At 49.2% G+C, this 57,671-nt stretch carries 54 protein-coding genes and 3 tRNA genes; 17 read left to right on the top strand and 40 right to left on the bottom strand.

The features are described 5' to 3' along the window. The first annotated feature begins 774 nt into the window (after positions 1 to 774). Complete coding sequence (locus WC490_03190; protein MFA5097614.1) at positions 775 to 2,658, top strand: hypothetical protein; 1,884 nt, start codon at positions 775 to 777, stop codon at positions 2,656 to 2,658. 48 nt (positions 2,659 to 2,706) lie between these two features. On the opposite strand, the gene WC490_03185 is transcribed toward WC490_03190, so the two are convergent. Beyond that, entirely contained in the window at positions 2,707 to 4,011 is a 1,305-nt protein-coding gene (locus WC490_03185) for a response regulator (protein MFA5097613.1), read from the bottom strand. 19 nt (positions 4,012 to 4,030) lie between these two features. Continuing rightward, positions 4,031 to 4,786: a sugar phosphate nucleotidyltransferase gene (locus WC490_03180; GenBank protein MFA5097612.1), complete on the bottom strand. Its 756-nt coding sequence runs from the start codon at positions 4,784 to 4,786 to the stop codon at positions 4,031 to 4,033. 57 nt (positions 4,787 to 4,843) lie between these two features. On the opposite strand from WC490_03180, the gene yqeK reads away from it, so the two are divergent. Genes yqeK through rsfS form a run of 3 tightly spaced genes read left to right on the top strand, consistent with a single transcriptional unit; the run spans position 4,844 to position 6,721 of the window. Next, the gene (gene yqeK / locus WC490_03175) at positions 4,844 to 5,404 is read left to right on the top strand and encodes a bis(5'-nucleosyl)-tetraphosphatase (symmetrical) YqeK (protein ID MFA5097611.1); all 561 of its coding nucleotides are present in this window, start codon (positions 4,844 to 4,846) and stop codon (positions 5,402 to 5,404) included. Beyond that, on the top strand, positions 5,404 to 6,375 hold the full coding sequence (locus WC490_03170) for an LCP family protein (protein ID MFA5097610.1): 972 nt from the start codon (positions 5,404 to 5,406) through the stop codon (positions 6,373 to 6,375). The genes yqeK and WC490_03170 overlap by 1 nt, the downstream gene beginning before the upstream one ends. Continuing rightward, positions 6,344 to 6,721, top strand: a complete 378-nt coding sequence (gene rsfS, locus WC490_03165; protein MFA5097609.1) for a ribosome silencing factor — start codon at positions 6,344 to 6,346, stop codon at positions 6,719 to 6,721. The genes WC490_03170 and rsfS overlap by 32 nt, the downstream gene beginning before the upstream one ends. Here the strand turns inward: rsfS and WC490_03160 are convergent. Beyond that, on the bottom strand, positions 6,705 to 7,556 hold the full coding sequence (locus WC490_03160; GenBank protein ID MFA5097608.1) for a class I SAM-dependent methyltransferase: 852 nt from the start codon (positions 7,554 to 7,556) through the stop codon (positions 6,705 to 6,707). The two genes, rsfS and WC490_03160, sit on opposite strands and share 17 nt — an antisense overlap. An 82-nt stretch (positions 7,557 to 7,638) precedes the next feature. Between WC490_03160 and WC490_03155 the strand changes: the two genes are divergently transcribed. Next, positions 7,639 to 8,664, top strand: coding sequence for a DUF933 domain-containing protein (locus tag WC490_03155; GenBank protein MFA5097607.1), 1,026 nt, complete (start codon positions 7,639 to 7,641; stop codon positions 8,662 to 8,664). A 183-nt stretch (positions 8,665 to 8,847) separates the two neighbouring features. Here the strand turns inward: WC490_03155 and WC490_03150 are convergent, their stop codons facing one another. Continuing rightward, positions 8,848 to 9,240 (bottom strand): hypothetical protein, encoded by a 393-nt coding sequence (locus WC490_03150; GenBank protein ID MFA5097606.1) that lies wholly within the window; start codon positions 9,238 to 9,240, stop codon positions 8,848 to 8,850. Between the two features lie 60 nt (positions 9,241 to 9,300). After that, entirely contained in the window at positions 9,301 to 10,284 is a 984-nt protein-coding gene (locus WC490_03145; GenBank protein MFA5097605.1) for a patatin-like phospholipase family protein, read from the bottom strand. 34 nt (positions 10,285 to 10,318) lie between these two features. Here WC490_03145 and WC490_03140 point away from each other — a divergent pair, with 34 nt between their 5' ends. Both WC490_03140 and WC490_03135 read left to right on the top strand, forming a co-directional pair. Further along, positions 10,319 to 10,747 (top strand): winged helix-turn-helix domain-containing protein, encoded by a 429-nt coding sequence (locus tag WC490_03140; GenBank protein MFA5097604.1) that lies wholly within the window; start codon positions 10,319 to 10,321, stop codon positions 10,745 to 10,747. Beyond that, on the top strand, positions 10,741 to 11,280 hold the full coding sequence (locus WC490_03135) for a hypothetical protein (protein ID MFA5097603.1): 540 nt from the start codon (positions 10,741 to 10,743) through the stop codon (positions 11,278 to 11,280). Before WC490_03140 ends, WC490_03135 begins: the two co-directional genes overlap by 7 nt. Before the next feature lie 109 nt (positions 11,281 to 11,389). Here WC490_03135 and WC490_03130 read toward each other — a convergent pair whose 3' ends face one another. From WC490_03130 to WC490_03110, 5 genes are all read right to left on the bottom strand, one after another. Continuing rightward, complete coding sequence (locus WC490_03130) at positions 11,390 to 11,731, bottom strand: hypothetical protein (protein ID MFA5097602.1); 342 nt, start codon at positions 11,729 to 11,731, stop codon at positions 11,390 to 11,392. A gap of 33 nt (positions 11,732 to 11,764) precedes the next feature. Continuing rightward, entirely contained in the window at positions 11,765 to 12,934 is a 1,170-nt protein-coding gene (locus WC490_03125; protein ID MFA5097601.1) for a DUF262 domain-containing protein, read from the bottom strand. Continuing rightward, complete coding sequence (locus tag WC490_03120) at positions 12,931 to 13,551, bottom strand: GIY-YIG nuclease family protein (protein ID MFA5097600.1); 621 nt, start codon at positions 13,549 to 13,551, stop codon at positions 12,931 to 12,933. The genes WC490_03125 and WC490_03120 overlap by 4 nt, the downstream gene beginning before the upstream one ends. Before the next feature lies 1 nt (position 13,552). After that, on the bottom strand, positions 13,553 to 14,659 hold the full coding sequence (locus WC490_03115) for an adenine-specific methyltransferase EcoRI family protein (GenBank protein ID MFA5097599.1): 1,107 nt from the start codon (positions 14,657 to 14,659) through the stop codon (positions 13,553 to 13,555). Positions 14,660 to 15,086: 427 nt separating this feature from the next. Then, positions 15,087 to 15,159: transfer RNA gene (locus WC490_03110), tRNA-Ala, on the bottom strand. Positions 15,160 to 15,330: 171 nt separating this feature from the next. Between WC490_03110 and ppdK the strand changes: the two genes are divergently transcribed. The 5 genes from ppdK (at position 15,331) to WC490_03085 (ending at position 23,086) form a co-directional block, all read left to right on the top strand. After that, the gene (gene ppdK / locus WC490_03105; protein ID MFA5097598.1) at positions 15,331 to 18,075 is read left to right on the top strand and encodes a pyruvate, phosphate dikinase; all 2,745 of its coding nucleotides are present in this window, start codon (positions 15,331 to 15,333) and stop codon (positions 18,073 to 18,075) included. An 11-nt stretch (positions 18,076 to 18,086) separates the two neighbouring features. Then, positions 18,087 to 19,079 (top strand): deoxyguanosinetriphosphate triphosphohydrolase, encoded by a 993-nt coding sequence (locus tag WC490_03100; GenBank protein ID MFA5097597.1) that lies wholly within the window; start codon positions 18,087 to 18,089, stop codon positions 19,077 to 19,079. Beyond that, on the top strand, positions 19,067 to 20,830 hold the full coding sequence (gene dnaG, locus WC490_03095) for a DNA primase (GenBank protein MFA5097596.1): 1,764 nt from the start codon (positions 19,067 to 19,069) through the stop codon (positions 20,828 to 20,830). Before WC490_03100 ends, dnaG begins: the two co-directional genes overlap by 13 nt. Before the next feature lie 61 nt (positions 20,831 to 20,891). Beyond that, positions 20,892 to 21,938 (top strand): RNA polymerase sigma factor RpoD, encoded by a 1,047-nt coding sequence (rpoD, locus tag WC490_03090; protein MFA5097595.1) that lies wholly within the window; start codon positions 20,892 to 20,894, stop codon positions 21,936 to 21,938. A 44-nt stretch (positions 21,939 to 21,982) separates the two neighbouring features. Continuing rightward, a complete protein-coding gene (locus WC490_03085; GenBank protein MFA5097594.1) occupies positions 21,983 to 23,086 on the top strand; it encodes a hypothetical protein in 1,104 nt (367 codons plus the stop codon). Here the strand turns inward: WC490_03085 and WC490_03080 are convergent. Then, positions 23,083 to 24,675, bottom strand: coding sequence for an MBL fold metallo-hydrolase (locus tag WC490_03080; protein ID MFA5097593.1), 1,593 nt, complete (start codon positions 24,673 to 24,675; stop codon positions 23,083 to 23,085). The genes WC490_03085 and WC490_03080 overlap by 4 nt on opposite strands. Beyond that, positions 24,672 to 24,974 (bottom strand): methylated-DNA--[protein]-cysteine S-methyltransferase, encoded by a 303-nt coding sequence (locus WC490_03075; GenBank protein MFA5097592.1) that lies wholly within the window; start codon positions 24,972 to 24,974, stop codon positions 24,672 to 24,674. The genes WC490_03080 and WC490_03075 overlap by 4 nt, the downstream gene beginning before the upstream one ends. Positions 24,975 to 25,388: 414 nt before the next feature. Between WC490_03075 and WC490_03070 the strand changes: the two genes are divergently transcribed. Both WC490_03070 and WC490_03065 read left to right on the top strand, forming a co-directional pair. Continuing rightward, complete coding sequence (locus WC490_03070) at positions 25,389 to 25,649, top strand: GIY-YIG nuclease family protein (protein ID MFA5097591.1); 261 nt, start codon at positions 25,389 to 25,391, stop codon at positions 25,647 to 25,649. A 113-nt stretch (positions 25,650 to 25,762) separates the two neighbouring features. Next, a tRNA-Glu gene (locus WC490_03065) sits at positions 25,763 to 25,834 on the top strand. A gap of 168 nt (positions 25,835 to 26,002) precedes the next feature. On the opposite strand, the gene WC490_03060 is transcribed toward WC490_03065, so the two are convergent. Further along, positions 26,003 to 26,632, bottom strand: a complete 630-nt coding sequence (locus WC490_03060) for a hypothetical protein (GenBank protein MFA5097590.1) — start codon at positions 26,630 to 26,632, stop codon at positions 26,003 to 26,005. A gap of 266 nt (positions 26,633 to 26,898) precedes the next feature. Here WC490_03060 and WC490_03055 point away from each other — a divergent pair, with 266 nt between their 5' ends. Both WC490_03055 and WC490_03050 read left to right on the top strand, forming a co-directional pair. Beyond that, positions 26,899 to 28,644 carry a DUF262 domain-containing HNH endonuclease family protein gene (locus WC490_03055; GenBank protein ID MFA5097589.1) on the top strand — a complete coding sequence of 582 codons (1,746 nt, stop codon included), beginning with the start codon at positions 26,899 to 26,901 and terminating at the stop codon, positions 28,642 to 28,644. A gap of 125 nt (positions 28,645 to 28,769) precedes the next feature. Beyond that, positions 28,770 to 29,846, top strand: coding sequence for a choloylglycine hydrolase family protein (locus tag WC490_03050; protein ID MFA5097588.1), 1,077 nt, complete (start codon positions 28,770 to 28,772; stop codon positions 29,844 to 29,846). Between the two features lie 3 nt (positions 29,847 to 29,849). On the opposite strand, the gene WC490_03045 is transcribed toward WC490_03050, so the two are convergent. From WC490_03045 to WC490_03025, 5 genes are read right to left on the bottom strand one after another with little or no spacing between them, the layout of a single operon-like run. Next, on the bottom strand, positions 29,850 to 31,061 hold the full coding sequence (locus WC490_03045) for a glycosyltransferase (protein MFA5097587.1): 1,212 nt from the start codon (positions 31,059 to 31,061) through the stop codon (positions 29,850 to 29,852). Between the two features lies 1 nt (position 31,062). Beyond that, a complete protein-coding gene (locus WC490_03040) occupies positions 31,063 to 31,734 on the bottom strand; it encodes a DUF5752 family protein (protein MFA5097586.1) in 672 nt (223 codons plus the stop codon). A gap of 10 nt (positions 31,735 to 31,744) precedes the next feature. Next, a complete protein-coding gene (gene otsB / locus WC490_03035; protein MFA5097585.1) occupies positions 31,745 to 32,524 on the bottom strand; it encodes a trehalose-phosphatase in 780 nt (259 codons plus the stop codon). After that, positions 32,521 to 34,767: a trehalose-6-phosphate synthase gene (locus WC490_03030; GenBank protein MFA5097584.1), complete on the bottom strand. Its 2,247-nt coding sequence runs from the start codon at positions 34,765 to 34,767 to the stop codon at positions 32,521 to 32,523. The genes otsB and WC490_03030 overlap by 4 nt, the downstream gene beginning before the upstream one ends. A gap of 21 nt (positions 34,768 to 34,788) precedes the next feature. After that, entirely contained in the window at positions 34,789 to 35,289 is a 501-nt protein-coding gene (locus WC490_03025; GenBank protein ID MFA5097583.1) for a nitroreductase family protein, read from the bottom strand. 77 nt (positions 35,290 to 35,366) lie between these two features. Between WC490_03025 and WC490_03020 the strand changes: the two genes are divergently transcribed. Then, positions 35,367 to 35,441, top strand: a tRNA-Ile gene (locus tag WC490_03020). Between the two features lie 82 nt (positions 35,442 to 35,523). Here WC490_03020 and WC490_03015 read toward each other — a convergent pair. From WC490_03015 to WC490_02910, 22 genes are all read right to left on the bottom strand, one after another. Further along, a complete protein-coding gene (locus tag WC490_03015) occupies positions 35,524 to 38,124 on the bottom strand; it encodes a PEP/pyruvate-binding domain-containing protein (GenBank protein ID MFA5097582.1) in 2,601 nt (866 codons plus the stop codon). Between the two features lie 109 nt (positions 38,125 to 38,233). Continuing rightward, positions 38,234 to 39,625, bottom strand: a complete 1,392-nt coding sequence (locus WC490_03010) for a glutamate synthase subunit beta (GenBank protein MFA5097581.1) — start codon at positions 39,623 to 39,625, stop codon at positions 38,234 to 38,236. A gap of 2 nt (positions 39,626 to 39,627) precedes the next feature. Further along, positions 39,628 to 44,151: a glutamate synthase large subunit gene (gene gltB / locus WC490_03005; protein ID MFA5097580.1), complete on the bottom strand. Its 4,524-nt coding sequence runs from the start codon at positions 44,149 to 44,151 to the stop codon at positions 39,628 to 39,630. Then, positions 44,139 to 44,360 (bottom strand): helix-turn-helix domain-containing protein, encoded by a 222-nt coding sequence (locus tag WC490_03000; protein ID MFA5097579.1) that lies wholly within the window; start codon positions 44,358 to 44,360, stop codon positions 44,139 to 44,141. The genes gltB and WC490_03000 overlap by 13 nt, the downstream gene beginning before the upstream one ends. A 119-nt stretch (positions 44,361 to 44,479) precedes the next feature. Beyond that, the gene (locus WC490_02995; protein MFA5097578.1) at positions 44,480 to 45,814 is read right to left on the bottom strand and encodes a glutamine synthetase family protein; all 1,335 of its coding nucleotides are present in this window, start codon (positions 45,812 to 45,814) and stop codon (positions 44,480 to 44,482) included. 38 nt (positions 45,815 to 45,852) lie between these two features. Then, positions 45,853 to 46,197 carry a P-II family nitrogen regulator gene (locus WC490_02990; protein ID MFA5097577.1) on the bottom strand — a complete coding sequence of 115 codons (345 nt, stop codon included), beginning with the start codon at positions 46,195 to 46,197 and terminating at the stop codon, positions 45,853 to 45,855. A gap of 14 nt (positions 46,198 to 46,211) precedes the next feature. Continuing rightward, entirely contained in the window at positions 46,212 to 47,432 is a 1,221-nt protein-coding gene (locus WC490_02985; protein ID MFA5097576.1) for an ammonium transporter, read from the bottom strand. A 155-nt stretch (positions 47,433 to 47,587) separates the two neighbouring features. Then, complete coding sequence (locus tag WC490_02980; GenBank protein MFA5097575.1) at positions 47,588 to 48,271, bottom strand: hypothetical protein; 684 nt, start codon at positions 48,269 to 48,271, stop codon at positions 47,588 to 47,590. A gap of 133 nt (positions 48,272 to 48,404) precedes the next feature. Further along, complete coding sequence (locus tag WC490_02975; GenBank protein ID MFA5097574.1) at positions 48,405 to 49,952, bottom strand: sigma 54-interacting transcriptional regulator; 1,548 nt, start codon at positions 49,950 to 49,952, stop codon at positions 48,405 to 48,407. Between the two features lie 33 nt (positions 49,953 to 49,985). After that, positions 49,986 to 51,527, bottom strand: coding sequence for a YifB family Mg chelatase-like AAA ATPase (locus WC490_02970; GenBank protein ID MFA5097573.1), 1,542 nt, complete (start codon positions 51,525 to 51,527; stop codon positions 49,986 to 49,988). Positions 51,528 to 51,543: 16 nt separating this feature from the next. Next, complete coding sequence (locus WC490_02965) at positions 51,544 to 51,912, bottom strand: YraN family protein (GenBank protein MFA5097572.1); 369 nt, start codon at positions 51,910 to 51,912, stop codon at positions 51,544 to 51,546. Between the two features lie 133 nt (positions 51,913 to 52,045). Continuing rightward, positions 52,046 to 52,240 (bottom strand): PspC domain-containing protein, encoded by a 195-nt coding sequence (locus tag WC490_02960; GenBank protein MFA5097571.1) that lies wholly within the window; start codon positions 52,238 to 52,240, stop codon positions 52,046 to 52,048. A 12-nt stretch (positions 52,241 to 52,252) separates the two neighbouring features. Continuing rightward, positions 52,253 to 52,441: a hypothetical protein gene (locus WC490_02955; GenBank protein MFA5097570.1), complete on the bottom strand. Its 189-nt coding sequence runs from the start codon at positions 52,439 to 52,441 to the stop codon at positions 52,253 to 52,255. Between the two features lie 7 nt (positions 52,442 to 52,448). Then, a complete protein-coding gene (locus WC490_02950) occupies positions 52,449 to 53,075 on the bottom strand; it encodes a ribonuclease HII (protein MFA5097569.1) in 627 nt (208 codons plus the stop codon). A 1-nt stretch (position 53,076) separates the two neighbouring features. Next, complete coding sequence (gene lepB / locus WC490_02945) at positions 53,077 to 53,715, bottom strand: signal peptidase I (protein MFA5097568.1); 639 nt, start codon at positions 53,713 to 53,715, stop codon at positions 53,077 to 53,079. Further along, positions 53,715 to 54,092 carry a 50S ribosomal protein L19 gene (rplS, locus tag WC490_02940; GenBank protein MFA5097567.1) on the bottom strand — a complete coding sequence of 126 codons (378 nt, stop codon included), beginning with the start codon at positions 54,090 to 54,092 and terminating at the stop codon, positions 53,715 to 53,717. Before rplS ends, lepB begins: the two co-directional genes overlap by 1 nt. A gap of 57 nt (positions 54,093 to 54,149) precedes the next feature. Then, complete coding sequence (gene trmD, locus WC490_02935; protein ID MFA5097566.1) at positions 54,150 to 54,872, bottom strand: tRNA (guanosine(37)-N1)-methyltransferase TrmD; 723 nt, start codon at positions 54,870 to 54,872, stop codon at positions 54,150 to 54,152. Between the two features lie 57 nt (positions 54,873 to 54,929). After that, complete coding sequence (locus tag WC490_02930; protein MFA5097565.1) at positions 54,930 to 55,361, bottom strand: YlqD family protein; 432 nt, start codon at positions 55,359 to 55,361, stop codon at positions 54,930 to 54,932. Position 55,362: 1 nt separating this feature from the next. Continuing rightward, on the bottom strand, positions 55,363 to 55,611 hold the full coding sequence (locus WC490_02925) for a KH domain-containing protein (protein MFA5097564.1): 249 nt from the start codon (positions 55,609 to 55,611) through the stop codon (positions 55,363 to 55,365). 29 nt (positions 55,612 to 55,640) lie between these two features. Further along, positions 55,641 to 56,018, bottom strand: a complete 378-nt coding sequence (gene rpsP, locus WC490_02920) for a 30S ribosomal protein S16 (GenBank protein ID MFA5097563.1) — start codon at positions 56,016 to 56,018, stop codon at positions 55,641 to 55,643. 63 nt (positions 56,019 to 56,081) lie between these two features. Then, entirely contained in the window at positions 56,082 to 57,089 is a 1,008-nt protein-coding gene (locus tag WC490_02915) for a chorismate synthase (GenBank protein ID MFA5097562.1), read from the bottom strand. Positions 57,090 to 57,148: 59 nt separating this feature from the next. After that, positions 57,149 to 57,487 (bottom strand): hypothetical protein, encoded by a 339-nt coding sequence (locus WC490_02910; protein ID MFA5097561.1) that lies wholly within the window; start codon positions 57,485 to 57,487, stop codon positions 57,149 to 57,151. Between the last annotated feature and the right edge of the window lie 184 nt (positions 57,488 to 57,671).

The raw sequence follows: 57,671 nt of genomic DNA, 5'->3' as shown, positions 1-57,671 counted from the left end.
GGCTTGTACTAGAAAAGGAGAAGGAACATGTTTTTAGGAGTTTATGGAATACATCCAAGACCAGGGAAAACAGCCGTACCCCCTCAGAACAGACAGTCAGAAAGCACCGAAAGACCTCAAGATAATACGAAAAACAGGACCGCAAAAGACATTATATTGGACCCCGGAGCAACCGAGGATCAAAAAAACGAAGCGATGAGGTCCATGATAAATACTATCCGTGCAATTAGCCTGACTTGTCAGCAAGCCAATACAGACACTCGCGCAGCAAGGGCTTCATTGGAAGCGCTCTCCCGGGACTTAGAAAGCATATCTTCTGAATTGGTAAACGCCATAAAGAGCGCCGGCATATCCAACACTTGCAGGGCCTACGCGCTTCGACTTCTTATGTCTGCATCTTCCGCTCCCAAAAGCCGCGCCGAGATCGAAGACTTGATCGGAAAAGACAATATCAGGAACGCGATATTAGATCATAAAAACAATGAGGTTTGGGCTCGGGCGGTAATTGAGGTGCTTGAACTCACTCTCACGCAAGAAGAGATGGATGAGATGCTGTCGCTTTACGGAAGAGCATTAAAAGACATGGTCGAGAATTCCGAAAACGAAGGGCTAAAAGCAGCAGCGCTGTCCATTTTTTTACGTGCGCAATCAGCCGAAGCAATAAAGGACCTGTACGGACTGCGCGGATCACTGATCGCAATAGTAAAAAAAGAAGCGGACGATCCTTCTAACGAGATGTATTTTCATCTTGCCATTGACTTGCTGTATAAAGCCATGGAAAACGGAAAAACCGAGAGTGAAACCATATTTGAAGAAATGAGGGGACTTCTTCAAAAGTTGGTGCAGGGAGAAATTGCAGGTGTGCATGCAAGAGTATTATTGACGGAGTTTCTTGGAATAGTGGTATCCATGGGAATTGAGCCGGCATATGCCATTATAGAGGAGAACATCGGCACTTTTATTTCTTCTATTAAAGAAATAAAAGGAGTGCCAGGGCCGGACCAATTAATTGCAGCAAGATTCCTTTTGATAGCAGCAGAAAGAGGGAACGATAAAGCCCTGGATTTTGCGGAAGAATCCCTAAAAGAAAAGAGTTTGCCCGAAGCGGTAAAATTCTTAGCAGCAAACATATTGGCTCATGCCGCGAGAAAAGGCAATAATAGGGCTACCATCATTCTTATCGGAGAATCCGGACATCCGAATGTCGGACCGGAAATCCAACAAATGGCTGAAAAAAGCATCATTATAGCCGCGATCAGAACTGGAGATGCCGCCGCGATCGAATTTGTCTGGACAGGATTAAAGAATACTCCGAACCATAGGATTCTCTATTCTTTGATCGAGTCTCTTTTTTATCTGACAAAAGAAGATCCAGCCAGAGGCGCAAAAGAAATAGCAGTATTTGAGGATGTTCTTTTTGACAGCCTGAAAAGTGATATGCCAACGGATGAGAAATTAACCCATTTGCATAAATTAGCTATAGCACAAATATTTGCCGATGCGATACAACATGACACCGGCGAATTGCTGAAAAAACTTGAAAATCGGGTCGCGTGGTTAGAAAAAGAGATTCTCTCTGAATCTCCCGGGAAGTTACAGATTTTTCTTGTTGACATCCTTGTAAAGCTTGCCGGATCAGGAAGTGAAAAGGCTTTGAGCTGCATTAAAGGAATGCTTTCAAAGATGTTCGACAATGACGACAAAGCATATCAATCCGCGTGCCTGAAAGTGATCGGCGGCTTATTAAGGCTGAAAGACGGCGAAATATTTCAGCACTTGATCAATGATCAAGACCTCCCACAAAAGGTTAGAGACCTGCTAAAAGACCTTAAAGAATTGAATATCCGCTGGCCAGAACGGTTTTATTATAGCGATCTTGAAAAGATCATCAGGAACAGAAAGAACATTGCCGAAAGCGGATTAAAGACCGTTGTTCTTTATCCGGTTGATGACAGCAATTTTGCTTTTACATCGCAGAATGATGCTCTTTCCCAGTTGTGCGATCAAAGGGCAAAGACAGGGGAGGAATATGCCGTAGTATACTACGAGTGCTCTACCGATATAGAACTGATTGACGCCCTAAAGAATTGCACTCAAAAAGGCAAAACCCCGGCATACCAAATAATCATAGGAGGTCATGGCGCCGGAGGCTCTCACTTGGAGCTGGACAGACCCGATACGACAGAAATAGGACGAACACCTGATGAACTCGAACACTTCTATCTAGACCTTGGAGATAAAGACCAGCTGCTTAACGAAGGAATTTCAAACTGTCTCTCGGATAACGGAAGAGTAGTATTTGTAACCTGCTACGGCGCACAAGGCAGGGGGGGGCAGGTCAATCTGCCAAATGCATTCAGGGATATATTCCCTCAGGCAAAACACATACTGGCGCCGGATGTGTCTACCAATTTAGCGGGATTCACATTTGATGAAGAAGGAGGCATATCCTCTGTTTCATGGAAAAATCTAGATAGCATGGCAAATAATTCGTTGTGGTTCTTTTTTGGGGAAAGGAAAATTGGTTACGATGCGAAAAACCCTACCGGCTCATATGATATGAGCAAAGGCGGTATATTATCACGGCCTATTATTGGCAGTATTCGAGACCATATCCCCCAATTCAGAACTGTGCCTAATAATCGGCGGACTTTTTAGTGATCTTACGATTAATTGGTATCCGTTCAGGGTCGCGCAGCCCCGGGATTAGATTTCTGTCTTGAGGTTGAGTTCACTCATTTTTTCCAAAAGCACGGTCTTGGGCAGGTCTAAAAGCGCGGCTGTCCTGTCAAGGTCATTTTCGCAGCCCAGTATAAGCGTTTCTATTAAACTTCTGTCAAAAAGCTCTCTGGCCTTTGAGAGCTCCCACCTGCCGGATAAAAGCGCTCTCTTTGCGCAGATCCCGGTAAGCATCTGCAGGTCCGCCATAAGGTCGCCGTATTCAATGAACTCGCCGCGGCACAAAAGCACCGCGTTCTCGATAAGGGCCTCCATCTCGGCATAATTGCCGGGCCAGTCGTGGTCCAGCAAAAAGGAAAGCGCTTCTTTGGAAAAGCCCTTCACCGTCTTGCCGTATTTTTGGGCAAAACCATCCGCGTAGGCCTGAACAAGCACGGGCAGGTCCTCTTTGCGCTCCATAAGCGGCGGGATACAGATGATATCAAATATCTTTGAGACCTTTTCTTTTTCTTCCTCGGAAAGCGCCCGTGCTCCCAGTACGGCTTTTACAGACCTGTCGCAGCGCTGGTCCCTGCGGCTTATCAGATGATCAAGCAGCAGCTTCCTAAAGTGGTCGCTTGTCCTGTCAAAATTGTTGAGGAACACTGTCCCGGCCAGGTCTTCGCCTCCTTCTTCCTTTGAGGCCTCCTTTTGGGCAAAATGGTCCTTTAAGGCTGTCCAGAATGCCGCCTCGCTGTCCTGCCTCGAATAATCGGCAAGGTCCATTACCGCAAGCCTTCGGTTCTTGTTAAATCCCGCGCTGTGGAGGAGGCCTGCGGCGCGGACTGCCGGGGCTCCCTTAGGAAAAAGTATCACGGCATCTTTTTCGGTCTGCGCGGCCTCTGCCATAAGGCAGGTAAAATCCGTAATGGATTGGCCCGAGCCTTTTAGCCATAGTTCCTCCGAAAACAGGCCAGCCCGGTTTTTTGGCAGCCTAGAGATAAAAGCGCTGTCAACGGCCGTTCTAAGGGACTCTAAAGAAACAGGTTTTGCCAAAAAGTCAAAGACCCCGGCTTTTATGGAAGAAACGGCCTGCGAAACATCCTTTGTAGAGCTAAGGACTATTGCCTTGAGCCTTGGCGCGATGTTCTTAAAAGATCTGAAGATCTCATCTGGAGCAAGCTCCTGGCCGTCGGCGTCAATAAGAGCTATGTCGGACAGTTTTTGCCTAATGTGGTCCGCCGCCTCCGACAGCGCCTCAAAAAGCTCTACCTTGTACTGGCTCCTGTCGAGTCCGCTTTCCAGGTACTGCAGCAGACCTTTGTCCTTTGAAAAAAGAAGAAGTTTTTTCATGCCTTGCCTTTACGGCAGATTATACCACGAACGGCTTTTTTTTGCCGGCTTTCAGCCTTTTTTCGGCTTCCTCAAGATGCTCTCTGCAGTTGATCCCCATGGCCTCAAAGGGCTCTTCCACGCACAGCGCGGCCACCTTTTTGCCTTTTTTGCGCAGGATGCTGATGACATCGGTCAGGTAGTATTCGTGCTGCGAATTCTCGGGCCGTACCTGCTGCAGAGCCTCGGCAAGATCAGCGTTCTCAAAGCAATAGGTGCCCGTATTTATCTCTTTTACTTCAAGTTCCCCAAGACTGCCGTCCTTTTGCTCCACTATCTTTTCCACGTCCCTGCCTAAATCCCTGATTATCCTGCCGTATCCGGCGGGGTCCTCCACGCAGGCTGTAAGGACCGTAGCAGAAGCTTTTTTTGAGCGGTGAAGCTCTACCAGCTGCTTAAGCGTGGTGCTTTTTATAAAGGGCATGTCCCCGTTTATGACCAGAACGGTAAGGTCCCTGTCCTTTAAGACCTTTTCGGCCTGCATCACCGCGTGCCCGGTGCCAAGCTGCTCTTTTTGCTCTATAAAGTTAAGGTCTAGGTGCTTGTACTTTTTCATTACCAGGTCGGCCTTGTGGCCTACAATAATGTAGGCATCCCTTAGATGAAGCGCGTTGACCGCCTCCAGCACATAGTTGAGGATAGGAGCTCCGCAGAGGGTGTGAAGGACCTTAGGCTTGTCCGAGTTCATCCTGGTGCCCTTGCCCGCGGCAAGTATGAGCGCAACGGTCTTTTTCATTTTCAAGACACATTATATCATTGCTTAAGCCCTCAAGTTGCGCTATATTTGAACTGCATGGACAAAGAGGCCTTAAAGAAAAAGCTCAGGACGCTGATAGGACATGACAGGTACAGGCACAGCCTGAGCGTTGCCAAGACCGCTGCGCGCCTTGCCTCAATTCACGGCGTCAGCGTCGAAAGGGCTAAAACAGCCGGCCTTTTGCACGACTGCGCCAAGGGAATGGAACGCGGGTCTCTTTTAAGGAGCGCAAAAAGGCTGAGGCTTCCTCCCGGGCTGAAAGATTCGGGGCATTACCATCTTTTTCACAGCTTTGTGAGCGCCCATCTGGCAAAAAAGCTCTTCGGCATCAAAGACAGGGATGTTTTAAAGGCGATAGAGCATCACACCAGCGGCAGGGCCGGCATGTCAAGACTGGAAAAGGTCATCTATATCTCGGACCATATAGCCCCGGGACGCAAATGGCCCGGGCTGCGCAGGCTGCGCCGTCTGGCAAAACAGAACCTTGATAAAACTGTTGCCCTCGTCGCCGAAGAAATGATAAAATATCTTCTGGAAAGAAAAGCTCCCATCTTCGAACAGACCCTGACGACAAGGAATTATTACCTGAACAAATAATGGAAAACTTCTCGGACCCCATGGCCCCTCACAAGCAGGCACCCGGCAAAGGTGGGGCCTGGAAGTTCTGGATGGTCGTCATCCCTGTTTTTCTGGTGGCTATGTCGGCCAGTTTCGGCTTTTTTGCCGCTTTCATAGTCACAAGGATACTGGCCTTTGAGATGCTGTTCTCGCTGTCCCCCACCGTGAACAATCTGCCCAGCACCAATGTGCTTCTTCTGGGGGTTGATGCCACTGCCGGGGTAAGAAGGTCGGACACAGTGATGGTGGCGCATGTTGATCCCGCAACAAAAAGCCTTGGAATAATCTCCATACCCAGGGACACGCTGGTGGTTATCCCCGGGGTCCGGCTGGATAAAATAAACCATGCCTATGCTTTTGGAGGGGCCGACCTTGCCTGCAGGACAACCTCCAACTTTTTACAGGTCCCTATCGAGTATTACATCAAGGTAAATCTTGACGGTCTTGAAAAGCTGATAGACCGCATGGGGGGGATCACCCTTGATGTGGAAAAAAGGATGTACTATGTGGACTACGCCGGGGGCCTGCATATAGACCTAAAGCCGGGGGTCCAGAAGCTTTCGGGACGGCAGGCTATCGGCTATCTCAGGTTCAGGCACGATAACCAGTCCGATTTTGGCAGGATATCAAGGCAGCAGAAGTTTTTGGACGCTGTTGCACAGCAGATCTCAAAGACCAGGGGGCTCAGCCAGACCTACCACATCATAATGGATTTTGCCGGAAGCGTGGAGACCAATCTTTCGGCCTCGCAGATAATGGGGATAGCCTCGGTATCGCGCCAGGCTTATGAGATGGGCAACATTATGATGGCCCAGCTGCCCGGCAATTCTACCAAGATCGACGGGGTCTACTATCTGGAACCGGATATGAGCAGGGTGCCGGCAATAGTCGAAAGATTTTTGAAAGAAAGAAGGATAAGTGAAGCTCAAGGCCAAACCGGGCAGAACTAAGGCCCTTTCCTCGAATGCTATAGCCAGCCTCATAGCCAAAGCCGCGCAGGACAAACAGGCGCTGGACCTGGAAATAATAGACATCAGAAAAACCTCTTCCGTGTGCAATTATATGGTGCTTGCCAGCGGCAATTCCTCCCCGCATGTCCAGGCATTGCGCGACGGCATCGATGAGGCGCTTTCAAAAGCAGGGATAAAGGACGGTAAATGGCAGGGCAAAAGGGATTCCAACTGGATGGTGCTTGACCTTATCGGTGTGGTTGCCCATGTTATGGGAAGGCAGGAACGAGAAAAATACGCCCTCGAAAAACTCTGGGAAAAGAGCGCTTTTACCTACCATGTTTGATAGTTCGGCCAAAGTCAAAAATCCTGGCCAACACCGATGACAGGGTCCCCTGGCCCGGTCTCTGCGCAAAAAGCACATAGGCGAGCATCGATTCCTCGTAATATCCTTCCGGGACACAACCCGAAGGGTTTGAGACCGCGGCAACACCAAAACACATATCAAAGCAAAAGCCGGAATACAGCTCTTCTGTAAACGGAAGAAGCTGCCGCTGAACATCATTCAAAGCTTCCAAAGGCCTGGCGACCGATGTCCTGACAAGTCTTGAGTGTGCTCTGTAGCCGGAAGCTTTTAGGAGTTTTACCATTGTGCTGCTGATCTTTTGGTAAGCCCTCCAGTACGACTCGGGGTCCGAGGGGTCGGGTTTGTTATCCGGGCTCCAATCCTCGAGCAGATTGGCCGGCAGTCCTGACATTATATGAGCTATGCGGCCGTTATCAGACAATATCCTGTCGATCTCAAAAAAACCGCCGGCAAGCTGTTCCTCAGAGGTCGCAAGGTACAGGGCATTGGAACCTATACAGGCAGAAAAAGCTGAGCTCTCCGCTTTTATATCCCTGATATCGCAGACAAGCGTTTCCACCTCGGGATATGTCTTTTTCAGCGTTTTCAGGGCTCTGCCGTCAATATCAAGAGCAGTGACCCGGCCCCTCTGCTCTGCGGTATAGAACTGCAGCGGGGCGCCGCAGCCCGCGCCTATTTCCAAAACGCGCCCGCGCTCCGGCATGCGGTCCCACATCATGCGTTGATACAGAACGCTCATAGCGCCGGGACAGATCAGATGCCAAGCGCTCTGTCCCGACAGATCATTTACTTTAGTTCTTGCCGCGATCCTCATTAAAGCACCCCTATATTGTCGAAGGAGATCCGCTGCAATTTCATCCCGGAGCAGATCTTTATCAATGTGTTAGAATGGTTTTATGAAAGCTTCGCTGATCGGCTACCCGTTTTCCGGCCATAAGAACCTCTTTTCGGTGCTTTGCTCCATCCCGCAGGAAACCATAGACGGCAAACCGCAGGAAGTTTTTAAAGGCGTTTGCGAGGTCATTGATCCTCGGATAACAAAACTTATAGAACTGTATAAGCCAAAAAAGACTTCATACGCAAAAATTGAATATGAGCTCCTCCCCGATTTTGATCTTTCCGGCCCTTTAAAGACACAAATGCTGTCTCTTATGAAGAACGCAGATGAACTGTGCTTTGTGGCAAAGGGAGACTCCTTTATCGATGACGCGAGGCGTTTTTCTTCGGAACTGATAATCTACGACCTGATGGCGGTCGAAAAGAGGCTGGAAAATATAGCCAGGGAACTGAAAAAAAAGCACGGCGAGAACATCGAAAAGGAAAAAGTTGTGCTGGAAAAGGCTAAGGAACTGCTGGAAAAAGAGGTCCCCGTAAGGGACGGAGGGTTTTCGCAGGAAATGCTGAAAGTCCTTGGGGCGCTGCAGCTTTTGACGATGAAACCTCACATCTTTGTCGGCAATGTTTCGGAGAATAAACTATCGGACAAAGACCTGGTTGCCGGGATCGAAAAAGAATTTTGCGGCAAAGGCGTCCTGCTTTCCATAGAGATAGAGCAGGAGTTAAAACAGCTCTCTGATGAAGAACGCCTTGAATTCATGAAGGAATTGAAGATAGACGAACCTCCCGTTAATGTTATGACCAGGGCCGCCTATGAGGCGCTGGGCCTTATCTCATTCTTTACCGTCGGAGAGGACGAGGTCAGGGCCTGGACCATCAAAAAAGGCAGCGACGCCGGCGAGGCCGGGGGCGCCATCCACACCGACATCAAAAAAGGTTTTGTAAGGGCCGAGATGTTCAAATACGGCGACCTGATAGAGGCCGGCTCCGAAGCAAAACTAAAAGAGGCCGGCAAATTCCACCTCAAGGGCAGGGATTATATAGTTGAGGACGGGGATATTTTGAGCTTTAGATTTAATGTGTAAAAACCCGGTTCGCCCCAAAAGATCATTCTTCGATCTGCTTTCGGCGAAAGGATTGATTGAATTATGCGGAAAATGCCTTCTGCGTTGGAGCAGTTCATTTTCTGGACTCCGCCTGTCGTAGATATCTCAAGGGTAAGTATAAACTGTACCCACCCTTTGGCAAGCTCGGGGTCACGGGGGTTTTTATTTTAGCAATTTCCCCGCCAGTATATGCATCAATTTGACCGCAAACCTGTGATTATCTCCGTAATCGAACAGGAATAACATCATTTCGCCCGGTTGTGTGAACGCTTGATGAATTTTTGACTTTTTAACGCCTTTTGAATATTGGCTTAACGGTTCATCTCCGGTATCAACAAAAAGCTCATACGCCTTTGATGAATTGCTCAATTTTTCAAAACTGCCGTAGAATCCAAAGCAATGGTCCAACGCAAATCCAAATTCCTTTATGATCTTTTCGGCAAACTTGTAAAGACTGTCGGTGCCTTTTGCAAAAATCGTCTTGCGCGCACCGTTTTTTTGATAAAACACATCAAACTCATAATTCCCAATTCTGATATTGTCTGTTTTTTTCATGACATTATCCAAAATCTATCGCCTCAAACCCTCCTTCGCCCCTCCGCTTCGTTCGGTACTTCAGCGGGCAGGCGCATTCGCTAATGAAAAGTCTATAATCTCAAACGCATTCGTCTTTTTCCTCCCTATATGCTCAACAGTCATATATTCTTCCCTGAATGGGTCTGATTTCCAGAAACGGAAGAACTTATCGGGTGTTTTGAATCGACCAAAAATATTCTTTGCGGTTTTTGAAGCCCTGTTTATGATAGAGGGTATCTCTTTAAAATCAAACGGCAGGATATCGAATATGCCGGGATTGATTATCCTGACCGCTATTTCGTTCTTTATAAACACCTCATCATTGATATACCGGTTTATCTGGGAGAATGAAGTCGTTAGATCAAGGCATTGCATAAACACATCCAGCGCATTTTTCCTGTTAAAGTCGCCTTTTGATTGTCCGCAGTAGCCAAGATCGCAGGCTACTATCCTTTTAACTCCGGGTATCTTTGCCGCAACCGATATCGGACAGTTTTCGCGAATGCCGCCATCAGCCAAAGCCATCATTTTAACTTTACCCTGAGCTTGTCGAAGGGGCATTTTCTTTGGTTTGAAGATAACAGGGAAAGAGATTGAGGCCTCTAAGGCTTCTGACAGCAGCATGTTCTTGTCTTTACCAAATACTATGAGCTTTCCGGTATTGAGGTCTGTTGAAGTTACATAAACAGGCTTTTTAAGTGCTTTAAAAGTCTTCCCTGCAAATCCTGCTTCTTTTGCTATCAATTTAATCGCTTCTTTTGATTCGAACAGGCCAGCTTTTGAGAATATATCTATTGAAACAAGCTGTGGCCATATATGGCTTTTGACAAAATCCTGCGTTATCCGCTTAACCATCTTTGGGTCGTCATATAGGCCGAGAAGAACAGAGAACACCGCGCCAATAGAGGTCCCGACAAAGACACCGGGGACATATCCCCTTTTATTCATTTCTTCGGCAATGCTGATGTGCGCGACGCCTTTGACGAAACCGCCGGATAAGACGAGGGCGAGTTTGGATTTCATATATTTGCGGGAATTATAGCATGGAAAACCGGACTTGAACCATTTAATAACCGACACGGTTTTCGGGTCATATGACACGCTTTTCGGGTCATTGACATCCCTGGTGCTTTTTGATAATATTTTTTCTGATATGTTAGAAGTTATATTCGGCAACAAAGTAAGCGAAAGGATCCTTTTCTCTCTCCTAACGCAAAAAGAAGTGTACGCCAGGAACATATCCTCAAGATTCGGGCTAAGGCTTCAATCAGTCCAGGACCAGTTCAAACGGCTTGAAAAAGGAGGGCTGCTTGTCAGCAAGATAAAAGGCAAGACCAGGCTTTATTATTTCAACCCCAGGTACGCGCTGCTTGATGAAGTGAAGGAACTGCTGGAGAAGGCTTTTTCGTTCCTGCCGGAAAAAGACAGAGAAAAAGGCTACAACCTCCGACTGCGCCCAAGAAGGACAGGAAAACCTTTGTGGTAAACGAAGACGGGGATCTCCCTCTTAAAGACCTTGCTGTTCTTGTTGCGCATTCTCTTTCGCGGTACGGTATCGAAGCCGTACTCTCCGGCGGAGCCTGCGTCACTCTATACACAAATAACAGGTATATTTCGGGGGACCTTGATTTTGTCACCGATACCATCTATGAGAAAAAGATCGGGGCAGCCATGGAAGAAATCGGCTTTAAACTCATGCCGGAAAAATATTTCAGAAAGGTTGGCTGCAAATATTTTGTCGAATTTGTTCCGGCTCCCCTGTCCGTGGGCAAAGAACCTGTCAAAGATATAGCCCGGATCAGGACAAAAAAAGGGGTGCTCAAGCTATTAAGTCCAACTGACAGCGTCAAGGACAGGCTCGCGGCCTTCTTTCACTGGAACGACAGACAATCTCTTGACCAGGCGGTCATGGTTTCAAGATCGCAGAAGGTGGACCTTATAGAGATCATGAGATGGTCAGCCAATGAAGGTTATCCTGACAAATATAAAGAATTCCTTGATCTGCTGAATACACAATAATTCCAGACATCACGATACCCGCGCGCATTCATTTCTTCGGCAATGCTGATGTGCGCGACGCCTTTGACGAAACCGCCGGAGAGGACAAGGGCAGGTTTGTGGTTCATATTCAAATATTCTGCTTTTTATATTTTGCCCATTCAGTGGTCCCGTCACCATACGCCCATTGATCGGGTTTAAGCCCCCTTAAATACGAGTCAACCTTATCCAGCACACCTTTTTCTGCTGCATAATCAATATGTTCCTTCAATCTAAGCATCTTCATTAGTGCCGGAGTATCCCCCCATGCAGCCAAGATCAAAGGCAAAGCAGGTTCCCACCCACCTGAAGGCAATTGTTTGCAGTCCGGCAGCATCTGATATAGTCCATTCCAATATGTTGGCATGGGACAGACGCGGCCTTCTGATTGAACAAAATTTAACAACAACGCTTGTTTATTGCTCGTTATCATTTATCTGCCTTCTCAACTTATGAATACGGAACCTTACCTATTCCCCTTTGCTCTATTATGCGTCTTGCAGAGCATTTGGCAATTCTTAGCTGCTGTTTTACCGCCTTTACTCCATGCCGCTACATGGTCGGCATCCATATCGGCATAACTCCACATTTTACTCTTATTAGCATCATGTCCAATGGCACAATGAGGGCAATTTGATTTGCCGGTTTTCTTGGCTTTAGCCGTCTGTTTTGCATACACAGATCTCTTGACAGCCTCATCAAAGACCCTGACATCGAGCAATTTTGTGTCGGTTGAGCCGCCAAGTATATATTCAAATATTCCTCTACGATTATTTACATATGGGTCACCATAGAGTTTTTGAACCTGTGCTGACACTTTAGCAGGATCATATGCTTTCTTATGATACTTCTCGTATAACTGTCCCCATTCGAGCCCGCGCATTTCGCTTTCCACATCAGTAAATACGCCGGAGATCCAGTCTATTACAGTGTTGAAGTATGTTTTCAATTCAGTAATATTCTTGTCATATCGATGGCGACTCATATAATCACCAATATTGCCTTTACTAACCCAATCCAGCGCACGCTCCATAAACTGCTGTCTGCTGGCACTACCAGTTACATATGAGCTCCATTTTTGGATGTTGGCATTTTGGCTATTGCTGAACTCTTCCTTGCCAAGTGTTACAAATGGGCCGGAGTATACAGCATTTAGCAGTTCCTGATCATTAAGCGGCACACCGGCAATGTTTATTGTCTTGAACCACTCTTTTATCTCGCTTTCTGTCCCTTCACATTCATAAATGAGCAGTTTTGTCTCAAGGATCGTAGATTGTTTGTTTTTTGCCATGCCACTAAAATATTGTTCGAGACCATTTTCATCCTTGATGGCAAATTTATCAGTCACAAAACGCCCGGCACTGGTTATACGCTGTTGCCCGTCCAGAACTTCCAATTTATCGTCAGAAACTTTATTAAAGTATATTAAACCTATAGGGTAACCTTTGAGCAATGATTCAATAACTGCGATCTCTTTCTTCCCGCCGTCGGACGCATAAATATAATTACGCTGATATTCCGGCTGAATAGTGAGTTTGCCGGACAAGCCAAACAATCCTTTTCCTTCAAGTTCGTTATAGACAAACCCTTCACAAATATCTTTGATTGTAATATTGGTTTTTAGTGTCGTTTTCATGTCATTTCCCCTGTTCTATTGATATCCGGCAGACTTCTCAATATCTTACCTTTATATTTGAAATAGTCCGCGCCGGCATAAGCTCCGCTCTTATTCAATTCACCTCGTTGTTCATAAAGCTTATATGTAAGAGGCGACAATTTCCAAATCTGCCCGCCGTATTCCACTTCGCGTTCTCCGACAACTGCGGCCGTTACCGTTTCATCGTCCTTAAAGACCACTATATCGCCGTTTTTTAAGCCCTTCCTGTAAAAATTGAACAATCTGCTTTCTTTTCTAGCATGTGAAATCATATCGAACTCTTTTTCTTGATCAACATTTTCAGGGTAAATGACCTTACCCTTAAATGAGAGCAAAAGTTGCTGCAACAGCTCTTGATCAAGCGCGAACAATTCGCTTTCTCCGACCTGATGTTTTTTGAAGATATCGTGCAGAAGGTCTTCTTTATCATCATAATCTTCAAGTTCAATAGCAAAGAACCTTTTTAATCCCGCCACATTATAGTAGCCATTGGCTTCCAAATCTCTCATTCGCTCCGAATAATTCTTTGTGCCTGACTTTCCGATTTTTATAAGGCCTGACACAGCTGTTGTCATTATGTAAATAATCCCTTTCATGTTATTTCCCTCTTTTCTTGTGTCTAATAACAACTCTAAAATATGGACATGAACCGTCCTTTAATCTCAAGTCTTTCCCATCGTCACCATGCCTGAATTTCACAATCTCGAACTGGTCCGGATTGTATTTGTCAAGAAAACTAATTGGCACCCCCATTACCCCACAATAATCGCTCGGAATGGAATCAGTAAACGGTACTTCTATGGCATCGTAATTATCATATCTATCATAGGTTCTTTTTCCTTTAACCTCTTTGTGCTTACTGTATTTTAAATTTTCTTTCATAGTCATAAGCGGTAACGGCTGATGACGGCGTCCGTGATCAAGGTTTGTAAACCAGCAAACATTACGAAATTTCACTAGGCCTGTTTTTTCATCGTAAACCCCGGAAGCAAAATCGCGCGTATTTGGCGTAAAGAAATATGCATTGCCAGCATTAAATCCATTTCCCAGCCACAGCTTATTATTTTTGATCAGCGGGAATATTTCTTTATAGGTGATCGCATTCATGTTGCCGATAATGACGAACTTTTTATTGTAATCAAAAAGCTGCTTGACATATTCGCGAAACAGACTGAACGGCGGATTTGTTACAACAATGTCGGATCTCCTTAGCAGCTCCACACATTCTTTGCTGCGAAAATCACCGGCGGTGTACTTTTCGTCCCCATGCAAAAGTGAAGACGCATTTTTGTCGTGCTTTAACAGATACTTCACATCATCCAGGTTTATTACGCCATCTTTTGTGAGATCAGACACTTCATTGATCTCAATTTTAAATGCTTTTTTTCTTTTCTTTTCGGGCAGTTCCTTTTTCCTTCTGATCTCTCCGGGTATAGAAAACTGCAACTCTGTCTGGGCAATTGGCGAGCCAACATAGCTTGTTGCCACCAATTTTTTTATGCCGTAACCATTGAACCTGTTTGCGAAGAATTTGACAAAATTGCTTTCAAACGGATCGTCGCAATTGCAGTAAATAACCTTGCCTTTGAATACATCGGGGTCATATTCCACATACGCTTCGATCTCTTTTTGAATGTCGTCGTACTGCGTATAGAACTCGTCGTTCTTTGCTCTTTTTGCGTTTGTAAGATGGGCGTTTGCCATATTGGACTTCATTATAGTGTTTAAATCCGGATATTTCAATTTGGAGCAGCCATGAATGCGTCTGTCTCGAGCTTGTCAAGAGGTTAGTTATGATTAGCGGAAGTTAGCGAAAGCATGGAACACTGAACATAGAACACCGAACACGGAGCACAGGCGCTATCCTATTGACTATTCACTTCACTGTGTTCAGTGGTCTGTGTTCTAAGCTCTGTGCTCTAAATATAATTGGACCTGAGGGGGGTCGAACCCCTTACCGTCGCTTGCGCTCCCCATAGGGGCTCTCGCCCCTCTGGCGGCCCTCGACAAGCTCGGGCCTGTCACCCCTTAAGGGAAACTCCCGTTTCCCTTAACAACCCTTCCCGGGTAAGGGGCCCCGGGTTATTTGAATGATCCTTGAGTTGTAAGTAATTTGGAAAGTGGAAGAACTTGGACCTGAGGGGGGTCGAACCCCTTACCTCTAGTATGCCATACTAGCGCTCTACCAGTTGAGCTACAGGCCCGCTTCGCTCGGTGTGAACTCTTACAAACCCAATTTTACCACATAAAAAGCGGGCGGTGAAATCTGTGTTATAATGTAGAAGTGCGGAAAACCCGCACAACCCAAAGAACAGCATGATGCGGGTAATTTTGTGCTTTTTGGGCAAAATAAAACAAGAAAGGGAAACAGATAAATGGCTTCTAAAAAAAGTTCGGGGTCCAAAAAGTTCGTCTACTTTTTCGGAGGAGGAAAGGCGGACGGCAACGAAAAGATGAAAAATCTGCTTGGAGGAAAGGGTGCCAACCTGGCCGAAATGGCGGGCAATCCAAAATTGAAGCTCCCGGTCCCTCCAGGCTTTACACTGACAACGGATGTCTGCACATACTACTATGAGAACGGGAAAAAATACCCCAAAGTTCTCGAGGCCCAGGTAAAGGCCGCGCTCGAAAAAGTTGAAAAGATAATGGGAAAAAAGTTCGGGGACGAAAATGACCCCCTTCTTATGTCGGTACGCTCCGGCGCCAGAAAGTCCATGCCGGGAATGATGGAAACCGTGCTCAATGTCGGGCTTACCACAAGAACGATACCGGGCTTGATCAAGCAGACCGGCGGCAACGAGAGGTTCGTTTATGACGCCTACAGAAGGCTCATCATGATGTACAGCGATGTCGTCATGGAAAAAGCCGCGGGAATTGAGCCCAAAGATGAGATGGGCATCAGAAGGCAGTTGGAGAGGATCATGGACGAGGTAAAAGAGAAAAAAGGGTGTAAGACCGATACCGACCTGACAGGAAAAGACCTCAAGGACCTCTGCGAAGAGTTCAAGAAAAGAGTAAAAGCGGTCCTTGGCAGGGAATTCCCGGACGAGCCGATGGAACAGCTCTGGGGCGGCATTGGGGCCGTGTTCTCTTCCTGGAACGGCAAGAGGGCCGTGTCCTACAGAAGGATAGAGAATATACCGGATGAATGGGGGACCGCGGTCAATGTGCAGACAATGGTGTTCGGCAACATGGGAAGCGACTGCGCCACGGGAGTTGCCTTTACCAGGAACCCCGGAAACGGCGACAACCATTTTTACGGCGAATACCTGGTGAACGCGCAGGGCGAGGATGTGGTGGCCGGCACAAGGACCCCCGCACCGGTCAACGAGGTAAGCAAGAGCGAGAACAACAAGGCCCTGGTATCTCTTGAAAAGGGCATGCCCCATCTTTATAAGGAACTTTTCGGCTTTCAGAATAGGCTCGAAAAACACTACCGCGACATGCAGGACATAGAGTTCACGATAGAAAAAGGCAAACTCTTTATGCTCCAGTGCCGCATAGGCAAAAGGAACGGGCCTGCCGCGGTAAAAATGGCCGTTGACATGGCAAAAGAGAGGCTCATCACAAAAGATGAGGCCATCATGAGAGTGACCCCGGAGCAGCTGGACGAACTGCTGCATCCGATAGTGGACCCCAAGGCGGAAAAAACCAACAAGCCGCTGGCCAAGGGCCTTCCGGCAGGCCCGGGCGGAGCGTTCGGCATGATAGTGTTTTCCTCGCAGGATGCCGTTGACTGGGCCGAAAAAGGAAAACAGGTCATCCTGGTTAGGGAAGAGACCAATCCGGAAGATGTGGAAGGCATGAGGGCCGCCCAGGCGGTCCTGACCGCAAGGGGCGGGATGACCTCTCACGCCGCGCTTGTTGCAAGAGGCTGGGGCAAGTGCTGTGTTGTGGGCTGCGCCGCTATCAGCATCGATTATTCCAGCAAGACCATGACGATTGCCGGAAAGTCCCTTAAAGAAGGCGACTGGATCACTCTAAACGGCACCAAGGGAAATATCTACGAAGGAAAACTTCCCATGGTGGACGCCAGCCAGGAAGGCGGACTGCTCAACGAATTCCTTAAGCTTTGCGACAGCGTAAGAAAGCTGAAGATAAGGACCAATGCCGACACTCCAAAGGACGCTCAAAAGGCAAGGGACTTTGGGGCCGAGGGCATCGGTCTGTTCAGGATAGAGCACATGTTCTACGGCGAGGGCTCCGATGCTCCTCTCTTTGAACTGCGCAAGATGATCCTCTCTAAGACGGTGGAAGAAAGAAAGGCCGCGCTAAAAGACCTTTATCCTCACATGAAGTCCGACATCAAGGCCACTCTTGAGGCGATGAACGGTCTTCCTGTAACGATCAGGCTGATAGACCCGCCGCTGCATGAATTTGTCCCTCACGAAAAGGCCAAACTGGAAGAACTTGCCAAAGCCCTTTCGATCAATATGGAAGACCTGGAAAAGAGAGCCTCGGTACTTCGCGAAAGCAACCCGATGATGGGGCACCGCGGAGTAAGGCTGGGAGTTACCTATCCGGAAATAACCGAGATACAGGCAAGAGCCATCTTCGAATCAGCCGCAGAACTTATCAAGTCCGGCAAAAAAGCTCTGCCGGAAATAATGGTCCCGGTGGTCTCCTGCGTTAACGAGATCAAGGACCAGTACGATATCATCAAGAGGGTCTATGACGAGGTAAAAGCCAAGCACGGGGTAAAGAACCTCCCCTACTCTGTGGGGACCATGATAGAGATCCCCAGGGCGGCCCTGATAGCGGACAAGATTGCCGAAGCCGCGCACTTCTTCTCTTTTGGCACCAACGACCTGACACAGCTGACCTTTGGGTTCAGCCGCGACGATATCGGCTCGTTCCTGGGACATTATCTGGAAAAGGGGATCTTGAAAATTGACCCGTTCCAGAGCATAGACACCGAAGGGGTCGGCGAACTTATCAAGACCGGCATCACAAGAGGAAGAAAGACGAGAAAAGACCTCAAGATAGGTATCTGCGGAGAGCATGGAGGGGACCCTGCTTCCATAGAGTTCTGCTACAAAGCGGGAATGAACTATGTCAGCTGCTCTCCTTTTAGGGTGCCCATTGCACGGCTCGCAGCGGCAAGGGCTGTCCTAAAATAATAGAAGAACGCATGCAAAATATCCGCCGGCTTACGGAGGAGAGGGAAAAAAAGTTCCTCTCCGAAAGGGCTTCTCTTTCCGTAAAGGGGGGAAAGCGCGCAAAAAGCGAGGCCCCCTGCCCTATCAGGACCTGCTACCAGAGGGACCGCGATCGGATAGTGCATTCAAAGGCCTTCAGAAGGTTAAAGCACAAGACGCAGGTCTTTATCTCCCCAACCGGGGACCACTACAGGACCAGGCTTACCCACACTCTGGAAGTGGCCCAGATAGCAAGGACGATAGCAAGGGCGCTGGGGCTTAACGAAGACCTGACCGAGGCGGTAGCTCTGGGACACGACCTGGGGCACACGCCCTTTGGCCATGCGGGAGAATCCGTTCTGGACAAACTGCTTAAGAAGTACGGCCTTTCTTTTGACCACAACATCCAGAGCCTGCATGTGGCGGATAACATAGAAAAGCTCAATCTGACCCCCGAGGTAAGGAACGGGATACTGAACCATCCCTGGACTTTTCCCAGCGCCAGCACTCTGGAGGGTTCTATTGTGCGCTACGCCGACAGGATAGCCTATATCAATCATGATATTGACGACTCGATACGCTCGGGCATCATAAAAAAGAAGGACCTTCCTGCAGGTTATAGAAAGTTCATAGGCAGCGACACGGTGAACGCTTTTGTGAAAGACCTGGTGCTCAGCAGCGCCGGAAAGAACATTGTCAGAATGAGCAAAAAGGGAGAAAGCGTCCTGCACGGGCTCTACAGGTTCATGTTCAAAAAGGTCTATACTTCGCCGACCTCAATTAGAGAGAATAAAAAAGTGGAGCATGTTCTGACCTGCCTGTTCGACCATTTTATGAAAGAGCCGAGACTTGTCCCCGGATTCAAAAAAGGCAAGGGCAAAAAAGCCCTGGCCGCTCTCATAAGGGATCACATCGCCGGGATGACCGACAGGTATGCCATAGCGGTCTTCATGGGCCTGTTCGTGCCGTCGGAATGGAACCTGTGATAGAGAACTCCAGGATAGAAGAGATAAGGGAAAAAGCGGACATAGTGGAGGTGATATCCGGCTATACCGCTCTTAAGAAAAAAGGCAAGAATTATCTTGCCCTTTGCCCTTTCCACAGCGAAAAGACGCCCTCTTTTACCGTAAGCCAGGAAAAACAGCTCTTTCACTGTTTTGGCTGCGGCCAGGGGGGAAATGTTTTCACTTTTTTGATGAAGATAGAGAATGTTGCTTTTGCCGAAGCGGTAAAACTGGTGGCCGACAGGGTCGGGATAGAATTTTCTGTTGATGCCGCCTCAGCGGAAAAGCAATTAAGGCAGGACAACAGGGCGCTTTATGCCGCACTCGACAAAGCCGCCGACTTTTTCCAGTTGAATCTGGAAAAGGACGAGGCTGCAAAAAAATACGCCGCCGAAAGAGGGCTGACCCAAAAGATACTCGATTTTTTCCGCATTGGCTCTGCTCCGGACGGCTGGGATGGCCTCTACAAACACCTGACGCAGGCCTCCTTTTCCCCCGCAGACATCGAAAAGGCCGGGCTGATAATCAAAAAAGAGGACGGCTCATCTTATTACGACCGCTTCCGAAAAAGGCTGATGTTCCCCATCTGGGATATCCAGGGCAGGGTGATCGGCTTTGGAGCAAGGTCGCTTGACGGGAGTTCTCCAAAATATATAAACTCGCCTGAATCGCCCGTGTACAGCAAGGGCTCTGTCCTTTACGGCCTCAACTTTAGCAAGGACAGGATAAAGGAAGAAAAAAGGGCTTACCTGGTAGAGGGATATATGGACTTTATCCGCTGCTACGCTCACGGGATAAAGAATATCGCGGCTTCTTCGGGCACCTCGCTGACGCCCCTGCAGATAAAGGCGCTTGGCAGGCTCTGTCCGGAGCTGGTCCTGGTGTTTGACAGCGACGAGGCCGGGGCCGAGGCCTCGCGCAGAACGATAGACCTGATGAGGGAGATGGAGCTTTATCCCAAGGTGGTAACGCTTGCCGGAGGAAAAGATCCGGACGAACTGATAAAAAAAGAAGGAGCAGAGCGCTTTAGGGAACTGCTAAAGGCGGCGCTTCCTGCAACGCGGTACAGGATAGATTCCGCGATAAGGACGCACAATATTAAGGAGGCCGAGGGCAAAGCACAGGCCGCAAGAAAATGCGCCGCCATCCTGTCGCAGGAAAAGAACCGGATAGTCAGGGACGAATACATAAAGTACGCCGCTCAGAGGCTCGGCATAGATCCGGACAGCCTGCTTTCCGAGATAAAAAGGTCTTCTTTTTACGGCAGAAGGTCCGTGCAGAGCGCTCCGCTAAAGAGGCCGGGCTCAAAAGTGCTCAAGGCCGAAAGGACCCTGATAAAACTTTGGATGGAAGAGCCCTCTGTCAGGGAAACCCTGAAAGGCTCCGTACTGCCTCAGGAATTTTCGGACCCTGTATCAAAGAACATCTTTGAACTGCTGCTTACTTTTGAAGGTATGGAAGAAGAAAAGCCGTACGCTTCGGTGACCGATCTGCTCAAGGGAGAGGAGGAAAAGAGGCTGCTTTCGCAGATAGCGCTTGACCGGCACGAGATAGTGGACCCGGGCGCCATGCTAAAGGACTGCTCCTGCGTTCTCAAGGCCAATTCGATCAAGTCGGGGATAGAGGCGCTTAGACAACAGATGAAGGAGGCAGAGGAGGCAAAGGACATAGAAAAGCTCGGCAGCCTTCAGGCTCAGTATCTGGAGCATCACGGAAGGTTGATGTCTTTGTGAAATTTGAGGGGGTTTTGTCCGATACATTATAGGATGACGCCTCGCAGAAAGGGGAAAGACTTTGGAACACATTCCCGGAAAGAGGGAGGAGGAGCTTTTGCAGTTAAAGACCCTTGCCGACAAAAAAGGGTACCTTAACCCGGACGAGCTCTTGACCTCTTTTGGAGAGACCGAAAAGCCGCACGACGAGGGCGAAGCTTTTTTAAAGAGCCTGGGCTCCGTTAAAAAGATGGCGGCCAGCTTTGGCTCGGGCGCAAAGCTTGAAGAGATAAAGGGCGCCGGGGTTGATGACACGGTAAAGATGTATCTTAGGGAAATAGGCAAGTATCCGCTGCTGACCTTTCCGCAGGAGATAGACCTTGCCAAAAAGATCAAAAAGGGGGATATGGCCTCCAAACACAGGCTGGTCAATTCCAACTTAAGGCTCGTTGTCAGCATCGCAAAAAAATACACCGGCAGGGGAATGCTCTTTCTTGACCTGATACAGGAAGGCAACCTCGGCCTTATCAGGGCCGTAGAAAAGTTCGATTACAGAAAGGGCTATAAGTTCTCGACCTATGCCACCTGGTGGATCAGGCAGGCCATAACCAGGTCCATAGCGGACCAGGCAAGGACGATAAGGATACCCGTGCATATGGTGGAGACCATAAACCGCCTTAGAAAGATCTCGAGGGGGCTCCTGCAAAAGCTTGGCCGCAAGCCCACCGAGAACGAGATAGCAAAAAAGGCGCGCATGTCAGCCGACAAGGTAAGAGAAGTCGTCAAGGTCTCGCAGCTGCCGCTCTCGCTTGAGATCCCCATCGGGGACGAAGAAAGCTCCCATCTGGGCGACTTTGTCGAGGATTCTACCGTGGCGCATCCCGACGAGGTGGTGCTGCACGGCCTCTTAAGGGACGACCTGGAAGAAGTGATGCAGTCGCTGTCAGAAAGAGAAAGGACAGTACTTAGACTGCGCTTTGGCCTTGAGGACGGGCGTCCCAGAACGCTTGAGGAAGTGGGACAGCTCTACAAGGTTACAAGAGAAAGAATAAGGCAGATAGAGGCCAAGGCCCTGCGCAAATTAAAGCACCCCACACGCAGCAGAAAACTCAGGGAATACCTTAAATAGGTTCTTGTGCTATAATTCTTTCAGCATTCTGAAAGGAGAACAGCATGAGAAAGTTCCTTGCCTGCCTAACGATGATCGGTCTGCTTGCCTCAGGCTCGCTTGCCCTGCCCAGCGGGATACTGCCTTACGGAGTAAGCGCCAAGTATGCCGCCATGGGCGGAGCCGGTGCCTCCCTGGTGGACGACATTGCTTCGGCCTACTATAATCCCGCCGGAATGTACCGCTCGGGCGGAGCGGACCTTAAGATAGGAGCAGGTACTGCTTCGGACGGCTCGGACCAACTGGTCAGCATGGCCTCAAATCTCGGGAACCCTGCCAAATTTTTATCCGATAATTTTTCCAAATCTCTTGATATAAACGGCAATGTGCACGCCATAATAGGCCTTTCGGTCGGCAAGTTCGGACTATCTGTGATCCCTGCCGGACGCCTTAATCTGTCAAAGGCTGCCAACACCCTCAACGGGACCATCTCCGGGCTAGGCCACTCTGATACGGCACTCACCTTTGGCTACGGAGTTGGCATCCCCTATCTGGCCAAAGCGGGCGTAGGAGCAAGCGTAAAGTATATCCACAACGCTCTTGCCGGCGCCGCGGTAACCGCTTCGGGAGCCACCACCACCATAACCAACACTATCACCCAGTATAACGGCCTGGGCTTTGACCTGGGTCTTCAGGGAACGCTGGACTTGATACCTACCGCCCCCATCTCGGTTGCGCTGGTATACAAAGACTTTGCCGCCAATCTTAACGGGACGCAGCAGATCTCTTCCGGGACTTTTAACACGCTTACAGGAGCCGAGATAACCCCGATGGCCACTGTCTCGGACGGGCCGATAGCCGGCACTTCTATCCCCACGACCCTGGTCTTGGGGGCCTCGGGACAGATACCGATTGTCGGTCTTAAACTGGCCGTTGACCTTGACACTATCGGAGGCAACACTCCCTATTCCGTGACCCACATCGGATTGGAATATCCTGTGGCAATGGGACTGGTCAACCTAAGGCTGGGCAAGATAAACGGCAGCAATGTCGACATGTTCACCTACGGCGCGGGCATTTTAAAGGACATGGTCAACATAGCGTTCGTTTCGGACAACAAGGATAGCCGCAACAATCAGATGCTGGCGGATATTCACATCGGCTTCTAACAGGGAAAAAGGTTTTTGCGGGCCCCGGTCATCTGACCGGGGCTTTTGCTTTCTTTAAGCTGGTACAAAATAGTTTCGGAGGAGCTTTCGCCGGCTTCCACCATCCCCGCCGGCAAAAAGACGCCCGTAGAAGTCTCTTTGATGCTGCGGTCCTCCAGTTTTATCTCGAACCTTACATCCGCGGGGAATACTTTTGTTCTTTTGCCGCCGTAAGCCCCGTTAAAGGGAGCCGCCCATTCTTCGATGACCGAGGCAACTGTAGCTCTCTTGTCCTGGAACTCCTCCCCGAACTCGGTTATGACGGCCACCTCGGGCATGGCCTGCTTTATCACATTGATGGACCCGATAAGGCCCAGGTGCTGCCTCAAAAGCTTGCCCTCTTCCTTTTCTAAAGACCCTATGTTCATGAGCAGTATCTGGCAGCCCTTGTACTGCTCCCCCAGGCCGCTCTCGTATCTGGTATCTCCCGTCACCCCTATCTTGACCGGGCGCTGGTCTTTGCCGGCTATATTCGTCTCTATCACGAACCCCACGGAGGATTCCTCGTGCGTCCACAGCTCTTCGTGAAAGGCCTCTTTTACATGAATGACGCAGCCGTATTTTTCCTTTAACTGGACGCCGCCCGCGTGGTCTATTGTGGTGTTTGGCACAAGCAGCTTGAAGTTTATCTCTTTTGAGCCCAGAGGGCTTACCGCGTCAAAGAGGCCCTGGAACTTTAGCATGACCCCGGAAGAGCCGAACACATCAAGGACCTTGATCTTGTCGTGAGGGACATTGTCGTTGTATTTGGCAAGGAGTGAAAGAATGGCCTCTATCGATTCGGTGTGGTCGTCGTGGTCGTGTGTAACTATTATCGCGTCCAGGTCCACTATAGAAAGGTCGCAGTCCCTGAACAGTTCCAGGAACCCGTAGCCCGGATCGATCGCGATGGAGCGCACAACTCCCTGCCTGTTCTTTAGCGTCAACAGATAGCCTCCACCCTGGCTTATCCCCGTGGAATAAAGAGGGGAAGAAGAGTTCCACTTGTGCAGCGTTTTTAGCACATTGGGCCCCACCGCCTTGTCCACATAACGGGCAATGTTGAGGTCATGGCGCAGTTTTTCTTTGGAGCGCTCCACTTTTTCTATCATCGGGAAGATGGTCTCTTCCATGTAGGAGATGGCCTTAAGGGAATCGGTATTGAACTCTTTTTGCAGGTGCTCCAGCCTGCGGGAGGACTTAAAATCCTCGTAGGCGTCTTTGAACCTTCCCTGAAGGAACCTGGCTATCCCTCTGTAATAATCAAGATGCGCGGTAAGCAAAGTCTTGCTGCGGACCTTCTTAATGACCGTATCAAGGACATGCTCCGCTTCTTTATAGAGGCCGGCTCCCAGGCACTGGGAGATCATCAGGTCCCAGGGCCCCTGCCCTTTTACCTCAGACCAGGAAGCAGCGCTCCTCTCAAGCGTTCGAACAATTATGGAAAGATTGTCCTTTATCCAGGAGGCCCTCTCCTGAACAGGAAGGCCGAGAAGGTTTTGCCAGGTCTCTATCGCGTCAGCGTCAAGCCTCATGAGGTAATGGTAGCACAGGCAATGAATTTCTTTCAAACAAAAGCCAAGTGCTGCTTAAGGTCAACTTTGCTTCCCGTAAAGCCGACGCCTTCTTCAATAAGCCGGCGCTTTTGCCCCGTTTTGCCTCCAAAAGCGAAGTTTTTAGAAAGGCTTCCGTCCGCAAAGACGACGCGGTGGCAGGGATAGCGCAGCGGGTCCGGATTATGATGAAGGGCCCTTCCCACAAGGCGCGCACAGTTGACGCCCGACGCCTTTGCTACCAATCCGTAGGTGGACACCCTGCCCCTTGGTATTTTGGCAACGGCATCCAGTATCTTCTGTTCCCAAAGTTTCATGACGAGGATATAAAGGATAGCATATTAAGAGCGGGCGGGGAGATAAGTCTCGCGAACCTTATCACGAACACTCCTCACGAATGCTCTCTAAAACTCTCCTCGAAATGGCCCGCTCTAACACCGCGAACTACCACGAATAGAGAAGTCGTGTGCAAAGCACAGGACCTTTGCGTTCGAGTATATTAGAGGAATTCGCGTGTCCTATTTCGCGGAAACAGTTTCGAGTTGATTAGAGATGCGCCGTTAGGGATAACATTTCGCGAAAGAAGGCTTTCTGCCATGCTGGCAAGTTCACACTATATTTGCTAAAATTAGAGAGTATGGCCCTATCGTCCCCCTCGACAGGCTCGGGGCAGGTAACGGTTAGGACACCCCGACTTCCAGTCGGGGCGATCGGGAGGCAGACATCGGATCATGAAAAAGAATTGTGTTTATATACTCGAGAGCAAAAAGGATGGCCGGTTCTATGTAGGTCAGACGGACGATTTGGTTGAAAGACTGTCGGCACATAATAGAGGCTCAGTTAAGTCAACGAAATGCAGGAAACCTTTAGAATTAATTTTTTACAAGACTTATAATACAAGAAGCGAGGCAGTTAGAGAAGAAGCTCGCATAAAGAACTACAAAAATACGGAAAAACTGCTCATGAACATGGCCCTATCGTCTAACGGTTAGGACACCCCGACTTCCAGTCGGGGCGATCGGGGCAAGCAGGTATTGTTATCTTTTGTTTGTCCGGTTTTGGATTTTGGGTTTAGAGTTTTGAGCTTCTTCGCAAAGCGAAGTATGGCCCTATCGTCTAACGGTTAGGACATCAGCTTTTCAAGCTGACGATCGGGGTTCGATTCCCCGTAGGGCTATTTTCTCATCCCCTCGCCCGCGACATTTAACTTATCTCCCTCAGACAATACATTCCAGAGTCCAGGATTTATTATTCATAATGGTCCATTGGGGTGAGGTCACATTAGCTGGACAATGAAACACTCACCAATTGCTGGCGGTTCTCAATAATAAAGAAATCCTAATAATTATTTTGGATGAACAATATCACCGGCAACAAAATACAATATTTCCTGGGTATCCATTTTCCCCGCATGGGATGTGCTAACCCTAAGAACCCATGTCCATACTAAATTACCCCCTTCCAGAGAAGAGGAATACTCATACTCTGATGTATTTACCATCGGGGGTCTAATATGAGACATATAATCCTTTGAGGAGCAAAACAATGAGATTCTCCATTGTTTATCTGGAAACCCGGTGGCATCCAAAATAATATCACTGTCATTTCTATATAGTTGATGATCCGCCATAAGCAACTTTGGCGGAAGAATGATTTCCATCATTTGGCGAGGCTCTCTTATATCAACAAATGGGGTTCCCCTCCAAGTTATTCTATCAATTGTTTCATTGTTTGATATTTTGGACATTAATTTTATGATGCCCGATTTATGAAAAGATATTTTAGGTCGCTCACCCTCATTAATTGCTTCGATGTTTACCCTATGATTATTTTTAATACCGAACAGCATTTCTTTTTCAAATCCGTAGAAGCTCATGCCAACTGATCCATCAGCCATGTCAAAAATATTCATTATCTTGGCAAAGTTTTCCTTATTTCTGAGAAATATCCTTGAATAACGCTTTGTACTGTTCATATATGCATTTTCCTATTAAGACATTATATTGCGTATTTAGGGGTGCAATCAAGGTGATGCTAAAGATGGGTGAAAATGATCTTTCTTTCCAATACAAGGGATATGATCAGCAGCTACGACAACCATCCCTTAGGGCTAGTTTCTATCTCCTCACCGATGACATATGTCATAAATAGCCGGGCAGATTTCTAGCCAAATAAACAATAAGCCCACAAAAACATACCTCGGTTGATCTTTGTTGGTCGAAATGATATTATCCATAATTAATGATAGACCCAAAACCAGCAAAAGTTGTTGATTTGCTAAAATCATCATCTAGATGGATAGTGCCAAAGTATCAGAGAGAATACTCTTGGGGCAAGACAGAAGCACTTGAATTTTGGGAAGACATACAAAGCTACGCTAATAGTGAAGATGACCAGCTCTTCTTGGGCACACTAATATTCGATGTATCGGAAGAAAAGCATAATATCATCAAAATTATTGATGGCCAACAAAGGCTCACAACAATACTGCTCTTATTGATCGCTTTAAGAAACAGAGCAAAAGAAATAAACGAACGAGAGATATCCGGACAAATACAAAGCTATATCACATTTATGGATGACGCTTCTGCGGAATCTCGAGGCAACCGATTAATTGCATCGGAGTCGATTAAAGATATATTTGAAGAAATGTCCAAACACGACTGGGATGGAAGGTTCCCAGCAAAGATTGGAATAAAACCGGTAAAGAGGCAAGTTAACAGAATTAAGCCGATATTTGATTTCTTTGCAAGCGAAGTCGCAGAATATGATCGAACGATACTGGTAAAAATACAGAAGGCATTATATAAATCCTATGTTGCAATTATCGATATTCAAGACGAAGCAGAAGCTTTCAGCATTTTTGAGAGAACAAACGCCAGGGGAATGGATCTGGAAGCTTCAGATTTGTTAAAGAACTATCTATTTGCTTCGGGAGTTGTTGGCGTGGAAGATATTTGGCCACAAATAATCGAGAATTCTGAGGGAACCGTTCTAAGAATGCTTAAATATTTCTACGTCTCACAAAAGGGGTATATTGCAAAATCACAGCTTTACAAAAACATAAGAAGATATAGTCAAGAGATTGGCAATGAAAAACTACTGGAGGAATTGAATGCGTTTTCCAAGTATTTTTATGAAATCAGGAATGCAAATAAGGATGGCCTTCAGGCATATTTTGAAAGCCTAGGCTATGAAAGCATCTCAACAAAAGAAGACAGATATCAGAAAATATATCATTCTCTGGAGGGACTAAGACTGTTTAAGGTGTCGCAAATCTACCCTTTAGTTTATTCCGCAATAATGTCTTCAAAATCAAACGGAGAAACTGAGACAAAAACAAAGAAGCTAATTGTTTTTTTGGATGTGCTTGAGAAGTACCATTTTATCAACAATGCTATCTGTGATCGAGTTGGCAACGAAGTTGAAAAGACATATGCCGATTATTGTGTTAAGTTTTGGAATACAAGTGACTTTATTGAAACCGCAAATGAACTAATTGCATTGCTAAAAAGAAAAGTGGCAAAAGAAGATGAGTTTGTCTCTAGATTTTCAGAAATATCTTATGCTCAAGATACTATTGCCCTAATAATGTATATTTTTGACAGGATAATCAATTACAAAGTTGAGCCTCCCGATAGGATCGCACTCTATAATCCCAACAAGAAAATAACAAGGAAAAACCATAACATTGAACATTTTTATCCTCAAAATCCGGAGAGCAATCCATTGCCAGCTGATGTATGCAATAATATCGGAAATCTATTGTGCCTTGGCTTTAAGACCAACTCTAGACTCGGCAATATGATGCCAAAAGAGAAGATTGAATATTTAAAGCAGCACACTGAGGAAATCGCAAATAAAAATTTTGTTGTTGATTTTGTAAAGAGGAATGAAAACTCTGCAAATGAATGGGGGGAAAAACAGATTTTGAATCGAGCCCGTGTTTTGAGCAAAAAGGCATATGATTCTATTTGGAAATTCTAAAACTCGTTTTTGCTGATTGTCCCCCAAGCTAATAACCATTTCTCGGTATTGCCCCCTTCCCTTCGTTCTGCTATACTCTCTAATTGGCCGCAAGATAAAATTCCCCGAAAGGAAAAAACAAGGAAATGATGAAAACACTTGTCCGTTTGTTCACGGTTTTATGCCTGCTGTACCAGGCCTCTTTTGCCTGCACCGACTTTGCTATCAAGGCAAAGGACGGCACGGTGATAAACGGGCGCTCGATGGAGTTCCCGGTGGACCTAAAGTCCGAGCTCGTAGCGGTGCCGCGCGGGATAGAGCACAGGGTAGTCGATGCCAAAGGCACTGCCGGAGCAGCCTGGTCGTCCAAGTACGCGTTCTTTGGCGTAAATGCCTTTAAGCTAAAGGACTGCTTTGTGGAGGGATTGAACGAAAAAGGCCTCTCTGCCGGAGGCCTCATGTTCACGGGCGCAGTGTACCAGCAGCCAAAGGCCGGAAAGTTCGTTCCCCTGGACAAGTTCATTACCTGGATACTCGGCAATTTTGCATCCGTTGACGAAGTAAGGGCGGCCCTTCCGGGAATAACCGTCTGCGATTCTGAGGTAAAAGATATCAAAGGCATGGGGCTGCACCTTTCCCTGCATGATGCTTCAGGAAAAAGCCTTGTTGTGGAATTCATAGACGGGAAAATGAACATTTACGACAATCCCGTCGGCGTTCTTACCAACAGGCCCAGCTTTCCCTGGCAACTGCAGAACCTGAGCAACTATATTAACCTTGGGCCCTCCGACAAAAAACCAAGGACGATCAGCGGTGCAAAGGTCCAGCCAACCGGAGTGGGAAGCGGCATGCTGGGACTCCCGGGGGACTGGACGCCGCCTTCACGCTTTGTGAGGATGGTCCTGTGCAAGGACGCGGCCCTTACACCCAAAAACGCAAAGGAAGCCGTTGTTGCGGCAGAGCATCTGTTAAATGCCGTGGATATACCAAGAGGGGTCATCAAGGAAAACCCAAAACCTTTTATCACCTTGTACGGCTATGCCCAGTGGGTAGTGATGAAGGACCTGACCAACAAGACCATTTATTATAAGACCTACGAAAACACCGCATGGAAAAAGGCAAGCCTGAGCGGCTTTAAACTGGAAAAAGGCGCCCCTGTAAGGTCAATACCTATGGACAGCACCGTCTTTTCCGCGCAGGATGTATCAAAGCAGTTCAAGTAGAGGTCAAAGGTAGACGACATCCTCGCCGCTGTAAAGCGAGAGGAACAATAGCATATACTCTTTCATGTGCCGCGTGATGAGGAAGTTGTTCTTTACATGCTCGCGGCCGTTCTGCCCCAGTTTTTTTGCATAGCCGGGCGAATTTAGCAGCTGTTTTATCTCGAACGCGGCGCCTTCTATCGACCGGCACAACAGGCCCGAAAATTTGTGCTTTATCTGAAGCGGGATCCCGCCAACGCTGGAGGCCACGACCGGCTTTGCCTTCCACAGCGCCTCAGATACTGTAAGGCCAAACCCTTCTTTAAGGGATTTTTGCACTATCACATCCGATGCCCTCTGCAGGGCGTTTATCTCTATGTCATCCTGCGGAAGCAGCAGGATGTGAATGTCCTCATCGCCTGCGGCCCGCTCTTTTACCTCGTCAAGAACAAGCTGCCCCTCGGGATCGTCCGTTGCCCCTCCGCCCGCCAGAATAAGCCTGCAGTCAATATATTTTTTTACCAGTTTATAGGCCTCTATCACGCCGATGGGGTCCTTGAGCCGGTCAAACCTCGATATCTGGGTCACTATCGGCTTATCTTTTGGGATGGAATACTTCTTTAGTACAGCGTCAATGGTTTCCTGTGGCAATTCCCTGTTCTTGTCGCTTAAGGGATCTATCGAGGGAGAAATAAGGAACTGGCTGACAGGAAGTTTCTGCGAAAAGAGAGGCGAAGAAAACACGGCGGCATCGTATTTATTGATGAATTTTTTGAGAAAATGCCAGACCTTGCGGTCCGGATGCGACACATCTATGTGGCATCTCCAGGCCCATTTCTTTCTCTTTTTTTTGGTTATCAAAAAAATGGGCTGGGGATCGTGGACAAAGATAATGTCTCCGTAAAGGTCCATCTCCTCAAGGTTCTTTTTCCCTGTCTCAAGAAAAACATCAAAGTCCCGCTGGGTGATATCTTCTTCCTTGCCGTGAAGAGCGTTGTGGAATTTTTTGGTGACCGCAAAGAACTGCTCTCCCCCCTTGATAAGGTCCCACTTGGCATCCAGGCCGATCTCCCTCATAAGAGGGATCATCCTGTTAAGTATCTCGGCCACTCCGCCGCCGACCGAGGTGGAATTGATGTTTTGCACCACTTTGCCCTTTAGCCTTTCGGCCAAAAGCCGCAGGTCATCTATTACCGACTGCCCCACTATCTCCACATAATCATTTAGTTTTGCCACTTCAGCCCCCTATCCTGTTCTTTACCATCCTTATAAGCGTGCAGCGCAGGTCCTCGAGTGTACAGGTGTACGGGTCCAGTCTGGACACTTTTTTGGCAAGGACGCCATCCCCGAGAGACGCCTCGAACCAGTTAGAAAAATCATTGCTGCCTTTTTCGAGCCGCAGCCTTGATTCAAAGATATGGAAATAGATGGAATCTATGGTCACTTTTTCCAGGACCTCGGCAAAGCTGTTAAGGTCGGACACTTCATACTTTGTCGGAACTATAAAGCTTTTTGTCTTCATAAAATGGAACTCATCGCCTGGGGAAGCCTTTTTGCGCCTGGAACCCGGATTTGATGCGGCCCAGGAGGAGATGACCTCGATTATTCTTTCCCTAAGCTTCCTTATTGTGGGATATTGTACCGTATCTATGCTGGCAAGCCTCTCCGAAAGGTCGCTCTCGTTAATGGCCTCCAGCACCCAGTAGGCAAAATCGTTGGGCGGCTCCGGCGAAAGGTACTGGTGCTGCTGTAAAAACCTGTGCGTGTGGTGGTAAATACAGGAGCCCGGCACTCTTTCCAGATGATAAAGCAGCTCTTTTATGTTAGAGGCCTTTAGCCCCGTCAGCTCCGTAAGATGAAGCCTTGTAAAAAACCTGAAAGGCTCCTTTGCCAAAACCGGCTCCCCCATGGCCCCTCCTCTATCTGCTTTCTAAAATGAGCTCCAAAAACCTTCCGGCCTGCTCTGTATTATCAAGGCGCTTTAGGGCCGCGGTTTTGCCTTCTGCGCCGACCTTTATCGAAAGCCCCTTTTTGCCCAGCGCCTTAAAAGCGTCTTCGTCCGTTGCATCATCTCCCATATAAACGGTATAAAGGCTGCGGCCGCTTTTTGCACTGAGCTCTTTTTGTATCCACTTTAGAGCGCTGCCCTTGTCCCATTTGAGCCTCGGCCTTATCTCAACTATCTTTTTTCCCTTTGCCAGCCTTATCAGCCCTCTTTTAAGAAAAGGCTCCGCCGAACGCTTGATCTCTTTCATCACATACGGCAGGTCATTTTTGCCCACCAGCCTGTAGTGCACGCTTACGGAAAACACTTTGTCCTCAACTATCGCCCCTTTGTACCGGGACAGGGAGCCTTTCAGGTCCTTTCTTACTTTTGCCAGGGCCTTTAAGACGGCATCAGACAAAGGTGCTGTCCTTTTTAGTCCTCTGCCCTCTATCTCTAGCCCGTGATTGCCGCCGTAGATAAGGCCTTTTACGCCGACAGCTTTTTTTATGTCGTGCAGGGCCCTTCCGCTGAGCACGCCGGTAAAGATGTTCTTTGACCCGGCCAGTTTTATCAGAGCTTTTTTTGCCCTGGCAGAAATAGCTGCCAGGTCCGGGGTCGGCGCTATCGGGGCCAGCGTCCCGTCAAAATCGGCAAGGGCCAAAAGCGCCGTGCCCTTTGGCAGCAATTTTGCCAGTTCTTCTGCCCTGTTCATTTGCTTAGAACATCCTTTTTGAGCGCGGTCAGCTCGTTTATAATGCCGGCCGCCCACTTGTAAACATTGTTCTCCATTATAGAAAGGCGCATGCCCTCCATCCTCTTTTTCTTTTCTTCCGGGCTCATTTCAGCAGCCGTCTTTATTGCATCCGCAAATTCCTCTATGGAGTACGGATTAATCAGGACGGCTCCGGAAAGCTCCCTGGAGGCGCCGGTGAACTTGCTCAGTATCAAAGCCCCCCTAAGGTCATCTTTTGAGGCAACATATTCTTTTGCCACCAGGTTCATCCCGTCATGAAGGGAGCTGACCAGGCACATATCGGAAAGCTTGAAATAGGGTTTGATCTCTTCGGAAGTAAAATACCTTTTCAGGTATATTATGGGCTCCCAGCCGTCCTGCCTGTATTTGTCGTTCTTTCTCTTTACCAATTCTTCTATCTCGTCCACCAGGTCGTGGTAGCGCTTGATATCGGTCCTGCTTGGAGCGGCCAGCTGTATAAAGACGAACTTCTTGATGTACTGCGGATATTTTTCCAGGAACCTGTCAACGGCCAATATCCTCTCTGCTATGCCCTTGGTATAATCTATCCTGTCCACGCCCATCGCAACTATTTTGTCCGAAAGGCCGAGTTCTTTTTTTATCTCTTCCGCCCTCTGGCGCACCAAAGGCCCCGGGTCCTTAAAATAGCTGTCATCTATGCTTATCGGAAAAGGCCTGACTATGGTCTCTTTGCCCAGCCGCACAATGCTGAATTTTTCCATGTCGGCCCGGCACTCAAGCAGCCTGTTGGCCGTGTCCAAAAAGTTGTTGCAATGGTACTGCACATGAAAGCCGATCAGGTCGCAGCCAAGCATGCCGTCCAGTATCTCCTGCTGGTACGGGCAGATGGAAAAGACCTCCGGATTGGGCCAGGGGATGTGCCAGAAAAGCGCTATGATCGCGTCCGGCCTCTTTTCTTTTATCATCCTGCCCAGCAGAGTAAAGTGGTAGTCCTGGATAAAGACGAACGGGTTCTTTGCCGGCAGTTCCTCAATTATGCTGTCGGCAAACTTTTGGTTGACCTGCTTATAGAGCAGCCAGTCGCTTTCCCTAAAGATCGGCCTGGTGTGCGTGATGTGGCACAGGGGCCAAAGCCCCTCGTTGGAAAAACCAAGGTAAAAGCCCTGCTCCTCTTCTTTGGAAAGCCATATCCTCTTGAGAATATATCTGCTGTCCTTTTCGGGAACGCCGAGCTTGTCCTTGGCATTTACAAAGTTTTTGTCGGCATCCCCGCTGCCTGTTGCCACCCAAACCCCGCCGCAAGATTTAAGTATCGGGTCTATTGCCGTCACCACTCCGCTGGCCGGCTTTACCAGGGATACCTTACCGGTATTTTTGTCGGTGACATGCATAAATGGCTCTCTATTGGAAACTACTATAAAAGAACTGTCACCGAGTTTAGACCTTATCAGGTCCCTCAACTTGGCTTCCGTCCACAGGTCTTCCTCTTTTAGGCGCTGCCTTGCATCTTCGGTAATGGCCTTTTTTGCTATCTTAAGCCCCAGGGCCACCTGCTGGACTTCGGAGGCCAGTTCTCCCAGGCCGCCCTCGCCCTCGATCTTTTCCATCTCCTCCGTTTCGCCCTTTTGATAGTGCTTGAACCATTTTGTCAGCCGGCCTATGGGAGAAGAAAAGAACCTTCTTTCGATAAAAAAGATCAGCCCCAGCAGCACCGCCAAAAGAATGCCCAGGCTTATCATTATCGTCTTCCAGAAGTCTACTGTGCGCATGAACACATAGGAGGTGTCGTAGATGATCTCGACCAGCCCTATCACATTGTCCTTGTCGTCAAGGACCGGAGCAACATAGCTGTAGACATAGTACTTATTGAACTTTGAAAGCCGCTCTGACGGAGCTTTTTTTGAGATGACCCCCTGATACTGGGATTTTCCTTCTTCCTTCCAGCCTTTGAGCCTTTCGGTGATGGCGATCAATTTTCCTTCGGCATCATAGACGGCCCCGCCCTGCACCCTTTCCTTTTTCTGGAATTTTTTTACCAGCCGCTCGGCCCCGGCAGCATCTTTGTTAAGAAGGACATACCTGGCAGAAAGCTCCATGCCGTCGGCCACGGACACCGCCTTGCGCTTGAGGTCGTCCATAAGGCGGTCTTCTTCATACCTTACAAGAACAGCCCCAAGCACCATAATTATGAGGGTGACCGCGATCAAGACCGGCGCAATAAGAAGAATGAACCTTTTCATTTCAGCCCTCCCGCCCTTTGATCAGAACCTGTTCCAGCATATCAGGTCCTTAAGGCCTTTTCTTTTGTCCTCAAAAAACGCGTCTTTTGACAAAGGATAGCCCAGAGAGATAAGCCCGACCAGCTTATAGGAAGAAGGAGCACCCAATAGTTTTGCTATGGTCTGACAATAAGGCTTTTTGTCCCCTGCTACCCAGCAGGAGCCGATCCCAAGAGAGGTGGCGGCAAGCAGGATGTTTTGTATGGCGCCGCAGCCGTCCTCAAGATAGTATTTTGTGTCTTCACAAAAGACCGCGATACAGGCGCCTGAGCAGGAAATGAACTTTCCTGTGTCGGTGGCCTGCCCCACGGCCTTAATGGTATCCGGTTCCGTTATCACAACAAATGTCCAGGGCTCTACATGCCTTGCGGTTGGGGCAAAACGGGCGGCATCTATAAGTTTTTCCAATGCCTCCTTAGGCACGGGCTTGTCCAGGTACTGTCTTATGCTCCTGCGCTTTTTTATGGCTTCAAACAGGTCCATACAAGACCATTATTCCACACTCCCATGCCTTGTTCAAACCGATTTTCACATGCTATACTAAAAACACACACGCATTCGGGCCCTTAGCTCAAGGGTGGAGCAATCGACTCATAATCGACAGGTTGTAGGTTCAAATCCTACAGGGCCCACCAAAATAGAACTCAGAACTTTGAGCATAGACCACAGAACATAGTTAAGTGAATAGTTAATAGTATAGAGCCTGTGTTCGGTGTTCTAAGTTCTAAGCTCTGAGTTCTCACCCCTAAAACAAACCACTCTCTGCGTAAGTATGTCGGACATCAGGGTAAGGTCTCCTGCGGGAAAGTTGCAGACTTTTACTACAGTTGCGTATTTTGCGTATTCCGGAAGCAGGCCCGGCAAATTGTTCTTCATGGAATTCAGCAGTTCTTCGTTCAAAAATACTTCCTCCCGTTCGGTGAACAGGGCGATATAAAAGATATCGGTCTCCACCAGGTCCTGAAAAAAGTGCGTGCCGAAAGAGACCTCCGGCACAAGGTTGGCTGTCCTAAAAGAGACCTCTACCAGGGCGGAAGCCATGTTTATCTCCGAAAACCCGACAGGGATCCCCATTGACGGGGTCGAGGTGCCCCACCTGCCCGGGCCTATCAGTATCGTGGGAGCTATTTCCCTGCCTTCGATAAGCTGGTTAAGCTTTCCTATAAGCCTGGCGATGTCATATTTGGCGCTCTGATCAAGCCTGCTGTAGGCCACAGCGTCAACATAAACTATCCTTTTTATGGTCTTTGAGGTATTTCCGCCCATAAAACTGCCTCGGGAAGAAAAGATCAGTTTTGATCTGTCGAGCTTTTCGGGGATCGCTATCTTTGACTTTTCACCCTTGGTCTGGAGCGGCCTGCACTGAAGCAGGTTTATCTGCGGTATTTCCTGCCCTCCAAAGTTGGCAGCAAATTCGATGTCCACGGGGTGGCCGTATTCTTTTTCGAGGCGCTTCATAAGGCTCTGCATTATTTGAGAGAATTTTGTGCCGGAGAACAGGGGCTCAAAGGTAAGGACATAGGGCATATAATCCTGGCCTAGTTTTTTTACCTGCTCAAGGGCCAGAGGGTCCTGCTGCCCCAGCAGTTCCATTTTCATCTCAACCCCTTCTTTTAGAAGATCGGACAGATAGACCGTCTCAAGAGAATTGCTTTCCGTATTAATGACATCCAGTTTTCTCTGGCTCCATCTCCTGTCATCCTCCAGCCCGGCGGTGGGCTTTAGCAGCGGCTCATCCAGCGCTGCTATCCTTGGATGGTCGTCCTCCACCCGGTTCACCGCCCTGGTCCCAAGACCGGCAACTATCCTTATCATCCCCGCTTTGGGGTCCATGCCGTCCTTCCACACAAAAGTGTTATAAGAGATGCCTACACCGGCAACATCGGGGAAAAAATACTGCTTTCTGGCCTTTCCGGAAACCCTCTGCACCAGCAGCGCCATTTGTTCTTCCTTCTGCGAAAGGCCTTTTTGAAGTCGGTAGAACAGGGCATCCCGATTCATCGTGCTGGCAAACACCCTTTTGACCGCCGATTCAAAGGCCTTGTACCTCTGCTCCGGAGTACCCTGGTTGGCGCAAAAAATGCTTTCATATTTTCCGGCAAAGACATTGCCAAAGCTGTCCTCAAGAAGACTGGAGGAGCGCACGATTATCGGCGCCTGTCCAAAGTATTCTATTATCCGCTGGAACTGCTCCTTTATCTCTATGGGGAACTCCCCGCCCAGGAGCTTTTCCCCCAGTTCGGGCGCCGCCTCCAGATACTTTTCCCTGGTCTTCTGCTCCATAAGCAGGCGCCACCAGCCGTTCTGGACTATATAGGTATAAAAAACATCCGAGCCCACATAAAAAGAATCGTGCTCTTCAAGAATATCAGCCCAATCGCAGGATGGGTCCTTCTGGAGTATCTTTCTGGACAGCAGCATTCCAACCGCTTTGCCTCCGATATAGCCCGAGCCTATCATCCTGTCCTTTATGGCAAGAAGGTCCTCCGCCGAAAAATACTTTTTTGCAAGACCCAGCATCTTTTCTTCGCGGCCTATCATGACGCCGCACATTTTTTCGACAGTGCTTACAAGTTCTGCCGATGAGCCGCTCTCAAGCTGCTGTCTGCCTTCGATAAAGAGCCTGTCCCAGTGGTCCAGTTTTCTGCTTTCGCTCTCCGCCCCTTTTTTATAGATGTAAGAAAGCACTTTTGCCGCATCCGCGCTGCCGGTGACAGGGATGTAGCGGTCCTGCACAAAAACATGCGGCAAGAACATCGTCGGAGAATACCTGTTGAACACTTTTAGCGGATGGACATAGAACCTGTTCTTTATCTTGAACAGGTCAAGAAGCAGCTGGGTGGTCTCTCTTATCCTTGCCACGGTCTTGAACGAATGGCTGTTGCGCAGCAGGGCAAAATAGGCTATTGTCTTTAGTTCGTAAAGGTAAGGGCAGGTGACCTTGAAAAAATTACCCACCATCAGGTCGGTGGCCCAGGAAGAAAGCAGGTCAGAAAGGCTGTCAAAAACATAGTACACTCCTTCGCCTTCCTCTTTTGCTATGTTGTGTATCCTGGTCGAGAACGGCTCAAACCCCTCGGAGGCATCGAGCTCGTAGGTCTTTACTCCGCTGTCCTTTGAGAACAGGGCGGGGTGGGAAGCAAATCTTATATAGACTAACCGCTTCTTTTCCAGGAGGGCTTGCTTTGCAAAGGCAGAGGCAAATTCCCTGTAATCATCGATGCTGTCCACCTGCCAGACTACATTATCTCCCAGTATAAGTTCGTGAAGGATATCATCAAGCCCTTTTATTCCCGTGCTGCCTTTTTGCAGAGACATAGGTCTCCTTTTTATCCCGAACCTGAAGGTTCGGCTCCGGTTTTGCCTTCCAATGGAGCCGACCTGCCCGCCATCCCGCCGAGCCGGGAAGGCTTGGCAGGCGGGCCTTTTAAGGTCGGGTCGCTTGCGATCCCCTCAGATAGCTGTCAATAGAAATCGCCGCCTGAGCTCCTTCGGATAGCGCCCACACAATAAGGGATTGACCTCTTCTCATATCTCCAGCACAAAAAACTCCCCTTTTAGAGGTCATGTAGTCGCTGTCGGTCTTTATGTTCTTGCGCGCGTCAAGTTCAAGGCCCAGTTGCGCAGCGGGCCCTTTCTGCTCGGGATGCAAAAATCCAAGTGCCAAAAGCACAAGGTCCGCCTCTATTTCAAATGCCGCGCCCTCTTTTTTTGAGATGAGCTTGCAGACCCTTCCGTTGTCGCCGATGAACTTTTCTGTAGAAACCTGCCAGTGCCTCTGGCAGCCCTCTTCGTGGCTGGTGGAGGACCTGAATATATTCGGGTACATAGGCCACGGCTGATGGCTCGGTCTGCAGGTTGAAGGCTTTTCCATTATCTCTATCTGTTTAACGCTGAGGGCTCCCTGTCTGTTGGCAACACCTACACAATCTGAGCCTGTATCCCCTCCCCCTATCACCACCACTCTTTTGCCCTTTGCATCTATCAATGTATCTTCCGGGATGGTCTGCCCCGCCACTCTTTTGTTGGACTGGACAAGATATTCCATCGCAAAATGGATGCCCTTAAGGTCCCTTCCTTCTGCCTTGAGGTCCCTGGGGTGGCGCGAGCCGCCGGCAAGGCAGACGGCATCATATTCCTTAAGCAGCTGCCCGGCAGAAATGTCTTTACCTATCATAGTGTTAAGAACAAATTCCACGCCCTCCTGCCTCATGAGAGATATCCTTCTGTCCAACACTTTTTTTTCAAGCTTAAAATCCGGTATGCCGTACCTCATAATGCCGCCTATTTTGTCATCCTTTTCAAAAACCACCGCGGTGTGCCCCCTCCTGTTGAGATGGTAAGCGGCAGAAATTCCCGCGGGACCCGAGCCTACAACCGCTACTTTTTTGCCTGTCCTTAGCTTTGGCGGCTCCGGCTTGATAAGCCCCTTCTCATAAGCCTTTTCTATGATCGTCAGTTCATTCTCTTTTATCGTGACCGGTTCGTCGTTTATGCCCAGGACGCACGAGTATTCGCAAAGCGCCGGACAGATGCGCCCGGTCACCTCTGGCAGGCAGTTGGTCAAAAGAAGAGAGGAAGCGGCTTTGGAGTACCTTTTATTGAAGAGGGCATCGTTCCAGTCGGGTATCAGATTTCCCAGGGGACAGCCCCAGTGGCAAAACGGCGTGCCGCAGTCCATGCAGCGGGAAGACTGCTCAATGGCCGTCTGCTCGCTCCTTGGATCGGCCAGTTCGCAAAAATCCCCCACCCTTTGTTTGGGGTCCCTGCAGCCTGTGATGCTTCTCTTAAAAGTTAAAAAACCTCTTGGATGTCCCATTGCTATCCCTCCGAGTCCTCTTCTATCTCTAGGGCGGCCTCGTTGTCTTTCACTGCCAGGACCGCCTTATATTCTTTTGGCAGTACCTTGACCAGTTTTCTGGCCTCTGTCTTATAATTACTCAGTATCCTTTCGGCAAGACCGCTTCCCGTATATTTGAGATGGTTCTGTAAAAGGTATTTGACGGTGGATTCGTCCCTGAGGCCGGTACGCTCAAGGTCCACCATGGCGGTATTGCAGCGTTCTTTGAATTTCCCGTCCTCATCATAGACATAGGCTATCCCGCCTGACATTCCGGCCGCAAAGTTCCTGCCTGTCTTTCCCAAAATAAGGACCCTGCCGCCGGTCATATATTCGCAGCCGTGGTCCCCGACCCCTTCGGCCACCGCAAAGATGCCCGAATTCCTTATGCAGAACCTTTCTCCCGCGACCCCTCTTATGTAGGCTTCGCCCGAAGTGGCCCCGTAAAAAGTCGTGTTGCCTATAATGATGTTGTCTTTGGCCTTAAATTTTGCCGCCTTGTCCGGATAGACTATTATTTTTCCCCCGGAAAGGCCTTTTCCGACATAGTCATTGCTTGAGCCTTCCAGCTCAAAAGTGATGCCCTTTGCAAGGAAAGCGCCAAAACTCTGTCCGGCCGTGCCCTTGAATTTGACATTGATAGTATCATCATCAAGTCCGCTTTCTCCGTATTTGGAAGAAACCCTGCTGCTAAGCATCGCTCCCGCTGTTCTGTTGTGGTTATAGATAGGCTGCTGCACACGGATCTTTTTCCTGTTATCAAGAGCCTCCGCCGCCGCTTCGATAAGTCTTGCGTCGATGGTATCGTCTATGCCGTGGTCCTGTTTTTGCGTGCAGAACAGCTTTGAACGGTCCCTGATCTGCGGATCAAACAGTATCCTTGACAGGTCAACCCCTTTTGACTTCCAGTCCGTCATCTCTTCATCGGCCTCAAGCAGGTCTGTCCTGCCGATAAGATCGTCTATCTTTTTTATGCCAAGCGAGGCCATCACCTGTCTGGCGTTTTCCGCTATCAGGTACATCATGTTGACCACATACTGCGGCTTTCCGGAAAACCTTTTGCGGCACTGCTCATCCTGCGTGGCTATCCCTAAAGAGCAGTTGTTAAGATGGCAGTGGCGCAGCATAACGCAGCCCAGTACAATAAGGACCGAAGTCGCAAAACCGAATTCTTCAGCTCCCAGGATGGCGGCTATCACAACATCGCGGCCCGTGCGCAGCTGCCCGTCCGTCTGTAGCCTGACCCTGCTTCTGAGGTCGTTCAGCACCAGGGTCTGATGCGTTTCGGACAGCCCCAGTTCCCAGGGAAGCCCTGCGTGTTTTATGGAACTTAAGGGGGATGCCCCGGTGCCGCCGTCCCCTCCGGATATCAGTATCATGTCGGCATGTCCCTTGGCCACTCCGGCGGCGATAGTTCCCACCCCTGTTTCGGAAACAAGTTTAACGCTTATCCTTGCCGCGGGGTTGGCGTTCTTTAGGTCAAAGATCAATTGCGCCAGGTCCTCTATGGAATAGATGTCGTGATGGGGAGGAGGAGAAATGAGCGTAACTCCGGGAATTGAATGCCTTATTCTGGCGATCGTTTCATTGACCTTGTGTCCGGGCAGCTGTCCTCCCTCGCCCGGCTTTGCCCCCTGGGCGATCTTTATCTGCAGTTCATCAGCATTGACAAGATAATTCCCGTTAACTCCGAACCTGCCCGATGCGACCTGTTTTATGGAGCTTCTCAAATTGATCCCGTTCTTCTGCGCCCTGAACCTTTCGGGGTCTTCTCCGCCTTCTCCGCTGTTGGACCTGGCTCCTATCTGGTTCATCGCCACCGCAAGGGCTTCGTGGGCTTCTTTGCTGATAGAGCCAAAGCTCATGGCCCCGGTCACGAACCTTTTGACGATAAGGTCGGCGCTCTCAACCTCTTCTATAGGTACGGGAGAGGTCTTTTTGAACTTTAGGAGGCTCCTTAGAGTTGTATTGCGCCCCTTCTGGTCGTCTATCAGACGGGCAAAGGCTGCAAATTTTATGGGATCGTTCTCCCTTGCTGCCTGCTGGAACAAGCTGATTGTATCAGGGTTCCATAGATGATGTTCCCCCTGCCGTCTCCACTGATATATCCCTCCCGCTTCAAGCGGTCTTAAGGCATCATTTCTATCAAAAGCGCTGCGGTGCCTGTCCAGCGTTTCTTTTGCCAGCTCTGGAAGGCCTGCCCCTTCTATTCTTGAGACCGTACCGGAAAAGTATCTGTCCACCACCTGTTTTTTTATGCCGAGAGCCTCAAAGATCTGGGCTCCCCGGTAGCTCTGCAATAGAGAGATCCCCATCTTAGAAAGCACCTTTAGCACGCCTTTTTCAACGGCCTTTACATAGTTCTTCTTTGCTTCTTCTTTGGACAGTTCAAGTTCTTTGTCCGTGGCAAGTTTTTCCAAAGAAGCGTAGGCAAGATACGGACACACAGCCTCGGCCCCGTAGCCGAACAGGAGCGAAAAATGCATGACCTCCCTTGGCTCTGCGCTTTCCACTATCAAACCGGCCCTTGTCCTCAGGCCTTTACTTATAAGATGATGATGGACCGCTGCACAGGCTAGCAGCGAAGGAAGGGCTGCCCTGTCCTTACAAATTCCTTTATCGCTGAGGATAATGAATGTAAATCCCTCTTGTACCGCCTCTGCGGCAAGGTTACAGATATTCCCAAGCGCTTCGGCAAATCCCTTTTCTCCTTTTGAAGCATCGAACAAAGTCGTGACGACTTTTGCCCTTAAACCTTTTAAATCCAAGGCCTTTACGGCTTCCATGTCTTCAAGGCTTAGGACCGGATGTTTTATCCTCAGTTTTCTGCACTGCTGAGGGCTTTCCCCCAAAAGATTCTGTTCCGGACCGGCCAGGGTCTCCAGAGACATGACCAGGTCCTCTCTTATAGGGTCTATCGGCGGATTGGTTACCTGCGCGAACAGCTGCTTGAAATAATTAAACAGCAGCTGAGGCTTTTTTGACAGGACAGCTATGGGACAATCGTTGCCCATTGAGCCTATCGGCTCCTGTCCTTTTTCTGCCATCGGCAAAAGTATGAATTTCAGGTCTTCCGAGCTGTATCCGGAAGTTTCTTGAAGGGCCTCTGTGCCCGGCATGTCTATTCCGCCGTCTTTTGGCGGCTTGGCGCTTTTTGCCAGCTCTTCCAGGTCAATGACATTTTCTAAAAGCCATTTTCCGTAAGGCTTGCGGCTTGAGGCCAGGTCCTTGATCTGCCTGTCCTGCAGTATCTTTGCCTTAGAAGTATCAACGAGGAACATCTTTCCCGGAGACAGCCTGCCGGATTCCTTGATGTCTGCGGGGTCAATGTCCAGGACTCCTGTCTCGGAGGCCATTACGACAAGGCCGTCGTTGGTGATAATATACCTGCAGGGCCGCAGGCCGTTGCGGTCCAGCATCCCGCCCACGGTTGTCCCGTCGGTAAAACACACTGCCGCGGGGCCGTCCCAGGCTTCCATAAGACAGGAGTTGAACTCGAACATCTCCCTGTGCTTTTTGTCCATAAGGCTGTTCTTCTGCCACACAGGGGGTATCAAAAGCATCATCGCATTTGCAAGAGGCCTGCCGGCCAAGACCAAAAGCTCCATTACATTATCAAGCGCCTGCGAATCGCTGCCGTCCGGAACGATAACCGGAAGGACCTTTTTTATGTTACTGCCAAAGGCAGGGCTTTCAAAAAGTTTTTCCCTGGCATTCATCCAGTTCATGTTGCCTCGCAGGGTGTTTATCTCGCCGTTGTGCGCCAGATACCTGAACGGCTGGGCAAGCTCCCAGGATGGAAAAGTGTTGGTGCTGTACCTTGAATGCACCAGCGCAAGGCTTGAGACAAACAAGACATCCGAAAGATCAGGGAAAAAATCCAACAGCTGCTCGCTCATCAACAGTCCTTTATAGCAGACCGTTCTTGAGGACAGGCTCGAAAAATAGAGTTTTCCCTGCGTTTCCTTTTCTATCCTTCTCCTTGCCACATACAGCCTTACCTCAAAACGGCCGGGGTCATCAATATCGCTGCCGGCTCCGACAAAAAGATTTTTGAACGCCGGCATTGTACTTTTTGCGGTTTCGCCGATACTTTCCTGATTGACCGGGATATCCCTCCAACCCAGGAACTCCAGCCCCTCTTCCTTAAGGACCTTTTCTGCAAGGAGCTGGCAGTTCTTTCTTTCTGACGTTTCTGGCGGCAGAAAAACTACCCCGGCAGCAAACTTTCCTTCTCCTGGAACTTTTATGGCGAGTTTTTCTGCTTCCCTTTTATAGAACTCATAAGGCAGCTGAACGGTTATGCCGGCGCCGTCGCCCGTCCTGGGATCTGCCCCCACTGCCCCCCTGTGCCTCAGCCTTTTTAGGACCTCGATGGCTTTTAACACCGTATCGCGGGTCTTTCTTCCTTTGCTGTCGCACACAAAACCCACTCCGCAGCTGTCCTTTTCAAAAGACCGGCTGTAAAGCCCTTTCTTTTCGAATTCTTCTCTCATTTTGTCCATATGCAGTACTTCCTGATCTTTGACCTTATCGTATTTCTATTGATCCCCAGCAGGCTTGCGGCTTTCAGCTTGTTGCCGCCGGTATGCTCCAGAACTCTTTCAATAAGCCGTTTTTCCAGGGCTTCCACAAAGAACCGGTAGAGATCTCCTTTGTGCTCTTTGAGAACTCCGTTGCTTAAAGATTCTTTATCTAAGCTGTCTAATATCATATAGCATTTTACTGCCTAATTATTGGGCACTTCTTTGTATTTAAAAGCGGCCCCTGCCCTGAGCGACCCCGAGCGAGCGATAGCGGGTCGAGGGGGAGTCGAAGGGCCGCTCTACACAACTAAAGTATCGGCAGATATCTCTTTAGTTCGTATTCCGTGACCTGGATCCTGAACTCGTCCCATTCTTTTTTCTTGACAGAGATGAACCTTTCAAAAGTGTGCTTGCCAAGCGCTTCTTTTACCAGTTCGCTCTGTTGCGTGATGGCAATGGCCTCTCCAAGGCTTGCGGGAAGCGACTTTATTCCTTTTTCCGCCCTTTCCTCGTCCGTCAGGTGGTAGAGGTTCAGCTCCATCGGCTCCGGAAGTTTGTAGCCTTTTTCTATCCCCTTAAGGCCTGCCTGCAGCATCACGGCAAATTGCAGGTAGGGGTTCCCCGAAGGGTCCGGACATCTGAGCTCCATCCTGGTGGCCACTTCCTTGCCGGGCTGGTACATCGGCACCCTGACAAGAGCGGAGCGGTTCCTTCTGGACCAGGCAATATAGACCGGCGCTTCGTACCCGGGAACAAGTCTTTTATACGAGTTCACTCCCGAAGCAAGAATGGATATCATCTCCGGGGCGTGCTTAAGTATGCCGGCTATATAGGATTTTCCGACATCGGAAAGATTGTACTTGTCGTTAGGATCATAAAAAGCGTTAGCCTTGCCCTTGAACAGGCTCTGGTGGACATGCATCCCGGAGCCGTTCTGACCGAAGATCGGTTTTGGCATAAAGGTCGCGTACACGCCGTGTTTTGAAGCGATCTCTTTAACAGTGAGCTTGTAGGTAACGGTATTGTCCGCCATCTGGAGCGCGTCCGCATAGCGCATGTCTATCTCGTGCTGCGAAGGCGCCACTTCGTGGTGCGAATATTCGACATATATGCCGAGTTTTCTCAGCGCCTGGACCGTGTCCCTGCGCAGGTTGGAAGCCATATCAAGAGGGGTCAGGTCAAAGTAGCCCCCCTCGTCAAGTATCTCGGTTCCCTGGGCGTTCTTAAAATAGAAGAACTCAAGCTCCGGACCAACATAAAAGTGGTCAAAGCCCATCTTCTTCATTTTTTCTATCGCTCTTTTAAGTATATAGCGGGGGTCTCCCTCATAAGGCTTGTGCTTTCCGGCATCGGGCTGGAGGATATCGCAGATCATTCTTGCCACGGGAGCCTCTTCCGGCCTCCACGGCAGGATGGCAAAAGTGTCTTTGTCCGGCATCGCTATCATGTCGGATTCCTCTATATCCTGGAAACCTGTGATGGAAGAGCCGTCAAAACCCATGCCCTGGGTCAGCGCTCCTTCAAGTTCGTCCGGGCTGATGGCAAAACTCTTGAGTATCCCGTTGATGTCGGTAAACCAGAGCCTTATGAACTCTATTTTGTTGTCTTTGACCTGTTTGATTATTTCTTCTTTGCTCGGCATCTTTCTTCTCCTTCTTTAATTCTTGATACAGCCTCCGATCACAGCGCTTTTTCACCCCTTTCTCCCGTGCGGACCCGTATCACCGAGTCCACCGGACTTACAAAGATCTTACCGTCCCCCGTTTTCCCGGTCCTTGCCGCTTCCTCTATTGCCTTAACGGCGCGCTGCGAGTCGAACTCGTCCACCACTACTTCCACTTTAAGTTTTGGGAGGAATTCCACACGGTACTCGCCCGCCCGCCACTCCAGAACAACGCCTTTTTGTGAACCTCTGCCTTTTACCTGAGTTACGGTCATTCCCGCAAAGCCTGCCTCTTCCAGAGCTATCCTGACCTCCTCCAGTTTTTCTTCCCGTATCACTGCCTCGATTTTTTTGTACCCCATAGCAGATCTCCTTTCTAGGAGCCAAAAGCCACTTCGCCGTGCTGCGAAATATCAAGCCCCAGCTCTTCCTCTTCTTCCTTTGCGCGCAGGCCGAAAACCGCATCAACAATTTTTGCCAGTACGTAAGCTGCAACAAATGAAAACGCTACTACCACGCCAACCGTGTACAATTGGACCAGAAATTGGCCGACATTGCCAAAGAAAAGCCCGTTCGCCCCAGCCGCATTGACGGCTTTTTCGGCAAAGAGCCCGGTGGCAAGGGCGCCCGTGATGCCTCCCATCCCGTGACAGGCAAAAACATCAAGCGAGTCGTCCAGATTGGTCTTCATCCGCAGGATGATCGCATAATAAGAAATGATGGCAGCCACTGCCCCTATCACAATGGCCGAAAGCGGGCTTACAAAACCCGAAGCCGGTGTTATTGCGACCAGTCCCACCACAGCGCCTGTAGCAACTCCCAGAACACTGGGCCTTTTGTGGATCCAGCTGACAACCATCCAGGTAAGGGCCGCAGCTGCCGCGGCCGTGTTGGTAACAACAAAGGCTGATACAGCAAGCCCATTGGCGGCAAGGGCAGAGCCACCGTTAAAGCCAAACCAGCCAAACCACAAAAGAAAGGCGCCCAAAACGGTTAGGGGTATATTGGACGGCTCCATCGGGTATTTTTTGTACCCTTTTCTCTTTCCGACAACAAGAGCCACAGCAAGAGCGGAAACGCCGGCTGTTATATGCACGACCGTGCCCCCGGCAAAATCAAGAGCCCCCAAATTGCGCAGCCACCCTCCTATCCCCCAGACCCAGTGCGCGACAGGCGCATAAATAAATGTGGACCATAACAATATGTAAAGAAGAAAAGAAGGGAAATTGATCCTTTCGACAAAGGCTCCCGTTATCAAAGCGGGAGTTATAACAGCGAACGCCAGTTGGAAGATCATGAAAGCGGAATGTGGGATGGTCGCTGCATATCCGTCAAAAGGCAGCTGCCCCACTCCCTTGAGACCCAGCCAGTCCAGCCCTCCGATAAGGCCTCCTTTGTCCGGGCCAAAAGCTATAGTGTAGCCAAAAAGCACCCACTGGACCGAGATTAGAGCAAGTATTATGACAGAGAGCATAAGAGTTGAAAGAAGGTTCTTTTTTCTGACCATGCCGCCGTAAAAGAACGCCAGGGCCGGGGTCATCATTATGACCAGCGCTGTCGAGATAAGGACCCAGGCTGTATCTCCTGAATTTATCATTTTGAATTCTCCTTTCCCTGCGTTCCTGACAATCTATACAGCAATTCCCGCTCCACTTCTCTTTTTGCTTTACATAAGCCTTTTTTTGATAAATCGGTGAAAACATTGCTACAATTTTGTATCATTTTTGCCTCCATTAAAACATTTTTGTTCCATCATATATTTATGTCCAGCTGGGTTGTTATTGTGGGTTTGGAGCCGTTATTATAGGTACCGTAAGCAAGCAGTACCGATGTATTTGGTGAGAACGCATAAGAGAAGCCGTAAAAAAGTGCTCCCAGGGCAGAATTTGTCCCGGCATAGTCTATACACGCCCACAGTTTATCCGTGATACTTTTGTCCCAAGTCAGTATAAGCCCGCTGTTGTCTGCCTTTCCCGAAGGATCTACCAGCACATTGGGATTGCCGGAAAAATATCCGGCCGTAAGCCTTCCTATCACAGGAAAAGTCTTTGCGGCAAGGCCGTAGACAACATTTTGGTCCGTAACTCCGGGGGAAGTGCCAAAGCCGTACCCTCCCGCGGCCACGGCGGGCATGAACCCTGCCTCGGGAACAGCCGCCTTGGCGTTAAATGTGAACGGGCTGCTCTGAGGAAGAAAAGCATCAAAGCCGACCTCAATATTGGGGTTAATGCCAACGGTCAACCCCAGATCGGTAGGGAAAGCATATCCGCCGTCGGAGGGCCCCTGTACGGTAAAATAATTGTCTATCCCAAAATGCCACACTCCCTTTGCCTGAATATCCGTGGACGGGTTCCAGATCTGGGTGGAAGGGGTGGCAAGGCAAAGCCCCTCCGTCATCAAAAGCGCCAGCAAGATCAGCAAACTTCTGTTCTTCATCTTTTTCTACCTCCTTTGCCCTTTAAACAGCAATTCCCGCGCCTTGAAAAACAAGGTCAAAAGAGGCAAATTAATACAAAATAGTAATCTTGGCAGAAGTATTGATACGATTTTGTTGAAAGCTATTGGGTCTTTATCTAAAACTCTTGTAGTCTATCTTGTATGAGGTGATCTTGTAGCCCAGTATGCGTTTGGTTGTTTTCAACAGAACTGCAGCCTTAGAAATATTGCCCTTTGTCTGTTTGAGGGCATCAGTAATAATGTCCTTTTCATAATTTCCCACAAGTTCGTCAAGCGCAAGGTCGGTCTTTGTTTTTGAGGTCTCTGCCGTCTGGAGCGTCGGAGGAAGGTGATGCGCGTAAATGACCTCTCCCTCGCACATAAGGACTGCCCTTTCAATGGTATTTTCCAGTTCTCTCACATTTCCGGGCCAGTGATAACTCATCAGAGCATCGATAGCGGGCGTTGATATCCTTTTGATAGTCTTGGAGTTCTTTTTTGAGTACCTGTCCAGGAAAAATTCGGCAAGCAGCATGATATCGTCCCTGCGGTCCCTCAAGGGCGGAAGATAGACCGGAAAAACATTCAGACGGTAGTAAAGGTCCTCTCTGAATTTTGATTCTTTGACGTTTTCTTCCAGATTATGGTTGGTCGCAACGATCAGCCTGACATTGCTCTTTATCGTTTCGGTGCCGCCCAGGCGCTCAAACTCTCTTTCCTGTATCACCCTAAGTAGTTTTACCTGCAGCCCCGCTCCGAGGTCCCCTATCTCATCAAGAAAGAGCGTTCCGCCCTCTGCCAGTTCAAACCTCCCCGCCCGTCTTTCTAGTGCTCCCGTAAAGGCCCCGCGCTCGTAACCAAAAAGTTCTGATTCTATTAGATTTTCGGGCAGGGCCGCGATATTAACCTTGATAAAGGGTTTTTTTGAGCGCAGGCTGTTATAGTGTATCGCATTGGCCACCAGTTCCTTGCCGGTGCCGGACTCCCCCCTTATCAGGACCGTAGCGTCGCTTTTGGCCACCTTGGCCACCATCTCATAGACCTCTCGCATCCTGTTGCTGTTGCCGATGATGTTCTTGTAGCTATACTTTTCCTTCAGGTTCTCCCTCAGCTTCAGGTTCTCCTCTATCAACTGGTCCTTTTCGGACTGTATCAGCTGTCTTATCTTTACCGCCTGCCCTATCATAGAGGCAATTATGGAAAGGAACCTCATGTCCTCTTCAAGCGAGACTTCGGGAGAAAATATCTTGTCAACAGAGAATGCGCCTATTACGCTGTCCCCGAGCTTGACCGGCACGCAGATGAATGAGATATTGTTCTTATCTATCCCTTTCCTGGACCTTGTCCTGTCAAGAAATAGAGGCTCCTCCCCAATCCTCGGGATGACGGCCGGCTTTCCCGTTTCCACGACCTTTCCGGTTATCCCTTCACCTATGCGGTATTTTCCCCTCTTAATCTCGGCATCGGTCAGGCCGTGTCCTATGTCTATAAAGAGCTCGCCGGTAATGGGATGAAGCAGCGTCATAGTGGCCCTTTTCATGCCCAGCCTTTTTTCGAGTATCTCCATTATGGAATACATCGAACTTTCAACATCAAGGGTAAGGCTCAGAGCCTGGCTCACTTCATACAGCGCGGTCAGTTCGTGGACTTTTCTTCTGCTCTGCTCGTTCTTCTGGTCCATATAGCGATACAATACTATACATTTTTGAATAAGTCAAATGATAGCGCTACATTTTTGTATCAATACATTTCTATACTGCACCGCCTCCGCTATATGGTTTTCCCTTATTACCTGGCTGCCGTCAAGGTCGGCAACGGTAAGGGCCACCTTTAGCACCCTGTCATAGGCCCTGCCGCTCATGCCAAGATGAAGGACCGCTGATTTAAGCAGTTCTTCCGCCGGCTTTTCGAGCAGGCAGCATTTCTTTATATACTTAGGAGTCATCTTTGCATTAGAGGAGATCTTTGAGGCGGAAAACCTTTCCCTCTGTCTTTGCCTTGCCTTTGAAACACGCTGCCTTATCTGAGAGGAGGTTTCCCCGGCGGGGCAGGAAACAAGGTCCTCTTTCCCCAGCCGAGGGACTTCTATGCAGATGTCTATCCTGTCCAAAAGCGGCCCGGACAGTTTTTGAAGATACCTCTGTATCTTCCACGAGGGGCACTGGCACTCCCGCAGGCGGTCGCCGTAATTTCCGCACGGGCACGGGTTCATAGCGGCAACCAGCATGAACTCCGCCGGAAAAGTGACCGAAGTTAAGGCCCGGCAGATGGAAACTTCGTTCTCTTCAAGCGGCTGGCGCAGAACTTCAAGTACATCCCTTGAGAATTCCGGGAATTCATCAAGAAAAAGAACACCGAAATGGGCAAGGCTGACCTCGCCCGGCCTGGGGACCCTGCCTCCGCCCACTATCCCTATATCCGAAGTCGTGTGATGAGGGGACCTGAAGGGCCTTTTTGTAACGAGCGTGTTTTTTGATGACAAAAAGCCCGTGATGCTGTAGAGCTTTGTCACCTCGAGAGCCTCGCTTAAAGAAAGTGGAGGCATTATTGTCGGCAGCCTTCTTGCAAGCATAGTTTTCCCTGAGCCGGGAGGCCCTATCATAAGTATATTGTGCCCTCCGGCAGCAGCTATCTCAAGCGCCCGTTTGGCATGGAACTGCCCTTTGACCTCGCTTAGATCAAGCTCATACTCCGGTTCTTTGGAAAACAGTTCCTCGATATCAACTGTATGAGGCTTCACCTTTGTTCCCCCGTTCAAAAATCCTATAAGTCCCGAAAGGTCTTCTGCCGGGATTATTTCCAACTCTTTTACCAGCGCGGCTTCGCTTGCGTTGTCCTTTGGCACAACGGCCCGTTTTATCCCGTTCTTTGCGGCCTCAAGACAGATCGGAAGCACTCCCGAAACCGGCCTTACCGCCCCGTCAAGGGACAGTTCTCCAAGAAAGATCGTATCACTTAGCAAGCTCGCCCTTATTATTCCGTGGCTTGCAAGAATTCCCACCGCTATGGGAAGATCGTATACTGGCCCCTCTTTCCTGATGTCGGCGGGAGCCAGGTTGATAGTAAAATACCCCGGGGGAAAATCCAGCCCGGAATTAGAGACGGCGGCTTTAACCCTGTCCCGGCTCTCCTTTACGGCGGCATCCGGAAGCCCCACTATCGATTGCCCTGGCAGCCCCTTGTGCGCATCCACCTCAACATCAACGATATAGCCTGTAAGTCCCGACAGTGCGGCGCTCTTTACTTTTACGAACACTAGGCCTCCCCCTTTTTTAGTTCATTTGGAATGCGTTCTTATAAAGTTCGATATTCTTTTTTCCTTCGAAGTCCCTGTAGATAGAAATGACATCGAACCTGCAGTAAACATCGCTGATGTTCTTCTTATGCAGGTAAGTGCTTGCCGCGTGGATTATGCTCTTCTTTTTTGCCGCCCGTATCGCTCCGACAGGTGTGCCAAAGCTGGCAAAGGAGTAATTCTTGACCTCAACAAATACCAGGAACTGCCCGTCTTCTGCCACAATGTCTATCTCGCCCTGGGAAGAGCAGAAATTCCTGTCAAGGACCTTCCACCCCAGGGATTCAATATAGCGGCAGGCGGCATCTTCCCCCTCTTTTCCTATGAGTTTGCTTTGGATGGACATATATTGGGGAATACAGCAATTCCGGCGCCAGGCGGAAGGGAACCGGGGTCCGTAGACCGGGAACCGTTCCGAAAAGGTCTGCGGTTTGCGATAGGCAGTTTTCGGTGCGGTGTTTTTCAACACCCTCAACAGATTATTGCGCGGGTTGCTCTGGGATTATGAACCAGCCTGCTATGTAGGTGATGACCGCGGGAAATATCCCTGTGACAACGGCAAGAAAGACGACCGAAAGCCTCAGGATGGTAGAATCTATCTTTGTTGCCTCAGAAACCCCGCCGATGATGCCGGCGATCTTGACATCCTTCCTGGACCTGTAAAGCTTGGACATGGCTATTTCTCCTTAGTGGACCGTTCTTGAGCCTGCAGACCTCGAAAATCCATTTTTTGAGAGTTCCGAAAGAGAAAGGAACTGCACTTTTTGCTTGGACCTGCTCAGCCCCGAGAGCCTCTGCGAGAAAGAGGCCGAGAACCTGATCTGCCCCCGGTTCGAGCTATCTTCCCTGTGCTGCGAAACTATCTGATCTTCCATAGTGCCTCTATTTTACCACCGTTCTTTGGAGGCGGCAAGAGCGCACGGGCTCAAAGGTCATTCTGTGGCAGGCGCAAGGACCGTGCTTTTTTATGGCTTTCATGTGGGCGGATGTCCCATACCCTTTGTGGACATCAAAGCCGTAATCCGGAAATCGATCGTGGAGCCTTTTCATCTGTCTGTCCCTCTCCACCTTGGCAAGGATGGAAGCCGCCGCGATAGAAACGCTTATGGCGTCCCCTTTGACCACGCAGAGCTGGCCGATATCTAACCCCGGTATTGTTCTGTTGCCGTCCACCAGAGCATAGCCCGGCTTTACGGACAGGGCCGCGAGGGCTTTTTTCATTGCCAGAAGGGATGCGTTAAGTATATTGATCCTGTCTATGCGCTTTTCCGATACTTTTGACACAGCCCAGGACAGGGAATGTCTTTTGATAATGTAGCAAAGGGCTTCTCTTTTTGAAGGGGACAGTTTTTTGGAGTCATCAAGGCCTTCTATCTTAAGGTCAGGGTCCAGTATCACGGCTGCCGCAAACACGGGCCCGGCAAGAGGGCCTCTTCCGGCCTCGTCCACTCCGGCGACAGGGAGCTTTCCCCGCCGCATCAGTTTCCTTTCGATAAGGAAATGGGGCATTTTATTTTGGCACAGGCCCGATCTTAAGGATAGGCCAGATGCGGAAAAGAGCCCTGCCGACAAAGTAATCGCCGGGGACAAAGCCCCAGTACCTGCTGTCAGCACTGTTAGGCCTGTTATCACCCATCATAAAATAATGGCCTTCGGGGATACGGACCTTTGGCATATCAAAAGCGTCTTTTGCCATTGTGTGCTCTTCTTTGATCGGCTGATCATCTATATAGACCACTCCGTTCTTTATCTCGATCTCTTCTCCCGGTAGCCCGATCAGCCTTTTTATGAAATCCCTCCTGGTGCCCAGTGGGTCCTTTGGATATTTGAACACAAGGATCTCCATCCTTTGGGGCTGCCAAAGCTTTACGATGTAGCGTATGTCGCTCAAAGGAAAGTTCGTGTTGTACAAAGGGTTGGGTATGTTGAACAGGAACACGGGACTGTCGTTCATATCATAAAGAGGGTTCTGTACGCCCAGAGAGAGCTTGTCAACTATCAGGCGGTCCCCCGTCATCAGGGTCGGCTCCATAGAGGCGGAAGGTATCCAGAAGATCTGAAGCAGAAATGCCCGCACCACAAGGGCTATCAAAAGGGCTACAAATAGTGTTTCTGCGGTGTCTTTAAAGAACGCCCTGAAGCGCTGCATCAGGCGGCCAGCGCCTTTTCTGCGGAGGTCTGTTCTCTCTCGTCTATCTTGGTGGCCCTGCTGCCGATCCTGTCGCGCAGATAATAGAGCTTGGCTCTTCTTACCTTGCCTCTTCTTATAAGCTTGATCCTGTCAACTTTGGGTGAATGTATCGGGAATATCCTCTCCACTCCCACTCCCTGCACCACTTTTCTTACCGTAAAGGTCTGGGCGCTGGAGCCGCCCTTCTTGGCTATCACGACACCTTCAAAGCCCTGCAGCCTTTCTTTATCGCCTTCGGTTATCTTGGCAAAGACCTTTACCGTGTCACCCACGCCAAAGGACTCCACCTTTTCTTTCATTGTTTTCCTGTTGATATCCTCTATTATTCCCATTATTGCACTCCTGTTCTTATTATAGACTTTGTAAGAGCGTCTTTCAAGGCACGGGCGGCCCTACAGGCCAAGTATGATCTCTCTTAAAAGGCCGCTGTCTTCACCGGTCAACTGCGCCCCGGCAAACAGATCGCTTCTCTTAAGAAGGGTGCGCCTCAAAGCTTCTTTGCGGCGCCATTTCCTGATCTCTTCGTGATTACCTCTCTGAAGGACCTCAGGCGCAGAGCCCGTTCCATGCTCGGCAGGCCTTGTGTAATGCGGATGGTCCAGCAAACCGTATGTAAAGGAGTCTTCAGTAACAGAGTCCATTTCTTTAACAACACCCGGAATATGCCGGCAGATGCAATCCACCAGCACCATGGCGGGAAGCTCTCCCCCGGTCAGCACATAGTCTCCGATCGAAAGTTCCTCATCGATAAGCCCCGAAACCCTTTCATCAACGCCTTCATAATGACCGCATATAAGTATAAGATGTTCTTCTTTGGACAAAGACCTGACTTTTTCCTGGGTTAGGGCGGCGCCGGACGGGGTTAGCAGGATCGTCTTTGTCTTTACAGTCTTGAGTTCCTTAAGAAAAGCGGCAATAGGCTCTATCTTCATCACCATCCCGGCCCCGCCCCCAAAGGGAGCGTCATCAGCCGTCTTGTGCTTGTCCGCGGTCTTGTCCCTTAGGTCATGCACAGTTACAGAGAACAACCCTTTTTCTCTTCCTCTTTTGAGGATGCTCTCTGTCAGAGGCCCCTCGAACATGGAGGGGAAAAGGGTTAATATGTCAAATTTCATTTGGTTGGAGCCAAGGCGCTAGCCCAGGGCTGTCAGTTAGATGCGGGAACTGATAGTTCAGTCAATGTTCCTTATTTCCATAATAACGCCGTCTTTTACCAGGAGTTCCGCGGCGCCTACTTTTCTGTAAAGATTGTCCCCGACCTTGACATTGACAGGCCCTTCGAGCGGGCCCTGGACAAATTCTGTCCCCAGGACAAGCCTTTTTGCCTCTTCCATCTTGGCAAGGAGATCGTTCTTCTGCGCGGTTATCCTTGTTCTTTCGCCGGCCAGTTGGTTCTTGAACGCGGTCACCTGCTGCATCATACCTTTTTTCTTGAGGTCTTCCAGATATGTCTTGCTCTGGTTTTCCATAGCAAGTCCCTGAGTGTCCAGGTTCCGTACGGCCCTTTCAAGCTCTCTTACCAGGTTTTCTTTAAATGCTTCTGTCACAACGGCCTTTACCATCACTATCCTCTTCAGTTCAAGGGTCTTTTCCTGCTCTGCCATTCTACATACCTCCTTGTTCGCGGGTCATTATTTCCACCGTTATTCTCTTTCTATCCCTTGCTCCCGCCGATTTTGCTATGGTCCTTATGGCATTGGCGATGCGGCCTTCTTTGCCAATGACCTTCCCGACCTCGTCAGCGGCAACTTTGATCTCAAGTATTGTCAGGCCCTCTGAATCGGTTTGCTTTATCTCAACCTCATCGGGCTTGTCCACCAAGGCTCTTACGATATACTCCACCAGTTCTTTCATTGAGGGATTCTCCTAAAACGGACCGCTGCCTACTGCTGGGCCTGCGCCTGTGCCGCTTCCGGAGCCTTTGCGGCGGTTTCTTTGGGTGCCTGCGCTTTTTGCGCTTCGGCTTCTGCCAGCGCAGCTTTTGAAAGTTTTTTCTTCTTTTTGCTGTAATCAACAGCGCTCATAAGCCCTATCTTGCCCAGATACTTTCGAACCGTAGGGGACGGGGTCGCTCCCTTTTTCAGCCAGGCAGAGGTCTTGTCCTTGTCAACCTCAAAAACAGACGGTTCTGCGCCCGGAACATACTGCCCGAGTATCTCTATCGGGCTGGCGTTCCTTGCACTGGATTCATCTATAACGATAACTCTGTAATACGGCTTCCCTTTGGTGCCTATCCTGGTCAATCTGATCTTTGCGGCCAATTTATTTCCTCCCGGAATTTGATATATGTAATTATACCACAAGAATGCTGGCGGGGTGCTGTCCTAAGGCAGACGCGATCTGATCTCTTCTATCGAGTCCCCCCCGAATTTTTCAAGGAGCGCGTCTGCAATAACAATGGAGCAGACCGCTTCTCCTACAACGGCGGCGGCATGGGCCGCGCAGACATCGGCCCTTTCCACATGCGCCAGGCAGGGTTCCTTTGTGGCCAGGTCTACCGTGTTGAGAGGCTTGGTTATTGTGGCAATGGGCTTCATCGCGGCCCTGACGATGATCGGCTCCCCGTTAGAGATCCCGCCTTCTATCCCGCCCGCATTGTTGGTCCTGTGCTTGAACTTGTCCTCAAAGAGGATCTCGTCATGGACTTTTGATCCGGTAAGCTTTGCAGCCATAAAACCGAGGCCGAATTCAACTCCTTTTATGGCCGGAATGCTCATAACGGCCTGCGCAAGCCTGGACGATAGCCTCCTGTCGCCCTGCACATAACTGCCGAGCCCGACGGGAACATTTGAAACCATGACCTCGAAGATCCCGCCGAGAGAATCCCCGTCCGCTTTTGCCTTTTCTACAAGCTTTTCCCAGGAAGAGGAACTGCTTTCTCCTCCTATCTCAATGACTTTGCTTTCCGTCCTGATATTAAATACTGAAAGAAGTTTTTTTGCGATAGCTCCAACCGCCACTCTTGCCGCAGTTTCTCTGGCGCTTGCTCTCTCAAGGACATTTCTGACATCAGTCTGCCCGTATTTTAGGGCCCCTGCCAGGTCCGCGTGCCCCGGACGCAGCTTTGTCACGGTTTCGGGACCCGAGATCCCTGCTTTGTTCTTTATCAGCAGTGCAATGGGGCTTCCTACGGTCTTTCCCTTGATGACACCGGATACGATCTCCGCTTCATCCTTTTCTATCTTCATCCGCTCGGACCTTCCGGGTCCCTGTTGGCGTCTTTGAAGTTCGATATTGATATCACTTTCGGACAGAGAAAGGTCGGCCGGAATACCTTCAAGAATGGCTACCAGCATTTTACCGTGAGATTCACCGGCGGTTAAAAAGCGCAGCATAGTATGGGAATTATATCATGGGGAAAGATAATTACAAACATGCACTCAGGCAGTTTCTAGTCCTTGGAGAAATATGCATTTTCCAATCTTTTATTCACCTCCAATTGAGACAAAACGGTTTCCAGGTTTTCTTTCTGAAATAATGCGCATTGACTGGCGATGCCGTTGAGTATAATTATGCACTCGTATCTGGAAAATCCCAGAGAGGTCAGTTTTTCAAGAATATCATATGCGAGCCCCTCAGCTTCTATATTGTCTGTCTCTAGCCTCTTAACATAATAATCCCTACCCAAGCTTACAATATCTACAGCATTCGCAAAGCCTCTATCTGTTTGCATTGGAGAAAGCTGTCCGCCCAGTATCCGCATAGTCTCCTGCCAGAGCTTTTGGCCCACACCTTCCGTTCTTTTCTCCAGCCATTTATAAAAATCTCTTGACTGTGTTGTCCCTGCCTGGCATGTACCCCTTATACTAGACAAGTAGTTTCAGTATAATCTGACTAGTAGAAAGGGGTGAAGGCACATGCCAAAAGGTTTCCCAACACTAACGGCCGAGCAGAAACAGGAGATTATTAAACGC

Source organism: Candidatus Margulisiibacteriota bacterium (assembly GCA_041650635.1).
Taxonomy (GTDB): domain Bacteria; phylum Margulisbacteria; class WOR-1; order JAKLHX01; family JBAZKV01; genus JBAZKV01.
Note: the sequence above shows the minus strand (reverse complement) of the source record. Positions and strands in the feature narration are given on the sequence as shown.

Bases quoted from the DNA above. Each gene is read 5' to 3' on its own strand.
- WC490_03115 (MFA5097599.1), bottom strand. From the start codon at position 14,659: ATGGCAAACGCCCATCTTACAAACGCAAAAAGAGCAAAGAACGACGAG.
- WC490_03120 (MFA5097600.1), bottom strand. From the start codon at position 13,551: ATGAAAGGGATTATTTACATAATGACAACAGCTGTGTCAGGCCTTATA.
- WC490_03130 (MFA5097602.1), bottom strand. From the start codon at position 11,731: ATGATAACGAGCAATAAACAAGCGTTGTTGTTAAATTTTGTTCAATCA.
- WC490_03040 (MFA5097586.1), bottom strand. From the start codon at position 31,734: ATGGGGGAGCCGGTTTTGGCAAAGGAGCCTTTCAGGTTTTTTACAAGG.
- WC490_02955 (MFA5097570.1), bottom strand. From the start codon at position 52,441: ATGGAAGATCAGATAGTTTCGCAGCACAGGGAAGATAGCTCGAACCGG.
- dnaG (MFA5097596.1), top strand. From the start codon at position 19,067: ATGGAACCTGTGATAGAGAACTCCAGGATAGAAGAGATAAGGGAAAAA.
- WC490_03150 (MFA5097606.1), bottom strand. From the start codon at position 9,240: ATGAAAAAAACAGACAATATCAGAATTGGGAATTATGAGTTTGATGTG.
- lepB (MFA5097568.1), bottom strand. From the start codon at position 53,715: ATGCAGCGCTTCAGGGCGTTCTTTAAAGACACCGCAGAAACACTATTT.
- trmD (MFA5097566.1), bottom strand. From the start codon at position 54,872: ATGAAATTTGACATATTAACCCTTTTCCCCTCCATGTTCGAGGGGCCT.
- WC490_03125 (MFA5097601.1), bottom strand. From the start codon at position 12,934: ATGAAAACGACACTAAAAACCAATATTACAATCAAAGATATTTGTGAA.
- otsB (MFA5097585.1), bottom strand. From the start codon at position 32,524: ATGAACAGGGCAGAAGAACTGGCAAAATTGCTGCCAAAGGGCACGGCG.
- ppdK (MFA5097598.1), top strand. From the start codon at position 15,331: ATGGCTTCTAAAAAAAGTTCGGGGTCCAAAAAGTTCGTCTACTTTTTC.
- WC490_03000 (MFA5097579.1), bottom strand. From the start codon at position 44,360: ATGATATTAGACAGCTTAGATAAAGAATCTTTAAGCAACGGAGTTCTC.
- WC490_03160 (MFA5097608.1), bottom strand. From the start codon at position 7,556: ATGAGGATCGCGGCAAGAACTAAAGTAAATGATCTGTCGGGACAGAGC.
- WC490_03050 (MFA5097588.1), top strand. From the start codon at position 28,770: ATGATGAAAACACTTGTCCGTTTGTTCACGGTTTTATGCCTGCTGTAC.
- WC490_03155 (MFA5097607.1), top strand. From the start codon at position 7,639: ATGAAAGCTTCGCTGATCGGCTACCCGTTTTCCGGCCATAAGAACCTC.
- WC490_02990 (MFA5097577.1), bottom strand. From the start codon at position 46,197: ATGGGGTACAAAAAAATCGAGGCAGTGATACGGGAAGAAAAACTGGAG.
- WC490_03060 (MFA5097590.1), bottom strand. From the start codon at position 26,632: ATGAACAGTACAAAGCGTTATTCAAGGATATTTCTCAGAAATAAGGAA.
- WC490_03055 (MFA5097589.1), top strand. From the start codon at position 26,899: ATGATAGACCCAAAACCAGCAAAAGTTGTTGATTTGCTAAAATCATCA.
- WC490_03030 (MFA5097584.1), bottom strand. From the start codon at position 34,767: ATGAAAAGGTTCATTCTTCTTATTGCGCCGGTCTTGATCGCGGTCACC.
- gltB (MFA5097580.1), bottom strand. From the start codon at position 44,151: ATGGACAAAATGAGAGAAGAATTCGAAAAGAAAGGGCTTTACAGCCGG.
- WC490_03085 (MFA5097594.1), top strand. From the start codon at position 21,983: ATGAGAAAGTTCCTTGCCTGCCTAACGATGATCGGTCTGCTTGCCTCA.
- WC490_03190 (MFA5097614.1), top strand. From the start codon at position 775: ATGGAAAACGGAAAAACCGAGAGTGAAACCATATTTGAAGAAATGAGG.
- WC490_03185 (MFA5097613.1), bottom strand. From the start codon at position 4,011: ATGAAAAAACTTCTTCTTTTTTCAAAGGACAAAGGTCTGCTGCAGTAC.
- WC490_02975 (MFA5097574.1), bottom strand. From the start codon at position 49,952: ATGGACCAGAAGAACGAGCAGAGCAGAAGAAAAGTCCACGAACTGACC.
- WC490_03180 (MFA5097612.1), bottom strand. From the start codon at position 4,786: ATGAAAAAGACCGTTGCGCTCATACTTGCCGCGGGCAAGGGCACCAGG.
- WC490_03010 (MFA5097581.1), bottom strand. From the start codon at position 39,625: ATGGGACATCCAAGAGGTTTTTTAACTTTTAAGAGAAGCATCACAGGC.
- WC490_02980 (MFA5097575.1), bottom strand. From the start codon at position 48,271: ATGAAGAACAGAAGTTTGCTGATCTTGCTGGCGCTTTTGATGACGGAG.
- WC490_03075 (MFA5097592.1), bottom strand. From the start codon at position 24,974: ATGAAACTTTGGGAACAGAAGATACTGGATGCCGTTGCCAAAATACCA.
- WC490_03070 (MFA5097591.1), top strand. From the start codon at position 25,389: ATGAAAAAGAATTGTGTTTATATACTCGAGAGCAAAAAGGATGGCCGG.
- WC490_02930 (MFA5097565.1), bottom strand. From the start codon at position 55,361: ATGGCAGAGCAGGAAAAGACCCTTGAACTGAAGAGGATAGTGATGGTA.
- WC490_03025 (MFA5097583.1), bottom strand. From the start codon at position 35,289: ATGGACCTGTTTGAAGCCATAAAAAAGCGCAGGAGCATAAGACAGTAC.
- WC490_02965 (MFA5097572.1), bottom strand. From the start codon at position 51,912: ATGTCCATCCAAAGCAAACTCATAGGAAAAGAGGGGGAAGATGCCGCC.
- WC490_03145 (MFA5097605.1), bottom strand. From the start codon at position 10,284: ATGAAATCCAAACTCGCCCTCGTCTTATCCGGCGGTTTCGTCAAAGGC.
- WC490_02925 (MFA5097564.1), bottom strand. From the start codon at position 55,611: ATGAAAGAACTGGTGGAGTATATCGTAAGAGCCTTGGTGGACAAGCCC.
- WC490_02995 (MFA5097578.1), bottom strand. From the start codon at position 45,814: ATGCCGAGCAAAGAAGAAATAATCAAACAGGTCAAAGACAACAAAATA.
- WC490_03015 (MFA5097582.1), bottom strand. From the start codon at position 38,124: ATGTCTCTGCAAAAAGGCAGCACGGGAATAAAAGGGCTTGATGATATC.
- yqeK (MFA5097611.1), top strand. From the start codon at position 4,844: ATGGACAAAGAGGCCTTAAAGAAAAAGCTCAGGACGCTGATAGGACAT.
- WC490_03100 (MFA5097597.1), top strand. From the start codon at position 18,087: ATGCAAAATATCCGCCGGCTTACGGAGGAGAGGGAAAAAAAGTTCCTC.
- WC490_02960 (MFA5097571.1), bottom strand. From the start codon at position 52,240: ATGTCCAAGCTTTACAGGTCCAGGAAGGATGTCAAGATCGCCGGCATC.
- WC490_02950 (MFA5097569.1), bottom strand. From the start codon at position 53,075: ATGCCCCATTTCCTTATCGAAAGGAAACTGATGCGGCGGGGAAAGCTC.
- WC490_03170 (MFA5097610.1), top strand. From the start codon at position 5,404: ATGGAAAACTTCTCGGACCCCATGGCCCCTCACAAGCAGGCACCCGGC.
- WC490_02985 (MFA5097576.1), bottom strand. From the start codon at position 47,432: ATGATAAATTCAGGAGATACAGCCTGGGTCCTTATCTCGACAGCGCTG.